Source organism: Streptomyces sp. NPDC020898 (assembly GCF_044333925.1).
In the GTDB taxonomy this organism is placed as follows: Bacteria; Actinomycetota; Actinomycetes; order Streptomycetales; family Streptomycetaceae; genus Streptomyces.
The window spans coordinates 57,672-113,825 of the sequence record NZ_JBIRRV010000021.1 but is presented as its reverse complement, the minus strand read 5'-3'; the positions used below and the strand labels follow the sequence as shown (position 1 = coordinate 113,825).

Genomic DNA, 56,154 nt, shown 5'->3' with positions numbered 1-56,154 from the left:
AGGTGTACTGCGAGGGAGCGGCGCCGCCGCGACGGCTCGCGGAGGTGGTGCGCAACCATCCGGAGATCACGGCGGCGATGACGGTGACGGGCGGCGCGGACGCCCTCCTGCATGTGCGGGCGACGGATGTGGGGCACTTCGAGAACGTGCTGGAGCGCATCCGCAGGGAGCCGTTCATCCGGAAGACGATCAGCTACATGGTGCTGTCCCACCTCCTCCCGGAAAGCCCCGAGGCGGGCGCCACGCACCCCGCCCCGAACAACACTTCGGGAAACGCATCAGATCTGCGTTGAGGCAGTGAAAGACGCAGGATTCCTGCGCGGACACGCAATCGTTGTCACTTGTCGGGCGTAGGGGTCGGTTCCTACCGTGGATGCATCCCACTGGACACCGCAGGAAGCGGAGGAACCCCTCTGTGCCCGAAAGCCGTGTGCCGCGATCCCGGCGCTTTCTCGTCTGTGAACCCAGACACTTCGCCGTGCAGTACGCGATCAACCCCTGGATGAACCCCGACACCAGGGTCGATGTAGATCTGGCCCAGGAGCAGTGGCGCTCGCTGATCAGCGCCTACCGCGCCCACGGCCACACGGTGGACACCGTGGAGCCGGTCGCCGGTCTCCCCGACATGGTGTTCGCCGCGAACTCGGCGGTCGTCGTCGACGGCCGTGTCTTCGGCTCCTCCTTCCACGCCCCCGAGCGCCGCCCCGAGTCGACCGCGTACGAGACGTGGTTCAAGTCGGCGGGCTTCGACGTGTACCGCCCCGAGTCGGTGTGCGAGGGCGAGGGCGACCTGGTCCCGGCCGGCCGCTGGATCCTGGCCGGCACGGGCTTCCGTACGACCCGTGCGGCCCATCACGAGGTGCAGGAGTACTTCGGCATCCCGGTGATCGGGCTCCAGCTGGTGGACCCGTACTTCTACCACCTGGACACGGCGCTGTTCGTGCTGGACGACAACCACGACGGAAACATCGTGTACTACCCGGAGGCGTTCTCGCCGGGCAGCCGCGAGGTGCTGCGGCGGCTGTATCCGGACGCGGTCGTGGCGACCCGCGAGGACGCGCTGACTTTCGGCCTGAACTCGGTCTCGGACGGCCATCGCGTCTTCATCGACCCGGCCGCCACCGCTCTCGCCGCCGAACTGACGCGCCACGGCTACCTTCCCGTCCCCGTCGACCTGTCGGAGTTCCGCAAGGCCGGCGGCGGCATCAAGTGCTGCACACAGGAGATCCGCTCATGACCGCACCCACGACCACGAGCACCCGTACCTCCGCCGACCTGATCCGCGCCGAGGAGCCGGTCCTCGCGCACAACTACCACCCGCTGCCCGTGGTCGTGGCCCGGGCCGAGGGCGCCTGGGTGGAGGACGTCGAGGGCCGCCGCTATCTGGACATGCTGGCGGGCTACTCGGCCCTCAACTTCGGCCACCGCCACCCGGCGCTGATCGAGGCGGCGCACCGCCAGCTGGACCGCCTCACACTCACTTCCCGCGCCTTCCACAACGACCGGCTGGCCCAGTTCGCCACCTCTCTGGCCGAGTTGACGGGCCAGGAGATGGTCCTGCCGATGAACACCGGCGCGGAGGCGGTCGAGAGCGCCGTCAAGGTGGCCCGCAAATGGGCGTACGACGTGAAGGGCGTGCCCGCCGACCGGGCGACGATCGTGGTGGCGGCGGACAACTTCCACGGCCGTACGACGACGATCGTCAGCTTCTCGACGGACGAGAGCGCGCGAGCGGGCTTCGGGCCGTTCACGCCGGGCTTCCGGATCGTCCCGTACAACGACCTGGCGGCGCTGGAGGAGGCCATCGACGAGACGACGGCGGCAGTCCTTCTGGAGCCCATCCAGGGCGAGGCGGGTGTCCTCATCCCGGACGACGGCTATCTGACCGGCGTACGCGAACTGACGCGCCGCAAGGGCTGCTTGTTCGTCGCGGACGAGATCCAGTCGGGCCTGGGCCGCACCGGCCGCACGCTGGCGGTGGACCACGAGGGCGTCGTCCCGGACCTGCTGCTGCTCGGCAAGGCCCTGGGCGGCGGCATCGTGCCGGTGTCGGCGGTGGTCGGGCGCCGGGACGTGCTCGGGGTACTGCGTCCGGGCGAACACGGTTCGACGTTCGGCGGCAACCCCCTCGCCGCGGCGGTCGGCCAGGCCGTGGTCGAGCTGCTGGAGACCGGCGAATTCCAGCGCAGGGCGCAGGAGTTGGGCGTCGTCCTGCGGGACGCACTGACCGGGCTCGTCGGCAAGGGCGTGGTCGGGTTCCGCTCGCGCGGGCTGTGGGCGGGGGTCGACATCGACCCGGCCATCGGTACCGGGCGGGAGATCAGCGAACGGCTGATGCGGGCCGGGATCCTGGTCAAGGACACCCACGGCTCGACGATCCGGCTGGCGCCGCCGCTGACGGTCACGGGCGAGGAGCTGAGGTCGGCCGTCGGGACGCTGGAGAGGGTGCTCGGACAGGGCTGATCCGGCACCGGTGGGTCCACGGGGACCGCCCCCGTGGACCGGCCGTCGTGCCCGCGCAGGGTGAAGACTGGGACAAGAGGTGGTAGACCACTCTCAGCGACAGAGAGGGCGGCCGTGGGCACATACGAGGAGCAGTACGTCGCCCGGCAGCCGTTCGACGTGGCGGACGCCGCGCCCGTGCTGCTCGACGCGCGGGGCGTGGTGACGAGCTGGACCCTGGACGCCCAGCGGCTGCTGGCGTACGCGCCCTCCGAGGTGGTGGGCAGGAATGTGGCCGGCTTGCTGTCCGCCGAGGACGCCGGACGCCTGCCGGAGCTGGCCGAGCGGTGCCGCAGGGACGGCGGCTGGGCGGGGCTGCTCACCGCCCGGCGCAAGGACGGGCAACCGGTCCGGGTCATGGTGCGGATCACCTCGGCCCTGGAGTCCGGGGGACCCGCGCAGTGGCTGGTGCTGCTGTCGGAGATGGCGGGGGCCGCCGGCTGGGACATGAGCCGCACGGTGCTGGAGCAGATGGTCGCGGGATCACCGGTCGGCATAGCGATCGTGGACGCGGGCCTGCGCTTCGTCTGGTCGAACGCCGCCCTGGAAAAGTTCGGCGGCGGGCCCCCGAGGCAGCGGCTGGGGCTGCGACTGGCGGACGTCCAGCCGGGCATCGACTCCGAGGCGATCGAGGCGCAGATGCGGCACGTGCTGGAGACCGGGGAGCCGGTGGTCGGGTACGAGCACGTGGGCCACGTACGTTCCGCGCCCCATCGGGAGACGGCGCACGTGCTGTCCTTCACCCGGCTCGAGGACGACCGGGGTCACCCGATGGGCGTCTACTACACCGTCGTGGACATCACCGAGCGGCACCGCGCCCGGCAGCGGCTGGCCCTGCTCGACCGGGCGGGCGAGCAGATCGGCCGCAGCCTGGACATCGTGCGCACCGCGCAGGAGCTGGCCGACGTGGTGGTGCCGGCCTTCGCCGACTGCGTCGCCGTGGACCTGCTGGAACCGGTGCTGAGGGGCGCGGAGCTCCCGGCCGGGCCGCTGAGCGAGAGGGATCCGGTGCCGCTGCGCCGGGCCGGCCACAAATCGGTGCACGACAACGTCCCGGAGACCGTCGTCCGTATCGGCGACGTGGCCGACTACCAGGCCGGCTCACCCCCGCTGCACTGTCTCACCACCGGCCGGCCCTGGCGCGAGCGGCGCCTCGACCCCCTCGCCGAGGAGTGGGCCACCGGCATCACCGGCGGCCGGGCGGCCACCTTCCTGGAGCTCGGGCTGCACAGTGTGATGATCGTCCCCGTCCAGGCACGGGGGGTCACCCTCGGGATCACCACGTTCTTCCGGCGCCACCGCCAGGAACCGTTCGACGAGGACGACCTCAGCCTGGCCGAGGACCTCGTCTCCCGGGCTGCCGTCTGCGTGGACAACGCCCGGCGCTACACCCGCGAGCGCGACGCCGCCCTGGTCCTCCAGCGCAGCCTGCTCCCCCACCGGCTGCCCGACCAGGACGCCGTGGAGGTCGCCGCGGAGTACCGGCCGGCCGACGAGCTGACCGGCCTCGGCGGCGACTGGTACGACCTCGTCCCGCTGTCCGGCGCACGCGTCGCCCTCGTCGTGGGCGAGGTGCCCGGTCACGGGATCGACGCCGCGGCGGCCATGGGGCGGCTGCGGACGGCCGTACGGACCCTCGCGGCCCTGGATCTGCCGCCCGAGGAGGTGCTCGCCCGCCTCGACGACCTGGTCGCGCACGCGGCCCGCGAGGAGGGCGTCGAACCGGACACGGCCGCGGCCGACAGCACTGCCCAGGCCGTGGGCTCCGGGTGCCTGTACGTCGTCTACGACCCGGTGGACGGGCAGTGCACCATGGCCGCCGCCGGCCATCCCGCGCCCGCTGTCGTCCTGCCCGACGGCACGGTCACGTTCGTCGACCTGCCCCAGGGGTCGCCGCTCGGCGCCGGCGGACTGCCCTTCGAGTCGGTCGAGCTGGCCCTGGCGGAGGGCAGCACGCTCGCCCTGCACACCGACGGCCTGCTGGCCCACGGGGAGAACGGCACCGACGACATGGCCCGGGACCGGCTGCGCCGGGCGCTGGAACGGCCGGCGCCGTCGCTCGGGGTGCGCTGCCGGGCCGTGGTCGACGCCCTGATGCCGGCGCGCCCGAACGACGACGTGGCCCTGCTGATGGCCCAGACCAGGCTGCTGGGCGCCGACCAGGTCGCGGACTGGGACCTGCCCGCCGACCCGAGTGTCGTCGCCGACGCCCGCAAGGAGGCAACCCGGCAGCTCACGGACTGGGGTCTCGAGGAGCTGGCCTTCACCACGGAGCTGGTCGTCAGCGAGCTCGTCACCAACGCCATCCGGCATGCCACCGCCCCCATTCGGCTCCGGCTGATCAGGGACCGCGCGCTGATCTGCGAGGTCTTCGACGGCGCCGCCACCGCACCCCGGCTGCGCCATCCGCGCACCACCGACGAGGGCGGGCGCGGACTGCTGCTGGTCTCCCAGTTCACCCAGCGGTGGGGCACCCGCTTCGTCCCCGAGGGGAAGATCATCTGGGCCGAGCAGTCCCTCACGGATCCACTCGAGTGACGGACGGAGCCGGTGCATACCCGGCATGACGTGGGAAACTGATGTGGTCCCGGTGGTGAGGCGGGAACGATGAACGAGACAGCGATCGACTACACGGCGGTGTTCCAGGCCCTGCCCGGCATGGTGGCCCTGCTGACGCCCGAGCTGGTGTACGTGGACGCCAACGAGGAGTTCCTGCGCCTGACCGGGCGCAAACGCCAGGATCTGGTCGGCCGCCATCTGTTCGACGTCTTCCCCGACAACCCGAACGACCCCACCGCGACGGGCATGCGCAACCTGGAGGCCTCCCTGCGCCGGGTACTGGCCACCGGCGAGCGCGACACCATGGCCCTCCAGCGGTACGACGTGGAGTGCCCCGACCGGCCCGGCGAGTGGGAGGAACGCTACTGGAGCCCGGTCAACGCGCCGGTGCTCGGCCCGGACGGGCAGGTGCTGATCCTGGTGCACCGGGTCGAGGAGGTCACCGAACTGATCCGGGCCCGGGGCCCCGGGGGCAGTACCAGGACCCGCGTGCTGGAGGCCGAACTGTACACACGGGCCCGCGAGTTGCAGGACCTCAACGAGCGCCTGCGGCAGGCGCACGCCCGTGAGCGCGAGGTGGCCCTCGTCCTCCAGGAGGCGATGCTGCCGGCCCGTCGGCAGGTGGGCCACCACCGAGCCGCCGTGCGCTACCGGCCCGCGGTGGGCGCGCTGAACGTATGCGGGGACTGGTACGACCTGGTCGACCTGGTGGGCGGCGACCGCATCGGCGTGTCCGTGGGCGACGTGGTCGGCCACGGTCTGGCGGCGGCCGGTGTCATGGGCCAGCTGCGCAGCGCGCTCAGCGCCACCTCCCGGGTCGCCGAGGGCCCCGCTCAGGCCCTGGACGTCCTGGGCCGGTACGCGCATGTGGTCGACGGCGCCGAATCGGCCACCGCCGTCACGACGTTCATCGACTTCGACCGCCGCACCATCACCTACAGCAGCGCGGGACACCCCCCGCCCGCGCTGGTCCACCCCGACGGCCGCGTGGAGTTCCTGGACCGGGCCACCGATCCCCCGCTCGACGCCCGCCCCGACCCGGTCCCCCGCCCTCAGGCCGACACCACGTTCACCGACGGCTCCACCCTCGTCCTGTACACCGACGGCCTGGTCGAACGGCGCCGCGAGGACATCGACATCGGCCTGAGCCGCCTCGCCGCCGCCCTCACCCGCCACCGCACGGCGGACCCGGAACCACTCGCCGACGCCGTCCTGTCGGAACTGCTGCCACCGGGTGGCGCAACCGACGACACCGCGTTGATCGTCGTACGGCTGTGAGGATGGCCGGGTGACGTCGGCGCAATCACACCCGGTACCGGCCGACCCCGCCTGCACATACACTGACGACCCCGATGCGCACCCCGTTGACCTGCGTTTATCTGTTGGAACGCGGCGGTTGAGCCGATCCCGACGGAGTGAGGAGCGACCCTTTGTTCTATTACGTGCTCAAATACGTGCTTATCGGGCCGCTGCTGAGACTGGTCTTCCGGCCGCGGATCGAGGGGCTCGAACACGTGCCGTCGTCGGGCGCCGCCATCGTGGCCGGCAATCACCTGTCGTTCTCGGACCACTTCCTGATGCCCGCGATCCTCAAGCGGCGCATCACCTTTCTCGCGAAGGCCGAGTACTTCACCGGTCCCGGTATCAAGGGGCGCCTGACCGCGTTCTTCTTCCGCAGTGCCGGCCAGATCCCGGTGGACCGGTCCGGCAAGGAGGCGGGGCAGGCCGCGATCCGTGAAGGGCTCGGCGTGCTCAGCAAGGACGAGCTGCTCGGCATCTACCCGGAGGGCACGCGCTCGCACGACGGGCGACTGTACAAGGGCAAGGTCGGGGTCGCCGTGATGGCTCTCAAGGGCCGGGTGCCCGTCATCCCCTGCGCGATGATCGGGACCTTCGAGGCGCAGCCGCCCGGCAAGGTCATCCCGAACCTCCATCCCGTGGTGATCCGCTTCGGCAAGCCCCTCGACTTCTCCCGCTACCTCGGGATGGAGGACGAGAAGGCGGTCCTGCGGGCCATCACCGACGAGATCATGTACGCCATCCTCACCCTCTCCGAGCAGGAGTACGTCGACCAGTACGCAGCCGTCGCCAAGGCGGAGGAGACCGCGAAGAAGGCCGCCGAGAAGGCCGAGCGGGGGCGCAAGTTCCCGCGCATACCCCTCAGTTGATGCCTTCCTCGTAGCCGGGATCTGCTCGTGGCTAATCCCCGCCGGTTTTGGCGGGGTCGGCGGTTACCGTCGTTCCATGAGACGAGCTGTGGTGATCGGGGCGACCGGGCAGATCGGGCGGGTGGCCGTGCGGGCACTCGCCGGGGACGGGTGGGAGGTGACCGCCGTCTCGCGGGGCGGCGGTCGGGACGCGAGCTGGCCGGAGGACGTACGGGTCGCGGCGGCCGACCGGGACGACGACGCGGCGCTGGCGGCGGCTGTGGGCGGCGACTGTGACGTCCTCGTGGACATGGTGGCCTACGGGCCGGGGCACGCACGGCAGTTGGCCGGGTTCGCCGACCGGGTCGGGTCGGCCGTGGTCATCTCCAGCCTGTCCGTGTACGAGGACGACAAGGGGCGGAACTTCGACACACAGGGCGACCCCGACGGCTTCCCCGAGTACCCCGTCCCCCTCACCGAGGACCAGCGCACCATCGAGCCGGACGAGAGCTCGTACAGCACCCGGAAGGCGGGCCTCGAACGCGAACTCCTCGCCGTCGCAGACCAGTTGCCGGCCACACTGCTGCGGGCGGGCGCGATCCACGGGCCGTACTGCCGTACCCCGCGCGAACTGTACTTCGTCAAGCGCAACCTGGACGGACGGCGCCGCCGCGTCCTCGCCTACGGCGGCCGGAGCCGTTTCCATCCGGCGAGCGTCCACAACCTCGCCGAGCTGGTCCGGCTGGCCGCCGCGCGGCCGGGTGCCCGGGTCCTCAACGCCGTCGATCCGGAGGCGCCGACGGTGGCGGAGATCGCCGGGGCGATCGACGCCGTGATGGGGGTCGAGGTGGAGAACGTCCTGGTGGACGGTCCGCCGCCGGCACCCGCCGTGGGCGACACCCCGTGGTCGGTTCCCGTGCCCGTGGTGTGCGACATGTCCGCCGCCGAACGGGAGTTGGGCTACCGGCCCGTCGTCCGGTACGCGGAGAGCCTGCCGGAGACCGTCGCCTGGATCGAGGGCCAACTGGCCGGGCGGGACTGGCGGGAGGCGTATCCGAAGATGTTCGAGACGTACGGCGACCTCTTCGACTACGCGGCGGAGGACGCCTGGTCGGCATCATGAGAGCGGGGCGGCCGGAAGAGTTTCCGGCCGCCCCTCACCTCTGTACTACCAACTACCAACTACCAGCGGCTGTTACGGCTTCGGTGTGGCGTGCGGGGCGCAGGTCACGTCCGCCGCGTCGACCTTGCCGGTGAGCAGGTAGGTGTCCACGCGCTCGTTGATGCACGGGTTGACGAGCCCGGTCACGCCGTGGGAGCCCGCGTCCTTCTCGGTGATCAGACGGGAACCCTTGAAGCGCTTGTGCAGCTCGAGGCCACCCTGGTAGGGGGTGGCCGCGTCACGCTCGGCCTGCACGATCAGCACCGGCGGCAGGCCCTTGCCGGACTTCACGTTCACCGGGGTCTGCTGCTTGACCGGCCAGGTCGCGCACGGCAGGTTCATCCAGGCGTTGGCCCAGGTCAGGAACGGGTAGTTCTTGTGCAGCTCGGTGTTGTCGCGGTCCCACTTCTTCCAGCTGGTGGGCCACTTGGCGTCGGTGCACTCGACGGCCGTGTAGACGGCGTTGCCGTTCTCCGAGGCCGCGTTGCCCGCGGTGTCCGTGAGGTCGGGGGCCGCCGCGTCGACGAGTGCCTGGATGTCCCCGGCGAAGTACTTGCTGAACACGGTGGCGACCGGGATCCACGACGAGTCGTAGTACGGGGCGCCCTGGAAGAAGCCGATCAGCTCGGCCGGTCCGACGAGCCCGCCGATCGGGTTCTTCTTCGCGGTGGCCCGCAACTCCAGCCACTTCGCCTGGACTTGGGCCCGCGTGGTGCCGAGGTGGAAGACGGCGTCGTTCTTGGCGACCCAGTCCTGCCAGTCGTTCCAGCGCATCTCGAAAGCGACGTCCTGGTCGAGGTTGGCCTCGTACCAGATCTTTTCGCGCGACGGGTTGACGACGCTGTCGGCGATCATGCGGCGGACGTGGTTCGGGTACAGCGTCCCGTAGACGGCCGCGATGTACGTCCCGTACGACACCCCGAGGAAGTTGAGCTTCTTCTCCCCCAGCGCGGCACGGATGACGTCCAGGTCGCGCACGGTGTTCGGCGTGGTCATGTGCGGGAGCATCTCGCCGCTGCGCTCGTAGCAGCCCTCGGCGTACTCACGGGCCGACTTGCGCTGGGCGCGCTTGTCCGCCTCCGAGTCCGGTACCGGGTCCGGCTTGGGCGCCTTCACGAACTCCTGGGGGTCGGCGCAGGAGATGGGCGCCGAGTGGCCGACTCCGCGCGGGTCGAAGCCCACGAAGTCGTACGCCTTCGAGACGTTGACCCACAGCGGGTTCTTGGTCGTGACCCGGCGCGGGAAGCGCAGCCCGGAGCCACCGGGACCGCCGGGACCGCCGGGGTTGTAAATGAGCGCGCCTTGCCGCTCCCCCTCCGTCCCCGTGTTGCCGATGCGGTCGACGGCGAGCTTGATCTGCTTGCCGTACGGCTTCGCGTAGTCGAGCGGCACCGTGACCCAGCCGCACTTGATCGGCTTCTCCAGACCCCAGTCGGCCGGGCAGTCCTGCCAGTCGATTCCGGCCTGCGCGGCCCGTGCGGCGGCGATCGTCGCGCCGCGCGTCTCACGGTCCTGACCGTGGCGGGCGTCCGCACTGGCCGAGGGCGCCGCGACGGCGCCGGCTATCAGGGTCGCCGTGACGAGCGCTGCGGCTCGCCTCGTCGGTCTGGTGCCTCTCAAGTGGGACCTCCCCGTACGTAGTTGAGATGGTTACGGGGATCCTCGCCGCTGTGCGGCAGCTGTGAACAGGGGCGGACGGCGTTTTTTGCCAATCCGATAAACGGTGAGGCGAGTTCCGCTCAGCGGATATCCGGTGCGGTGGACGGATTTGGCATGATCACGCGATCGGCCCGACGGACTACGGCTCCAAGGCCGCCAACGCCTCGTCCAGCACCCGGCGCAGCCGCAGCGCGTCCGGCGCCAGCGCGGTCACCAGAGCGGCGGGTCCGGCCAGCGGAACGAGCGCGGCCCCGTCCCCCAGCAGCCGCGCCTCGACCGGCGCGTCCACGAACTCCGGCCGTACGACGACGAGTTGCCCAAGGGCACGATGCCCCGCCAGCACAGCGGGCCCGTCCCAGCCGCCCGGCGCTCCGGGACCGCAGGCCAGCTCCTGGTCAAGGATGACGCGCCCCCCGACCCGCACCGTGAGACGGCTGCCGAGCCGCCCGGGCTCCTCACCGGCCCGCCCGAGCACCTGCTCCTCGCGGAACACCAGCCGGGCACCCGGTGCGAGATCGACGCGCGTGCCGACGTACAGCTCGCTGCCCTGGGCGCAGATCAACTGCTCGGGCAGCCAACGGAGTTCACCCCCGTCGGCGACGCTCAGCCGCACGTCGTAACGAGACTCGCCCTTCGCCTGGCCGGGCAGGGCGATGGTGGCCGCGGCGGAGGCCAGGTGCAGTCGGGCACCCTCCTGCACCTCCGCCTCGACGGTGAAGTGGTCGCCGCCGAGCGGCCCGCTCATGGCGCCGACCAGCATGACGCGAGCCTCGTCGCCGTGCGCGCGGATGCGCCGCAGTGCCAGCGGCCCGTCGCCGTCGAGCACCGGCAGGGCGGTACCGCCCCGGCCGTCGTCCCGGGCGACGATCCGCGCGGTGGCCCGTACGCCGACGGTCATGCCGTCCACGCCGCGAGCTGCGCCCGCACCCAGAGGGTGACCTCCGCGACGCCGGCCTCGCTGCGCAGCGACTGGAAGACGACGGGCATCTCGCCTCGTGCCGCCTTCGCGTCGGCGGCCATCCGGCCGAGGTCGGAGCCGACGTACGGCGCGAGGTCCGTCTTGTTGACGACGAGCAGGTCGGCGGTAGTCACGCCGGGACCGCCCTTACGCGGAATGTCGTCCCCGCCGGCCACGTCGATGACGAAGATCTGCGCGTCGACGAGCCCCTTGGAGAAGGTGGCGGTGAGATTGTCGCCGCCTGACTCGACGAGCACGATGTCGAGCGGCCCGACCTCGTCCTCCAGGTCCTCGACGGCTTCGAGGTTGGCGGAGATGTCGTCCCGGATCGCGGTGTGCGGGCAGGCGCCCGTCTCGACGGCGGTGATCCGCTCGGGCGGCAGCACCGCCTCGCGCAGCAGGAACTCGGCGTCCTCGCGGGTGTAGATGTCGTTCGTGACGACAGCGAGGGACAGCTCTTCGCGCAGGGCACGGCAGAGCGCGGCGACGGTAGCGGTCTTCCCGGACCCCACGGGCCCACCGAGCCCGATCCGCAGGGCACGACGGGCCCCGTCGGGCCGGTGCGCGTCGGCACTTACGGCGGCGGGGCCGTCGTGGGAGTGGTCGAGGTGCATGAGATACGGCTCCAGTTCTGGCATTTCAGCCCGTCCGGCATTTCAGCCCGTCCGGCGTTTGAGGACGAGGCCCGTTTCAGGGCCGTAGCGGGGGTCTGGGGGCGGCAGCCCCCAGGGATGGGAACGGGTAGGGGCGGCGGGGGCGAAACACCTACGACGCGAACAGACGTACCGCCCAAGCAGCATGCCCCTCCGCACTCACCTCCAACATCGGCGCAGAAGCCGCAGGCAGCGCATCAACGCCACCCCCGGCCCCCACCCCCAGAGCCGCCTCCACCGCCCGATCCGCGACGCGATCCAGCTCCGGCGCCAACCGAGCCAGCACCCCGGTCGCATCGAACGGATCAAGACTCAGCAACCGAACCGTCGCCGACGCGGGCCCGCTGACACACTCGTACACGGAGCAGTACGCCGCGTCCACGGCCCCCAGCCCCGCCGCCCGCGCCGCAAGCCCCAGCACCACCGGCTGATGCGCCCCCTTGGGGAACTCCCGTGCCAGCGCGTCCAGTTCGGCCGACGGCCAGGTCGCCCGCGCCGCCCGCATCAGCTGCCGCCCCAGCTTGCGCGCCGCGATCCGCAACGCCGGTGACGGTGTCCGCGCGTCGGCCGCAGCGTCCAGCTCCACCGGATCGACGCCCAGCGCCGCCGCGGCGGCCAGCGCCGCCGACACCAGCCCCGCCGTGTGCAACCGGCCCCGGCAGAAGTCCTCCAGGCTCGCGGCCCCGGTGATCCGCGCGGCCTTGACGGCCGCCTCGGCCCCGCCGGAGTGCGCGTGCCCTCCGGCGGGGAAGCGGCCGTCTGCCAGGACGAGAAGCGCTGCCCTGCTCATCAGAACAGGAAGTAGCGCTGGGTCATGGGCAGTTCGGCGGCCGGAGTGGCCTCGACCAGTTCCCCGTCGATGTGCACGGCGAAGCTGTCGGGGTTGATCCGTACGTCCGGACGCGCGTCGTTCTCCCGCATGTCGGCCTTGGTCACCCCCCGGGTCGACTCGATCGCGACGAACCTCTTCCCCAGCTGGAGCCGCTCGGGCAACCCGTCCTCGATGGCCAGCTGGGACACGAAGTTGAAGGAGTTGGAGGCGGGCGCCCGCCCGATCGCCCCGAACATGGGCCGGGGCAGGATCGGCTGCGGAGTCGGGATCGAGGCGTTCGCGTCGCCCATCTGCGCGTACGCGATCTGCCCGCCCTTGATGACGAGGTGCGGCTTGACGCCGAAGAACGCGGGCTCCCAGAGGACCAGGTCGGCGAGCTTGCCCGTCTCCACGGAGCCGATCTCCCGCGCGAGGCCCTGCGCGAGGGCCGGGTTGATCGTGTACTTGGCGACATAGCGACGTACTCGATGGTTGTCGGCGCGGCCGTCGCCCGGCAGCGCACCCCGGCGCCGCTTCATCACATGGGCCGTCTGCCAGGTCCGCATGATGACCTCGCCGACCCGCCCCATCGCCTGCGCGTCGGACGAGATGATCGAGATCGCGCCCAGGTCGTGCAGGATGTCCTCGGCCCCGATCGTCGACGGCCGGATCCGCGACTCGGCGAACGCCAGATCCTCCGGCACCGCCGGGTTCAGGTGGTGGCAGACCATCAGCATGTCGAGGTGTTCCTCGGCGGTGTTGACGGTGTACGGCCGCGTCGGATTGGTCGAACTCGGCAGCACGTGCGGCTCGGAGACCACCGACATGATGTCCGGGGCGTGCCCGCCGCCCGCACCCTCGGTGTGGTACGCGTGGATACCGCGGCCCGCGATCGCGGCGAGCGTGTCGGCGACGAAGCCGGCCTCGTTGAGGGTGTCCGTGTGGATGGCGACCTGGATGCCGGTGAGGTCGGCGACGGTCAGGGCCGCGTCGATGGCGGCCGGGGTCGAGCCCCAGTCCTCGTGGATCTTCAGGCCGAGGGCGCCGCCGCGGATCTGCGACATCATCGCGTCGTGCGAGACGGTGTTGCCCTTGCCGAGCAGGCCGAAGTTGAGCGGGTACTGCTCCATCGCCTCCAGCATCCGGGCGAGGTGCCAGGGGCCGGGGGTCACCGTGGTCGCCTTCGACCCCTCGGCCGGACCCGTGCCACCCCCGACGAGTGTCGTGATGCCGGACGCGAGCGCCTCGTCGGCGATCTGCGGGCAGATCAGGTGGACGTGCGCGTCGATCGCTCCCGCCGTCACGATCCGGCCGTTGCCCGCGATGATCTCGGTCTCCGGACCGATGACCAGGTCGGGATGGATCCCGTCCATCGTGTCGGGGTTGCCGGCCTTGCCGATGCCGGTGATCCGGCCGTCGCGCAGACCGATGTCGGCCTTGATGATCCCCCAGTGGTCGACGATCACCGCGCCCGTGATGACCGTGTCCGGGGTGCCGTCTGCGCGCGTAGCGCGGGCCTGGCCCATGGATTCGCGGATGACCTTGCCACCGCCGAACACCGCCTCGTCACCGGCGAGTCCGGGGCCGCCGCTGCGGTCCTCCTCGATCTCGATCAGCAGGTCGGTGTCGGCGAGCCGGATACGGTCACCGGTGGTGGGGCCGAACAGGTCGGCGTACGCGGCACGCGAGATCTCAGGCATCGAGGGCACCTCCGGTCTCCCCGCGCAGTCCGGGCACGATGCGCGCGCCGGCGAGCGGAACAAGTTCTACGCCGACGGGAATCCCGGGTTCGAAGCGCACGGCGGTGCCGGCGGCGATGTTGAGCCGCTTGCCGCGCGCTGCCGCACGGTCGAACTCCAGGCCGGGGTTGGCCTCGGCGAAGTGGTAGTGGGAGCCGACCTGGACGGGCCGGTCGGCGGCGTTCAGGACGGTCATCGACGTGACCTCTCGGCCCTCGTTGTACACAACGGGTCCGTCGGCGAACAGGATCTCTCCGGGTATCACGGCAGCCCCTCCCCTCAGACGATCGGGTCGTGGACGGTGACGAGCTTGGTGCCGTCCGGGAAGGTCGCCTCGACCTGGACGTCGTGGATCATCTCGGGGATGCCCGACATGACGTCGTCCCTGGTCAGCAGCTTGCGTCCGGAGGACATCAGCTCGGCGACGGTACGGCCGTCACGGGCGCCTTCAAGGATGTGCGAGGTGATCAGCGCGACCGCCTCGGGGTGGTTCAGTTTGAGCCCGCGGGCCCGGCGCTTCTCGGCCACGTCGGCGGCCACATGGATCAGCAGCCTCTCCTGCTCGTGCGGGGTCAGTTGCACGGCGTCCCACCTCACATCCTCGCTCCGGACCGTGCGGGGTCCGGTTGCCGATGCCACCAAAACCGCTGGTGGCGAGATGGGCACGCTAGTTGGCCGGGGTTTCGAGGACGTTAACCGGCCGGTGATCGGTTCGGGTCCGTGGGGGCGGGGCCGCCCATGCTCATCAGACCGCGCAGGCCCTCCTGGAGCACTTCCACCGGTGCGGCACCGAATAGGGCCATCTGCGCGACGAAGCCCTGAGCCGCCGCGATCATCGTCCGTGCGACGCTCTCGGCGGGTACGTCGGCCCGCATCATCCCGGTTTCCTGGTACCGCTCGACCAGCCGCACCCAGGCCGTGCGCACCTTGGCGTACCCCTCGTCCAGCGCCTTCGACAGCTCGTCGTTGCGCAGGGTCTCGGCCCACACCTGGATGATCAGCCGCGGAAAGACCGACACTCCCTCGTGCGTCATCCCCGGGCGCAGGCCCAGCATCCGGCCCATCACCCGGCCCACGATCACGTCCGGCGGCGGAGGCGGGTTCTGTCCGACCGCGGCCTCGAAGGCGTCGCCGACCTCGGCCAGCACTTCGGTGACGATGGCGCCGATCAGCTCTTCCTTGCCGCCGAAGTAGCGGTAGACGGCCCCCGCCGAGAGGTCGACCTCCTTGAGCACGTCCTGCATCGACGTGGCGTGGAAGCCGTTGCGGGCGAAGCAGAGCGCCGCCCCGTCGAGGATCTGACGGCGTCGGGCGTCGAGGTGTTCCTGGGATACGCGGGCCATGCCCCACAAAGTAAAACGAACATTCCTTCTTGACAAGACGCACCGACCGCAGGACGGTGGTGACGTACCTAAAACGAACGATCCTTCTTTTTAGACATCGTCTCCAGGCATCCTCTTTCGACAGGAGAAAATCCGTGCCCACCGCCTCCGCTACGAGCCCGCAGCCCCACCCCCGACCCCAGCCCTCACCGTCGCACCGCCGCCGCATGATCGCCGTGGTCGTCCTGGTCCCGGTCCTGGTCGCACTGGCGCTCTGGGCCTTCGCCTGGCCCGCCGCCCGTACGGCACCCCGCGACCTGCCCCTCGGCGTGGCGGGCCCGGCCACCGCGGTCACCCAGATCGAGAAGCAACTGTCCGCTCACGAGGGCGCCTTCGAGATCCACCGCTACGCCGACGAGGCCGCCGCCCGCGACGCCATCGAGGACCGGACCGTATACGGTGCGGTCGTCGTCACCGCCGAAGGGCCGGAGCTGCTCACCGCGACGGCCGCGAGCCCGCTCGTCGCCCAGCTCCTCCAGCAGGTGGTGAGCGAACAGGCGGCGCAGTCCGGTCAGTCCGGTGCGCCGGTCAGGACAGTGGACGTCGTCCCGGCCGCCGCCGACGACCCGCGCGGTGCCGCCTTCGGTGCGAGCGTGCTGCCGCTGGCGCTGGCCGGTGTGGCCGCCGGCGCGGTGGTCACCCTGCTCGGGCTGCGCGGGGTGCGCGCGGCCGGCACGCTGCTCGGCGCCTCGCTCCTGGTCGGTGTTGCCGCGGCCTCGATCGCGCACAGCTGGCTTGGCGTGCTCACCGGCGACTGGTGGGCGGAGGCCTCCGCTCTGGGGCTGACCACCCTCGCGGTGAGCGGCGCGGTCGCCGGATTCGCCGCACTTCTCGGCTCCCCGGGCATCGGCCTCGGCGGTCTGCTGATCGTCCTGCTCGGCAACCCGTTCTCCGGCGCGTCCGGCGCCCCTCAGCTGCTGCCGGAGCCGGTCGGCACGATCGGTCAGTGGCTGCCGCCGGGTGCGGGCGCCTCCCTGCTGCGCTCGGTGTCGTTCTTCGACGGCGCGGCGGCCCTGGGCCCCGCCCTGACCCTGACCTGGTGGGCGGCGCTGGGCCTCGGCGCGGTCCTGCTGGGCAGCGCGCTGAAGCGCCGTAAGGAGGACGGAAGCAGCAAGCCGGTGACGGCCGGGGGATCCCGCCCCCGGGACCTCGTGACCTCGTGACGTCCTGAGCCGACAGCATCAACCGAATCACCGGACCACCGGACCGACCGGGTGCCCCCGCTGTAGCGGACGGGGGCACCCGGTCTTCGCGTGCCCTGCCACCCGCCCGTTGGTTCAGTGCGTCCCGGGCCGCCGATGCTCCGCCGCGATGCCGAACCGCTGCCGCTCGACGGGAGCCGCGGCCACCTCGCGGACGGTGGAGACCGCGCTGACGATCTGACCCTCGGCCGCGTCCAGCTCGTTGAGGCGCTCCAGGTCGGCCGCGGAGACCAGGGCCACGAGGGGCTTGCCGTGCCGCGTCACGACGACGCGCTCACCGCCGTACACCACCTTGTTGATCAGGTCGGCGAGTTCAGCCCTGGCTTGCGTCACCGGAATCTCGTAGGCCATGTCCTCCAGCTTAAGCGAGCACCTCGCGCAGGACTCTGTACGTCCTGTACATTTTTTACGGAAGCCATCGAGGAGGCGTGCGCCATGAACGACATGCACGAACCGTCAGCCCGCTATGTCCTGCCCGAGTTCACCGAACGCACCAGTGCCGGGAGCCGGACGCTGGATCCGTACTCGAAACTGCTGGAGGAGCGGATCGTCTTTCTCGGCACGCCGGTCGACGACACGTCGGCGAACGATGTGATGGCGCAGTTCATGCACCTCGAATACCTGGCGCCCGACCGGGACATCTCGCTGTACATCAACTCCCCCGGCGGCTCCTTCAGTGCGATGACGGCGATCTACGACACGATGCAGTTCGTCACCTGCGAGGTGGAGACGATCTGTCTGGGGCAGGCGGCCTCCGCGGCGGCCGTACTGCTGGCCGCGGGTACTCCGGGCAAGCGGAGCGCGCTGCCGGGGGCACGGGTGCTCATCCACCAGCCTTCCCTGTCCGAGCCGGTGCACGGACAGGCGAGCGATCTCGCCATTCAGGCCGAGGAGTTGGGCCGGGTCCGTACCCAGCTGGAAGAGATGCTCGTACGGCACACCGGACAGAGCCCGGAGCGAGTCGCCGCGGACATCGAGCGGGACAAGGTCCTGGACGCCCAAGCCGCCCTGGAATACGGGCTGGTGGACCGGATCGTGCCCAGCCGCAAGTCCTCGCACCCCGCCCCCGGCACGAGGTGAGCCGACGATGCTTCCGCCCGAACTGCCTCCGCTGCCCGCCCTGACGCGTGCGGAGGGCGAGTTGATCGACCGTTACCTCGAAGTGGCCGATCTGCTCGGCCGGATCAACCCGGCGTATCACGGGGACACGTACCGCGGACTGCGGGCCGCGCAGGCGCTGGTCGCCAAGGCGGTGGCGTTGCGGGACGCGCTGGAACTGATGCATCAACGGGGCGAGGCCGAGGTGCACGCCCACACGCTGGCGCGTGCGCTGCGCGTCCTCGACGGGGAGCGCCGCACGGCGCGTGTCACCGTTCCGCGTGAGCCCGCCAGTTGACGCACCCGGTCACCGGACCCCGGTGTCCGGCCGGCCCGCACACCCGGGCGACGGACGTCCGGTGCGGGCCGGGAAGCGACTGGACGGCATCCCCCGTTCGGCGTAGTCGCCCATCCCCCGTCCAGACCGCTCAACTTGCGCAACGCGCGTGGTTCGTAGCCGAAACGAGATGTCCCCGTGCTGGTCCGAGGGTGCGCGACCCTCACGACTCCGTCCAAGGGTGCGGGTGTCTACCCGAATGGGTCAGCGGTGAGTAACACCACAAAGCCCCGATTCCATTGGGATTTTCCTACTTACATGAGCCAAGATCCCTTCCTGACGACAAGCCCCCGCCACAAGAGGCGGGGCGATCCGGGCGGACGCCGAGTCCTGCCGCCGCCCGGATGACCGGTCGACAGATGTGCATCGGCAGGAGTGGAGGACCCAGGCACGACGGGTCGCCGGAACGGTCACGCCATGACCGGGCCGAGCAGCCCTTGGGGTGAAGCCGCGTCAGCGGCCGGGCAACTTCGCCAGCCCGAATCCGACAGGTCATCCTTCACAGGCGGCTGACGAAGGGTTGCGCATGTCTGCGCTCAATCGTGTCCCGTCGCTGATGACCAGGGCCGGTACGGCCTCGGCTCTCACCCTCGCCGCCGTGGGCGGCAGCTTGGTGGTTCCGGGTCTCGCAACCGACGCCGCGGCGATCGCGCCGTCGACGAAGGCACTTCAGATCGCGGCTTCCAAGAAGGGCGCCCCGTACAAGTACGGCGCCGCCGGGCCAAGCAGGTTCGACTGCTCCGGGCTCACGCAGTACTCGTTCAAGAAGGCGGGCAAGTCCCTGCCCCGTACGGCAGCGGCCCAGTACAACAAGACCAAGCACATCGCCGCCAAGAGCCGCCGGGGCGGAGACCTGGTCTTCTTCCACTCGGGCTCGAACGTCTACCACGTGGGCATCTACGCCGGAAAGGGAAAGATCTGGCACTCCCCGAAGACCGGGGAAGTCGTGAAGCTCCAGAAGATCTGGACGAAGAGCGTCTGGTACGGCCGGGTCAGCTGACCTCCCCGGGGCGGGACGGCGGCCTGGAACCGCCGTCCCGGCCCGGGACCCGTCGGAGCGACAACGGCCGTATGCCGGCCACCGCTGCCCGGGGCCTGCGCGTCGACCACAGTGTCCGCGCCCCGCGCCCCCTTGTACACGAGCCGGGCCGTCGGCCCGAAGAGCCGTTACGGCCGAGCCGTCAAGGCTCCTGCTGGCCCGCCGCCGTCACCGGTGGCCTGGCCGGTACCGTCCACGGGAGTTCGATCGACACCGTCTTGCCGCCCTCACGGGTGGGCCGCACACGCAGCTTGCCGCCCGACTCGGCGGTCAGCCAGCGGATGATGACCATCCCGCGGCCGTTGTCCTGCTGCACGGCGGCCGGCAGTCGTTTGGGGAAACGCGGGTGACTGTCCGTCACCCCGATGCACAGGTGTTCGTCACGGTCGAGGGCGATGTCCACCGTGAAGGTGGGTGACAACCCGAAGGTGTGCTGTACGGCGTTGGTAGCGAGTTCGGAGACGATCAGCCGGATGGTGTCGGCGGCCTCGGTGTCCCTCGGCAGACCCCATTCCGCCAGTACGTTGGCCACATAGGCGCGGGCGGCGGAGACCGAGGCGGGATCGCTCGGCAGAGTGACGGATGCTTCCAGGTGATCTGCCATAGCGACGTCGTCCCTTTCCCACGGGACCGGAGCCGACACGGAGCGGATGGTTCGAGTACGGTCCCGGACTGGTGCTTCGCGCCAGACTGCCATTCCCACACCGGTCACGGGGTGCGATCCACCAAGATATGCATATATCTGTCGCTCGAAGCGGTGAACTCTGCGACCCCAGAGCGTATTTGGGCGGCTCATAAGGAGTAAGGAGTGGCCCATGCAGTACGGTCCCGCGGTGCGCCGCCGAAAGCTGGGTGCCGAACTGCGCGCGCTGCGTGCCAGGGCCCGTCTCACGAGCGGCGAGGCGGCCCGTCTGGTGGGCTGGCACCAGTCGAAGGTGAGCCGGATCGAGACCGGCGCGAGCGGGGTGAAACCGGCGGACGTCCGGTTACTTCTGGACGCTTACCACGTCCCTGACGGCGAGTCACGCGAGTTGCTGCTCGTGCTGGCGGGCGGCGACGACGGGGGCCGGCACCACTGGTGGCACGCCTACCGTGGCGTACTGCCGCCCACCTACCGGGACTTCATCAGCCTGGAGTCGCAGGCCAGCACGATGCGCACCCTGGAGACCTCGGTGGTGCCGGGGCTGCTCCAGACCCCGGAGTACGCCCGCGCGATGACGCGCGCCGCCGTGGACGGCCTGGAGGAGACCCGGCTCGACGCCCTGGTCGAGGTACGGCTGGCCCGCCAGGACGTACTGCGCTGCGATCCGCCGCTGGCACTGAGCGCGGTCCTCGACGAGGCGGTGCTGCGCCGCGAAGTGGGCGGGCCGGGGGTGATGACTCGTCAGCTGGAGCGGCTCGTACAGGCGGCCCGTCTGCCCCAAGTGAGGCTCCAGATCCTGCCGTTCGCCGCAGGGGCATACATCGGCATCACGGGCCCTTTCGTTATCTTCTCTTTTCCGAGCACTTCTGACCTGGATGTGGTTGTTCTCGACCAGATGATGAGTAGCCTCTACCTCGAACGGAAAGAAGACCTCCAGGCCTACAGCGAGGCCTTCAACACCCTTCAGATCCACGCCCTTTCGCCCGAGGATTCGTTGGATTTCATCGCCGGTCTGGCTCACGGCGTGTAAGGAGGCACCATGTCCGCATTGCCTCGGAACGTACCGTCCGTCATCGAACCACCCGGTGTGCAATGGCTGCGCAGCAGCTACAGCACCGGTGCCAACAACTGTGTGGAGACGGCCCGTCCGGACGTAGGTGTCCGGGCCGGACTGCTCGCCGTACGCGACTCCAAGAACGCGACGGGGCCCGCCCTGCTCTTCTCCCCCGAGAGCTGGACGGGTTTCCTCACCGCGTTCCGGTGATCGCCCGACGGCGCACGGCCGTGGTCCGCCGACTCATGGCCGCGTGTCACTGATCAACGGTTTTCTCCGGTGATCCGCGGTCTGTTGTCGCCGATCACCCGCACCGCCCGTGCGATCTGCTCCTCGGACAGGTCCGCGCGGGCGGTCAGCCGCAGCCGGGACACTCCGTCGGGCACGGACGGCGGGCGGAAGCAGCCCACGCCCACTCCGGCGGCCCGGCAGTCGGCCGCCCACCGCACGGCCCCCTCCGGGGACGGCGCGCGCACGGAGACGACGGCCGCGTCCGGCCGTACCGCCGCCATGCCCTGTGCCGTCAGCCGGGTGTGCAGTTCGCGCGCCACCGCACGCGCCCGTGCGGCCCGTTCGGGCTCGCGGCGCAGCAGAGTGAGCGCCGCGAGGGCCGCGCCCGCCGCCGCCGGGGCGAGGCCGGTGTCGAAGATGAACGTACGGGCCGCGTTGACGAGGTGCTCGATCACCGGAGCCGGGCCCAGCACCGCACCGCCCTGACTTCCGAGCGACTTGGACAGCGTGACGGTCACGACCACGTCCGGCGAGCCCGCGAGCCCGGCCCCGTACGCGGACCCCCGCCCGCCGTCCCCCAGCACACCCAGTCCGTGCGCGTCGTCGAGGACCATCCCCGCACCGAACTCCCGGCAGGCAGCGGCCAGTTCACCCAGCGGAGCGGCGTCCCCATCCACCGAGAAGACCGTGTCGGACACGGCCACGGCGGGCCCGGTACGCGTACCGAGCGCCTTGCGGACGGCGTCCGGATCGACGTGCCCGACGACCTGGGTCGTCCCCCGGGCCAGCCGGCAGCCGTCGATCAGCGAGGCGTGGTTGCCCGCGTCGGAGACGACGAGGGAGCCGTGCGGCGCGAGCGCGGTCACCGCGGCGAGGTTGGCCGCGTAACCGGAGGAGAAGACGAGAGCCGCCTCGAAGCCGCAGAAGTCGGCCAGTTCCCGTTCGAGTTCCGCATGCAGCTCGGTGCTGCCGGTGACGAGCCGTGAACCGGTGGCGCCACCGCCCCAGCGTCGCGCGGCCCGGGCCGCGCCCTCGGTGACCTCCCGGTGACGGGCCAGGCCCAGGTAGTCGTTGCTCGCGAGGTCGAGGAGCGGGGAGTCGGCAGGACGCGGCCGCAGGGTCCGTACGAGTCCGGCACGCCGGCGTGCCTCGGCCTGCTCGTCGATCCAGCCGAACGCCATGGGTCGGTCCTCCGGGGCAGCACACGTTTGTAGGCAGTGGACAGACCCTAGCGAAGCCCTCCGCCACCCATGATGTGGCAATACCCACAGCGGGTTTTATCAAGCAAGGAAAAAGACCAGGTCAGAGGCCGCATGATGCCCTAGATCGAAGGTCGTTTCTCACAGTCTGTCGAGCAATGCTCAAGACCTAATAGCACTGCGGACGATGCCGAAAGCGCGTGACGCCAGCCAGAGCGTCCAGAGCGGTAACTCTCCGTGCTTGTTCGGTACGGGGAAGGCGCCAACTGACAGGGGCGCGAGCGCGCCGCACCAGCCCGGCTGCTCAACGCCGGCCACGGCTCGGGGCGGGGCGGCGGTCCGAAGGCCGCTCGGGCCCGGGGCCCCAGCGGGCCAGACCGAGCAGTTTTCGAGAAGTATCGGCGACTCGGCCGCCCTACCGTCGAGGACATGAACTCCATCGACTCCGTCACCCTTGAGGTGGCCGACACCACAGCCGCCGCCCGCTTCTACTCCACCGCATTCGGCCTGGTCCCGCCGCAAGTGCGCCTGCGTGCCTCCGAAGCCCCCACGACCGGCTTCCGCGGTTTCACCCTGTCGCTCGTGGTGTCCCAGCCGGGCAACGTCGACGCGCTTGTCGGCGCCGCCCTCGACGCCGGCGCCACCGCCCTCAAGCCCACCTCGAAGTCCCTGTGGGGCTATGGCGGAGTCGTTCAGTCCCCGGACGGCACGATCTGGAAGATCGCGACATCGGCGAGGAAGGACACGGGCCCGGTCACCCGGGACTTCGACGAGCTCGTGCTCCTGCTGGGCGTCGAGGATGTGAAGGCCACCAAGCAGTTCTACATCGAACAGGGTCTCACTGTGGGTAAGAGCTTCGGCGGCAAGTACGTCGAGTTCGCCACCGGGCCGGGCCCCGTCAAGTTGGCTCTGTACAAGCGCCGTGCCCTCGCCAAGGACGCGGGTGTCCCCGCCGTCGGCACCGGATCGCACCGGCTGGTGCTCTCCAGCGACGCCGACCCGTTCAGCGACCCGGACGGGTTCCTCTGGGAAACCACTACTCCCCTGACCGTCACCGCCTGACCCGAGTGACCTCCGATTACAGGACGGCACTTACAGAGGAGGCCCCCCTATGGCCTACGGCTGCATCGCATCGCCGAAGACCCGGACTGGTTCCCGCGCCGCCGACGGCCGGACGAAAAGGTTTTCACCACGGCGAGGCGGCCGACATCCTGCGGACCGCGCTATCTACAGAGCTGCGCGCACCGGATCCGACAGCACTCGTACATATCTGCGGGCCGGACAAATTCATAGCCCACGTCGCCAACCAGGCGGCCACGGCGGGCTGGCACGCCAACCAGCTCCACCTGGAACGCTGCACCCAGACCGCCCGCGAACCCGACCCCGTGACCAATAGCGACTTCCGCGTCCGCGTCACCGGCTTCAAGTCTCTTCCGCGATGCACGGCGGCCCGCGGTCAGGGCCTCGCCGCAGACGCGGACGTTGCGCTTGCCGAATACCTCCTCCATGCCGGTCAAGCGGCATGTTGATACTCGTGGAGGGTGCCGCCGAGTCGCGCTCGCCGTCGAATGTCCAGATGGGCGATCCGGTCCGGGTCCTCGACCGGAGCGGGCAGCGAGTGGAGAGGGCAGGCATTCGCAAGACCCTGGTGCGGCCGATGCTCGTCATAGAACGTCTCGAACTCGCATAGGGCGTGCAGGGCGTGCAGGAGATGGCGCTGGTTCCAGATCAACGTACGGTCCAGCAGCTCTCGCCTGCAGGTCTGCACCCACCGCTCCATGACCGAGTTCATGCGCGGCATCCGGACGCCGCTGAGCACCACCTCGATACCCGCGTCCTTGAGCACCTCGTCGAACGGCCGTGGGAACTTCCCGTCCCGATCCCTGATCAGACAGCGAGCCCGGCAGCCGGCGTCCTCGAGGTCCATGACGAGATTCTTCGCAGCCCGGACCACCCAGGACGCGATCGGGTGCGCGGTCGCGCCCAGGGTCCGGATCCGGCGGCTCGCGTGCTCGATCACGGCGAACACGTACAAGCGGGCCCCGGACAGAGCGCGGCCTCGAAGAAATCGCACGCCAGCAGGGCGTCGGCCTGGGAGCGCAGGAAGTCCACCCAAGCGCTCAAGGCCCGCTCGGGCGCCGGGTCGACGTCGGCCTCCTTCAAGATTTCCCAGACCGTGGATGCTGCCACCTTCACCCCGAGTACGAGCAGCTCACCGTGCAGGCGCCGACAGCCCCAAATAGCCCCAACTTGGATTTTCCCTGGCCAGGCGCAGCACCAGCGCCCGGATCGAGTACACGGTGCGGGGCCGGCCTCCGCGCTTCGGCCAGGACTGGGAAGCGTGTCGGCGGACGATGACGTTGCGGTGCCGGCGCAGTACCGTGTCCGGCCGCACCAGCAGCCGCATCCAGCGCAGCACTTCCCGTGGCAGACCATGGAGGAGCGACGCCAAAAACGCCCGGCCGCTCGCGTGGAACCAGACCTGCCGCCCGTTCAGCCGCCGTTCCAGAACGCCGATCCGGTGGCGCAGAACGAGGAGCTCGACATCATTCTCCCGGTCGCCCATCGGCAGCAGCCGCAGCATCGCGAACGCGTCCGTCACACCCAGGCACGCCAGTCTCAGCAGCACGACCGATCATCATCCCGCGCCAACCGGCGCCCCGCGACACCGGCGACTCGATCGGCCCCGGCCAACACCCACACCCGATCCCACCTGCGCGGATGAGGTATTCGGCAAGGGCAGGTCGACGCCATAGCCGCGAAGGAGCCGCGCCAGTTCACGCTCAGGTCAACACGACCGACCGGGTCATTTCTCGTCGAGCCGTTCATCGAGGATCTCGGCAGCCCAGGCGCGCAACCGTCGGCGCATGTCCTCCACCTGGCCGCCATTGATGCCGTATACCTCGTACTCCCGGTCCGGCCAACGGTCGACCGCCCGCAGCGCTTGGGCGAAGTAACGCGGATCGAACCCGGCATCGTGCTCCAACGCCAACTCCAGCAGTTGCCCACCCGAGTACCGTCCGGAGGCGAGCGCGGCATTCACGTCGAGGTAATCCCGTGGCGCGGCCCGTCCGAAGAGGGTGGTCACCTTGTTGGCCACGGCGTCATCGGCGTGCAGGACCGGACCGATCTCCAGCACGGCAGGCGGGTGAGACCTCCAGTCGCACCCGAGCTCCACCTTCGCCGTGCGCCCCTGTCCGTCAGCAACCGCGAACCGGGCGAACACCCCACCAGACTTCTCCACCTCAACGGTGAGGCCCGCCGCCCGGTAGGCCGCAGTCACCGCATCGACGGCCTCGGAGAAGGCCACCGGGTCAGCGATGTCCGTGAACAGGTCGACGTCATCCGACAGCCGTTCCAGGAACCCATGCGCCTGGACGGCGTACCCGCCGGCCAGAACGAAGCCGTATCCCGCGGCGGCTCCAAGACCGATACGGGCGAGTCGGGCGTGAAAGGGATCCATGCAGGCGGATACTACGCAGCCCTGCGGGCCAGTTGCGGGAATCGCCCTTCCCACATCAACCGCACTCGCGGCGGAAGCCACAGCCTCTGCCACACGGCCGAGAGCAGTACCGGGTCAAGGAACTTCCGCAGCTCCCCCACATGCATGGCCTCCCGGATGACCGTCTCATAGAGCATCCGCAGGTCCGCGTCGTCCGACAGGTCGTAGACACGCTTCGGTGTCCAGTCCAGCGCAGTCGGCAAAGCCACCACTCCGGCTGCCGGACCGGCAAGTTCCTCCAGCGTCTCCGGAACCGCGTAGGGCCGGATCTCCGCGTACCGCACCCGAGACTCCATACACTCAGTATGCCCCTGCACGAGAGCTGTCCGCCGGTCGCTGTGGTGTCCGCCCATGACGTCATCGACGCCCGTGTGGAGGGCACCCACCAGGAGCGCGCCCGCCACAGGCTCACCCCCTACCGATTGCACCAGCTGACAGCCCCGGTGCCGCGCCGGTCCCTGGACGTACGACGCGGAAAGCGGCGCTACCCGCTCGACCTGGACTGACTGCTGCCCGCCGAGGGGTTCGCCCCTGCGCCTGCCGAAAAACTCATCCGTCCTGGTCGGGGCTGGTGTAAGGGTGGTGTCGAGCGCGGGCGGTTGGGCGGGGCCCTGGGCGCCTGGTGAGTGCCCCGGCAGGATGATCTGCCGTGCTGCTTCGACTTGCCTATCTGGGTGTGGCGAACGTGTTCGCCCTGCTGCGCCTGCTGCTGACGAGCAACCACGGCAAGGACATCGAGATCCTCGCGCTGCGTCATCAGATCACCGTGCTGGAACGCCAACTCGGCCGGGAACGGGTGCGGTTCGCCCCGAGCGACCGGGGGTTCCTGACCGCGCTACTGCACCGGCTCACACGCGGTGTGCTGCGCCGGGCACGGCTGCTGGTGCGCCCGGACACTGTGCTGCGCTGGCACCGTGACCTGGTCTCGCGCCGCCACGCGGCCCGTTCCCGGCCCAAGCGTGCGGGTCGGCCGCGTACCATGCGCTCGATCCAAGTTCTCGGCCGAGGCGTCGCCGTCCTCGACCAGGTCGACCTGCTCCAGCTCGGTGCTCATCTCCCTCCCCACGGCTGTCTCTGGCCGTCCTGGCCCTGCCAGTCCTCAAGGGGAAGGGCGTACACCGCAGGCGAAGCAGAAGGTGACGGGGTGGTCCGGTGCCGCTGCGGTGACAACGCCGGGCACGGCCGCCTCCTCGCCGCAGCATGGACAGGGATCGATGGGGGGCTGTGCGGGCTGCGAGAACGGGCCGTCCGTCGGTGTGATCCGCCAGGGAACGTCGAGGAACTTGACGACGTAGTCGAATGCGTACAGCTTGGGATCCGCGGCCCACGGGCAGAACAGACACTTGGCCAGTTCCCCGCCCGTCACCAGGGCCCACTGGCGGCAGTTCGGGCACTGCACCGTCCGGTCCCGCAGCGGCCCGAGCTCGTCCTTCAGCCGCTCCATTCGCTGATCGACGAAGGATCGGATGTACGTGAGGCCGGAGCGAATGAGCTCCACATCGTCCTCGAAGCGTTCGCGCGCCTCGGGAGGTAGCTCTGGCAGTAGGTGTTCGTCCAGGAAGCGGATCAGGAAGTCGAGGACCGCGACCGTACGGGTCTCGATCGTGCCTTCCGAGTCGGTCGGACCATAGTACTGGAGAGCATTGCGCGACTTGGCCAGGGAGACGATCTCCGCCTCGTCCCCGGGCGGGATGGGTAGCCCAACGACGGTGCGGAGCCGTAGCAGGGTCTCCTGAGGCGAGCAGCTGACGAAGTCGCCCTCGTCGAACATCTGACGGGTGACCCTCTTCTTAGGGGTCTTCCGGGTCAGATCCAGGTCCTGCAAGACGAGCGTCCAGTGCTCAAGGTAGAGCCGGTACTTCAGCAACACCTCGGTGGCAGCCTGGAGATGGAGCACTGCGTACTTCAGGTTGCGGGGGCTCACCCCGCCCTTGCCTTGGGCCATGAGCTCGACCACGCTCTTGAGGTAATCGAGCCCGTTCTCCACGGGCGGGAAGTCGACACGGACAGCGGTCACGCGCTCGCCGCCTCCCTCGTCTCACGGGCCGCGCGCGCCCTCTCCACGCCCGCTTCATGTCCTTCTCGGACTGGGCGTCGGTGTAGGTGACCCGGCACCAGCGGGTCGTGTCGTGGCCTGGGTGGCGGCGCCAGGGGTTCGTCATCCGCACCAGCAAATTCCAGGCGCGCCTCAGGTCGTGCCGCAGATCGAGTTCGCCGTGGAGATCGGCCTGCTCAGGGTCAGCGAGCCACTCCAGGGCGATCCGGGCATCGACCACGAGGTCCTGGACGCCCCACTCGACCGCGCCGGCCATCCGGTGCTCGGTGGTGCCGGGCTCGTGCGCGGTGAGCTGTTCGGCGGTGCGGGTGGTGAGGAAGGCCTCGATCGCGTCGATGTCCTTGCTCGCGATGTCCACCGTATAGCGCAACTGTTGAGGGTCGGACACTTTCAAGGGGCTGTCCTCTCGGTACGGGCGGCCGGAGTAACCCCTCGGCATGTCCGGTTTATCGCCTCGGATATGGCCCGCGAATTCGGATACATCGACGCCGAGGAGGACCAGTTGTACGGGTGACCGCGTTCAGCCCTCCGCTGCGTCCCGCGTGCACACCGCCGGTCACCAGCACCTGGCCATGCAGGGGCGGCGCGCCGCTGGTCGGCAGGAGCAGTCGGTCGAGGAAGTGGACAAGGACCTGCACGCTGTGCCCGAACACTGTCCTGCCCGACGTTGCCCGACGCCGCGTACCCTCCGTCGCGGCCCATCGGCGCCAGATCCGGCCTTCGAGCAGAGGGCACGCCGCGAAAACGTCGCGGCCACGGACGACGGCCTCGATCTCCTGCCTGAACGCGTCCGGAGATCCGCGCGGCCGGTGAAGTTCCCGTGCTCATCGACGAGATCGTCGATCCGGATCCAGGTCAGTTCCTTCCGTCCGTCCGCCACCGTGGTGGCGACATGGTCCAGAGAGCCGGGTAGGAGGGCGCCAACGCCGCGTGCAACTGCTGGGGATCAACGAGCCGGTAGCGCACCGACCACAGCGAGACATCCTCGACCGCGACACCGTCCTCGACGGCCACCAGCGAAAGGATCAACGCGAGGACATCCCGCTCCCTCCCGTCCAGCGCATGCTGCTCCAGAGCCCGCGCACACGCCGCTTCCCAGTACGGTACAAGGCTGTTCGGCGGCCGAGATGCTATCCAGCAGGCAACTGTCCATCCTCAGAGCCGTGATGAACCTGCGACACCACGGCATCCGGGGACGTACCCCAGTGGCCACTGCGCCCCGCCGCCGGGCGGGCGGAGCCCCTATCCACTGGCTGCGCCGATGCGGCTGAGCGCCTCGGCTGGCGAGTGAGCGGGGGGTTGGTGATTTGTGTGGTGGAGGGCGCATCGGTTTCGCCCAATCCGGGAACACCCTGTATGGCTCCCCGGTACCGTCCCTGAGAGCAACACTCGTGCCGAAGGTCGGGTTCGCCCATGGCGCTGCGCGCTTTTTCTCGGGGGAGGGGCTACGCCATGACGTGGTGGCAGGCATGCCTGTGGGGTGGGTTAGGCGCCGGGCTGGTCGAAGCCTCAGAGATGTGGAATCTGTATCGCGCACAAGGTCGTTTCCCATGGGTCAAGGACGAAATACCGCAAGTCAAGCCATATCTTACTGCGGTCTTCCTGCGATTTTTCATGGCGTTTGGAGTAACCGCCATGTACAGCGTAGGCGGCCAAGTAGCTGGCCCTTTTGTTGCTGTCACTCTCGGCATGACTGCCCCCATCATTATCCAGCAGCTGTTTGGGTCACCACCCCCGGAACAACCCTCTATCGCCCCCGATGGAGCAGTTACCGATACCCCCAGACATAACACAGCACCTGCCCCCGAACAAAACCCGGCAGAGCAATCAGCTCAGCAACCACCCCCACCCGCAGACCCCGGGAGGAGCCACGATGACCGGTAACTCCGCCAACTCCAGGCAAGACTTTTGGCCCTGGGTGCGCGCTGCCCTCGCCTTCTCTCCGATCGATGATCGCGTATTGCGTGACACCGATCTCCCCTTGACCTATCGTGTCAACGATTATCAAGCAATGGTGCGACAGGGGAATTCTTGGCGGGAAAAGCGCACTTACCTGCTGATCCTGCTGCTGGCCGCTGCGATGGTCGAGGTTTCCCGACGGACGGGCAGTGGTGTTCCGGCAGCACTTGCGGCAGTGCTCTATGGCCTGGCGATCGCCATTGGCATGCGCACATTCCGCTGGCGGGCCGGCGCCTCCGGGGAAACCCATCGAGCCGTCGCCGAGACCCTCAAGTCTATGGCCTGGCTTTACATGGTGCACGGTGGACCTTTCCACTCCCGCGCCACCGACCCTGACGCACTATTCGCGGAGCGGCTCGAAGCGTCCCTCCTTAAACTCAAACGAGTGGGATTGAGCGACCAGAATTATACCCCCACTTCCTTTGCCACTGCCCAAATCACCCCGGCTATGCGCACGGTACGATCCAAATCTTTTGAGACCCGCCGGGAAATCTATCTGCGGGATCGACTGCTGGAACAATCAGCGTGGTACAAGAATTCCGCAGCCCGAGCGCACACGGCTTTCGTGCGCTGGTCCGTCGTGACGACCATTCTGACCCTTCTTTCTCTGCTCGCGGCGGTGCTTCAGGCCGTGGGGCTGGCGGACAGCTGGAGCCTCGCCGGGCTGTTTTCTGCATCCATAGCCGCAGCGGTGGCCTGGCAGGAATTGCGGCAGCATGGGCCGCGCGCTTACGCCTTTGGGCTCATCGTGCAGGAGCTGGAGATGTTGCGCGTTGTCCTGGCCAACACAGTGACGGAGGAGGGCTGGGCCGACGCCGTCGCCGACGCGGAGCAGCTGGTGTCCCCCCAGTACGCCGATCTGCTGATGCGCGTCGGCGCCTGACACGTGGCGGTCCTTGACGTGATGAGGATGGCGATGGCTTGCCTGGCCGTGCCGCTCTCCCGCGGTGCTTCGTCCGTCTCTTCGACGGGCGTGGGTCGCAGGGGACGATGCCGGGCAGCCGCCCGGCGTAGCGGGCCAGTCGGGAGCAGGGGTCAGTCGCCAAGCTCTGCAGCAGCGCCCACTCACCCTCTCGCAGCTGGCGCGTTGCCCGATGGCGACCCGAGCTGGAGTGCCGTCGTTCGGGGAGGGCCGGTGGAGGACGCCGTCGTCGATGGCGAAGCGGTTGGCCGCAGCCTCGGAACCTGGGATCCGGTGCGGCCGGCGCCCGGATGCGATCGAGGCGATCTGATTGCTGTTCCAGGTGCTGCCGCCGACGGTTGTCCGCCCGCCTGGCTGACGGACTTGCAGTGCACGCGCTCGGAGAGCCTGTTGGCCGCGCTTGTGCACGGGTGCGTTCTGGGACGGCCAGGCAATGCTCTTTGGGGAGGGCGAGCGGAGGTGAACCGACCGGTCAACGATCGCGACCGCAGCAGTCCGCGATGCCGCGACCCGCAGCGAGTGGGCCCCGCCTCCTACTGGTTGCTGAAGGCGGCGTCGAAGGACGCCTCGGGGAGCTTCCACAGCAGGGAGCGGATGTAACGCACGGCCTCGGCCGCGCCGTGCAGGCGGTCAATGCCGGCGTCTTCCCATTCGATGGAGATGGGGCCGTCGTAGCCGATCGACGCGAGCGCCCGGAAGGCGTCCTCCCAGGGGATGTCGCCGTGTCCGGTCGAGACGAAGTCCCAGCCGCGGCGCGGGTCGCCCCACGGCAGATGGGAGCCGAGGATGCCCTGGCGGCCGCTGGCTTTGCGGATGCGGGTGTCCTTGCAGTCCACGTGGTAGATGCGGTCGGAGAAGTCGGTGATGAACGACACAACGTCGATGCCCTGCCAGGCCATGTGTGAGGGGTCCCAGTTGAACCCGAAGGCCGCGCGGCGGTCGATGGCCTCCAGGGTGCGCACGCTGGTCCAGTAGTCGTACGCGATCTCGCTGGGGTGCACTTCGTGGGCGAAGCGCACGCCCTCGGAGTCGAAGACGTCGAGGATGGGGTTCCACCGGTTCGCGAAGTCCTCGTAGCCGCGGTCGATGACCTCGCCGGGCACGGGCGGGAACATGGCGACGTAGGGCCAGATCGACGATCCGGTGAAGCCGACGACGACGTCGACACCGAGCTTGCGGGCCACGCGGGCGGCCCGCTTCATGTCCTCGGCGGCGCGCTGCCGTACGCCCTCGGCGTCGCCGTCGCCCCATACATGGTCGCGCAGGATCGCCTGGTGGCGGAAGTCGATGGGGTCGTCGCACACGGCCTGGCCGGTCAGGTGGTTGGAGATGGCCCACACCTTCAGCCCGTGGCGGTCGAGGATGTCGAGCCGGGACTGCACGTAGGCGTCGTCCTCGTCGGCGCGGGCGAGATCCAGGTGGTCACCGCTCGCGGCGATCTCCAGGCCGTCGTAACCCCACTCGGCGGCGCGGCGTGCCAGCTCCTCGAAGGGCATGTCGGCCCACTGGCCGGTGAAGAGGGTGACCGGGTGACGGGACTGCTCTGTCACGACTTCTCCGTTTCGTCGGTGAGCGCTGTGTCAGCGGCACCGATCTCGGTCCAGTCACCGGTGGCGGCGCTGTGCAAAAGTGCGTCGATGATCTCAAGGGATCGCAGGCCGTCGTCGACCGTGGGAAGTCCGGTGCGCCGTTCGCCCTTGACGGCAGCGTAGGTGTCGGCGCAGAACGCCGCGAACGCGTCGGGCCAGCCCTGCGGGTGGCCGGGTGGCACGCGGTTGAGTCGTCCCTGGTCGCCTGCGACCTCGCCTTCGCCACGACGGACGACCGTCGCACCACGCTCGGTTCCGAACCAGACCGACTCGGGCTGCTCCTGGTCGAACACGGCCGATCCGAGCGAACCGTCGAGCTCCAGCCACAGCCGGTTCTTGCGGCCGGCGGAGACCTGCGAGATCACGGAGTTCGCGAGCATGCCCCGTTCGGTGCGGAACGTCGCGACCGCGATGTCCTCGGTCTCGACGGGCACGCGCACTCCGTGCGCGTGCCCGTCGAAGGAGGTGCCGGAGGCGACGGGTCGCGTGGGATAGGCGATGGAGGTGCTGGCGGTCACGGCGGTGAACCGCTCACCGGAGACGAACTCGGCCAGATCCGCCCAGTGCGATCCGATGTCCGCGAAGGCGCGCGAGGCGCCGCCGGTCCGGGGGTCGACCCGCCAGGTCGACGCGTCGGGGGAAACGAGCCAGTCCTGAAGGTAGGAACCGTGCACGAGCAGCAGCTCGCCCAGAGCGCCCGACTCGCGACGGCTGCGGATCTCCCGCACCAGGGGGTGATAGCGGTACACGTACGGCACCGTCGCGACCGTTCCGGCATCGTGGACGGCGGCCGCCAGCTCGCGCGCTTCGGTCAGGCTGGTGGCGATCGGCTTCTCGACGACCATGTGGAGCCCGGCCTCGACGACGGCGTGCGCGTAGGCGATGTGGGTGTTGTTGGGCGTGCAGATGTGCACGACGTCCGGCCGTGCCTCCAGCAGCTCGGGCAGGCTCGGGTAACCGGTTGCGACACCCCACCGCTCCGCGGCCTCCAGGGACCGCTCAGGGAGGGAGCCCAGCACGCCGACGACCGCGGCACCGGCGTCCCGGGCCGCGCGCAGATGTGCCGCCGCGATCATGCCGGTCCCGATGATCGCCACCCGGAGCGATCCCGGTCGAGGGCTCATTCGACACCTCCGGCCATGGCCGTGAAGTGGGGGTGCTGTCGCAGGAACGCCAGCGATGCGGCGCTGCTCTGTGCGGGGGTGCCGATGTTCGGCACGTCCACCTCGATGACGTACCAACCGTCGAAGGTGCCGGGGAGCGCGGCAAGGACGGCGTCGAAGTCGATCGCGCCGCGGCCGGGCTCCGTCCACACCTTCGAGTGGCCGGTCGCCGTCAAGTAGTCCTCGCGGCGCTGCCGTGCGGTGTCCGCCGCCTCGGCGTCGACGTCCTTCAGGTGGACGTTCAGCACCCGGTCCGCGTAGTCCGCGACGAGCTTCTCGGGTACGGCGCCGGCCCAGCGCAGATGGCCGGTGTCGGGGCCGAACCACAGCGCGCTGCCCGCGGTGGAATCCAGCACCGCACGCACCTCTTGCTCGATCTCGACGGCGGAGCCGACATGGGGGTGCAGCCCGTAGCGCACGCCCTCTGCGGCGGCCGCTTCGGCCGCGGCGGCGAGGCCTTCGGCCACGACCAGCGTCCGGTCCGCGTCGTGTCCCGTACCGACGGCGGGTCGTGCCATGCGCTCGGGCAGCAGGTCGGCGGCGATGAACGCGCTGTCGACGCCGAGCTCGAGGTGCGCCTGTGCGTGACGTTTGATCGCTTCGACGGCCTCGTGGTGACGCTCGCGTTCGTGGAAAGGGGCGCAGAAGTACCCAGGCGCCGCCGCGAGCGAATGGTCGGCCAGGAGCGTGCCGTAGTCGGCGGGGCTCATCTCCGGGGGCAGCTCGATGGTGAAGTGCGTGAAGCCGATGGCGGACAGCGCGGTCATGGCTTCGTCCAGGACGGCCCGGTCGAGTCGGTATCCGCCGTCGCTCAGGATCCAGGGCAGCGGATTGATCGCCGTACGGCGCGTGAGGGGCGGAGAGGTCATGGGGTCGGAGTCCCTTTCTTGATCACTGGCCGCCGGGGGTGTTCTGCGGGTCGAAGGGGTAGTCGACGAACGCGAACGCCGACGCGTCCGGGGCCCAGCTGGGCACGTTGATCGTGCCCTGGCCGCCGTCGAGTGCGACGAGCGTGATGGGTTTCTGCCAGGCGTCGACCGGCACGAGACGCAGCTCCACGGGCAGGTCGGCGGGGTGGCCGGTCGTGCCGGGCGGATAGCTGAGGTAGACGGCGACGTCTCCGGTCGGGGCGATGTGCGGGAACCAGTTCACGCGCTCGTCGAAGGTGAGCTGCTCCAGCTCGGTCCCGTCGGCCCTGACGCGGGCGAGCTGGGCGTGGCCGGGCTGCTGGGAGAACTGTTCGGTGTTGAAGTGGATCCAGGCTCCGTCGGGCGTCCACTCGCAGCCGTCCGCCGGTCCGGGATCGGTGGTGACGGCGACGTCGTCGCGCCCATCGACGCCGACGGTGTGGATGGTGGCCGACGCCCACCAGTTGTCGCCCTCGGGTTCCAGACGTACGTATCCGAGGCGGCGTCCGTCGGGGCTGACGCCGTGCAGGAAGTGCATCCCGCCGTCCTCGGCGGTGATCCTGCGGGCGGCGCCGCCGACGAGGGGCACCTCCCAGATGTGCCAGTCGTTCGCCGAGGCGAACACCGTGGTGCCGTCGGGAGACAGGACGTGGTCGTTGTTGACGTCGGGCAGCCCCTGGGCCGGCACCGCCCGGGGCGCTGCCGATCCGTCGGTGGGGAGGGTCCACAGAAGTCCGTCGCCGTTGACGAGCAGGCGTCCGTCGGGTGTCCAGTTGGGTGCCTCGTACAGGCGGTCGTGCGACTCGTACACGGTGCGGACGGCCCCCGTCGCACGGTCCCAGACCCGGATACGGGCACGCTGACCGCTCCGCAGCCGTCGTGGCAGAACCTGCTCGCTCATGCGCTGTCTCCGTGGGCCAGGTGGGCGCGGATGCCTTCGACGATGAGGTCGTGATCCTCCTGCGAGGACAGACCGGAGGCGGTGGCGGCCGCGACGACACCGACATCCCGGACCCGGATGGGGAACGAGCCTCCCGTGACCGCGTAGTCCGCGCCCAGCCATCCGATCGCAGCGGGGTCGACCCCCGCCGCGGACAGCCTGGCGTCCACCAGCGCGCTGCTGGCCTCCATGCGCAGCACGACTGCGGCTTTCCGGGTGATCCACGTGTCCTGATCGGGCGTGATGCCCGGGAGGGCGGCGCGGAACAGGATCAGGCCGGGCCGCCGGATGTCGATGCCGACCGCATGGCCGGCCTTCTTCGCGATCGCGGTGATGCCCGAGCCCAGTCGCCAGGCATCAGCGTGGTCGAACGACTCGAAGACCAGCTCCTTCTCCTGACCTTCCAGTGTGGTGATGAGATCCGTCATGGAGTCCCTCCTCCGGGTGCGCAGGTCAGGACGCGGCGATCTGGGCTCGTGCCTCGTCGATGGTGGCGAGGATCGAGATGGTCTCGTCGAGCGTGTGGACGGGTGACTCGGTGCGGCCCTCGCCGACGAAGCGCGCCAGTGCCGTGGCCTCCCACGAGAGCCCGTCGAACAGCTTGAGGCCCGTCGGGTCGCTCCAGGTGAGCTCCTGGCCGAAGGGATCGCCTGCCGGGGAGAGGGTGAAGGAGGTCGGCGCGTAGAAAATGCCGTCGATGCTGAGCGTCGCCTCGCTTCCGGCGATCACGGCGGTCATCGGGGTGCGGGCCAGGATCGAGGTGTGGAGCGTCGACTGCGCGTCGCGTTCGTGGGTGAGTACCAGGGTCGAGTGGGCGTCGACGCCCGTCTTGGTCATGCCGCCGACGGCGGTCACCCGGGTGGGGGCCCCGAGCACCATCGAGGCGAACTGCACCGGATAGATGCCCAGGTCCAGCAGCGCTCCGCCACCGAGTTCGGGTCGGTAGAGGCGGTGCTCAGGGTCCGCCGTGATCGCCTGTCCGTGATCGGCGAGGACGGTACGGATCTCCCCGAGCGCGCCGTCGGCGAGAAGCCGGCGGATGACCGAGGTATGCGGCAGATAGCGGCTCCACATCGCCTCCATCACCAGCACCCCGGCGGCCCGCGCCGCGTCGGCGAGGGTCCTCGCCTCGGCCGCGCTCACAGTGAAGGGCTTCTCGATCAGCACATGCTTGCCTGCCGCGATCGCCGCCAGGCCGACGGTGAGGTGCTCGCTCTGCGGGGTCGCGACGTAGACCACGTCGACATCGGGATGGGTCACGAGCTGTTCCGTGGATCCCAGGGCGAGGCCGATGCCGTGGGTGGCGGCGAACGCTGACGCGCGGTCGAGGGAGCGGGAGGCGACCGCCACGATCTGTTGAGCGGTGTGGTCGCGCACGGCCTTCGCGAACTCGCCGGCGATCCAGCCGGGGCCGACGATGCCCCAGCGAAGCGAAGGCTCTCCGGTGCCAGGCAGATAGAGGTGGGGCTCCGGCAGACGGGACGGCAGCATGTCACGCTCCTCGACGTCGCTATAGGCAAACCATTTGGCACGAGCTAAAGTCGGCCGAACGCCAGGTTAGCACGAGCTAAATCGCCTCATCGGTGAGCGCTCCGCCGGGCGTTCGGCATACGACTCAAGGAGGCGTCGATGGCGACGAGAACTCCCGCACCCCCCGTCACGAACCCGATCCCCATCCGATCCGCCAGTAACTGGTACATCGCCGCGATCGGACTCGCCCAGTTCGGGATCTTCGTGGCGATCCTCGCGCCCGTCATCGTGAGCATGCAGCTCAAGGCCCAGGAGCTGAACCCCGGCAATCCGGCGTCCGTCGTCGCGGTGGCCCTGTCGATCGGCTCCATCGGAGCGATCCTCGGCAATCCGCTGTTCGGGGCACTCAGCGACCGGACCCGGACGCGATGGGGGCGACGGCGGCCCTGGCTGCTGGGCGGCATCGTGTTCCTGCTCGTCGGCCTCGCCGCGGTGGCCCTCTCGACGAACGTGCTGACACTGACGCTGTCGTGGCTGCTGTGTCAGCTCGCGTCCAACGCGGCGTTCGCCGCGCTCATGGCCAGCTTCGCCGACAACGTGCCCGAGTCGCAGCGCGGACGGGCATCCAGCGTCCTCGGCCTCGCCCAGAACATCGCGATCCTGGCGGGCATCTACGCGGCCGCGCTCCTCGTCGCGAACCTGCCGCTGCTGTTCATCGTGCCCGGTGTCGTCGGTGTCGCCTGCGTGGTCGTCTACGTGCTGGTCACCCCCGACCGCATCCCGGAGACCCCCATGGAGTCCTTCTCCATGATGGCCATCGTCCGCGCGTTCTGGACCAACCCCGTGAAGCACCCGGACTTCGGTCTGGCCTGGGCGTCGCGGTTCATGATCGTCCTCGCGATGTTCCTGTTCACGACCTTCCGGCTCTTCTACATGCAGGACCACCTCGGGCTCACCGAGGAGCGGGCGGTCTCAGCCGTCGCGACCGGCGTGCTCCTCTACACCATCGCCCTGATGGCGAGCGCCGCACTGTCCGGCTGGCTGTCCGACAGGCTCGCCCGCCGCAAGATCTTCGTCGCCGGTTCGACGCTGCTCTTCGGCATCGGGCTCGTCGTACTGGTCTACGCCGACACCGTGGCCCACTTCTACATCGCCGAGATCGTCATGGGCCTGGCCTACGGCGTGTACACCGCGGTCGACAACGCTCTCGTGATCGATGTGCTGCCCGATCCGGGGAAGCCGGGCAAGGACCTCGGCGTCCTGAACATCGCCAACTCGCTGCCGCAGTCCTTCGCGCCCGCGCTCGGCGCTCTCCTCCTCGGCCTCGGCGGCGGAGACAACTACCCGGCACTGCTCTGGTGCGCGGGCATCGTCGCCCTGATCGGCGCCGCCGTCATCATCCCCATCCGTGGGGTGCGTTGAGCCCTCGCGGCCTACGGAACCGGGGCGGGACAGCAGGAACCCGTCACGCCCCGGTCTGCGCCGGCCCCGTCGACTCGCGCACCACGAGTGTCGTCGCCGTGGCGACGACACGGCGCGGACCGTCGTCTCCATCAAGCCGCTCAAGTACCGATCCCAACGTCGCCTCGACCGTCGCCTCGACGTCCTGCCGCACCGACGTCAACCGGTGATACGACAACGACGAGAGGTAGCTGTCGTCGAATCCGACGACGGAGACGTCCTCAGGTACCCGGATCCCCGACCGCGCGAACACCGCCATCACGCCCGCCGCGCACTGATCCCCGCAGCACACCACGGCCGTCGGACGCCGAGTACGCGCGACGATCTCCCTCGCGGCCGCGGCGCCGCCCTCTTCCCAGAAGTCGCTGGACAGCACCTCGGCCTGATCGGACAACCCGAACGTGGTCATCGCGGCGCGATAGGCGTCGGCACGGTCCCGCCCCACGCGCCCGCCGAGCCCGCCGACGTAGACGATGTCACGGTGCCCCAGGCCGACCAGATGCCCGACCGCGAGACGAAGCCCCTCGACCTCGTCGACGTGGACGTTGTCGACCTCGGGCGCCTGCACCCAGTCGCCCAGCCAGACGACAGGAACGAGATCGCACGCCTCGGCGAGCGCGGCCGATCCTGGGGCGGGGTTGAACGCGACCAGGGCTTCGACGCGCTCCTCCATCAGCTCGGCGACGACGGCATCCGTAGACCTCTCGACCGTCACGGGGCCGAGCACCAACCCGAATCCCTTCTCCGCCGCCCGAACGAAGAGTCTCTCCACGAAGCGCACCTGGAAGGGGTTGCGCATCTCGAACATCATCCCGATCAGACGGGTGCGATTCTGACGCAGCAGGCGCGCGGAGGCGTTCGGCCGGTACCCGAGCTCACCCGCGGCGGCGAGGATCCGCTCCCTCGACTCCGCACTCGGCCCCGGTACACCTCTCATCACCAGCGAGACAAGCTGACGAGACACACCGAGATGGGCGGCGATGTCCTGCATCGTCGGCAGTCGACCGGAGCCCTTGCCCCTCCTGGGGATCCGCGAGCCCTCCACGCCGGTCGTCATGCGTGCCAGTCTCGCATGTGGGGGGCGGCGGTCGCGGAGAACGGGCGACCATGGCCCACCTGCTCAACCGCTACCACCTCACCGCCGCTGACGGCTACCCCGGCCGCCTGACCGCACAAGCGGGATAATAGAGAAATATGCCGCGCCAGTCCCGAGTCACGTGCCGGAAAGCGGCGATGATCTCCGCGAGAGCGAGCTGAGCAGCGAGGGAGGGCCGCATGGCCGCCGACGAGGTGCCGGGGGCGTCCGCCTACGTCGTCGACGAGACGCTCAGTGCAAACGTCACCGTCGACGGACACGGCCTTGTGACCGGGTGGAATGCGGGGGCCGAGAGATTGCTGGGGTACTCGCCCACGCAGATCGTGGGACAATCCGCGGCTGGTCTGCTGGTCGAGGAGATCAACGAACCGGTGCTGCGCTCCCTCACACAGCTGCCCAGGTGGAACGGGCGGATCGCCCTCCGGCACCGCGACGGCCACCACCTGGAGGCCAAGGTCCTGGCACACAGAAGAGCGCTGGCCGACGGGCAGCGCGAATGGTTCCTGGTTTCCGCACTGAGAGGGCTGCGACCCCGGCCCGACGACAGCACACTCATGAGCTGGGACCATGAGCAAGTCGCAGGCTGCCACATGGCGGTGTACGACACCGGGCTGCGCATGCGCCTAGCCAACAAGGCCACCCACCGTGACGTGGCCCTCACTGATGACGACGTGCGCGGGCTGCGGGCTTCGGAGATCGTGGACCATCCGTCGATGGACAGGATGGAGCGGTCCATGCTGCGGGCACTGGAGACAGGTGAGCCGCAGACCCTGGAGATCTTCGGGAGTACCCCCAGCGAGGGCCACGAGCATGCATGGTCCGTTGTCCTCACCCCACTCAAGGACGAAGGCGGTCTCGTCCAGGGTGTAGGTGTGGCCATGCACGACATGACCGAGCAGCACTGGGCCCGAAAGCGGCTCATGCTGCTCGCGGAGGCCAGTAGGCGTATCGGCAGCACCCTGGACGTGACACGGACGGCTCAGGAACTGGCTGACGTGGCCGTCCCGGAATTCGCCGACTTCGTCAGCGTCGACCTGCTCCCCTCCCTTGACGGCACATATGAACCACTGCCGGAAACAGGCACGCCACCCGGCCCCGTCCCCCTGCTGCGCGTCGCGCACCGGTCCGTGAACCCGGGAACCCCCGAGGCGGTCGTCGCCCCGGGCCAGGTGGACAGTTACCCGGAGGGTTCCCCACCGGTCGAGAGCCTCCGGTCGGGACGCGCCCTGCTGCACGAGGCGAGCGACCCCGCGATCACCGAGTGGACGACACGTGATCGGGGCCGGGCCGCCCGGGTCCGCGACTTCGGCATGCACTCGGTGATGACGGTGCCCCTGACTGCCCGCGGCACGACCCTGGGCGTCGTCGTCTTCATCCGCCACCAGCACCCCGAGGTGTTCCGCGAGGACGACCTGCTGCTGGCCGAAGAACTGGCCGCCAGAGCGGCCGTCTGCATCGACAACGCCCGCCGCTACACCCGCCAACGCGCCACCGCGGTCGCCCTGCAGCGCAGCCTGCTGCCTCAGGCCCTGCCGACGCAGGCCGCCGTGGACGTCGCCTCCCGCTATCTGCCGGCCGGCGCCCGGGCCGGGGTGGGAGGAGACTGGTTCGACATCATCCCGCTGTCCGGCGCCAGAGTCGCACTGGTCGTGGGCGATGTCGTCGGCCACGGCATCCACGCCTCCGCCACCATGGGACGGCTGCGCACCGCCGTGCTCACCCTCGCCGACATCGACCTGCCCCCCGACGAACTGCTCACCCACCTCGACGACGTCGTCGCCCGCCTGTCCACCGAGGAGAAAGACGCCCCACAGCCGGACCCAGGGGCGGAGACCACCGGAGATGTCGGCGCGACCTGTCTGTACGCCGTGTACGACCCGGTGTCCCGCCACTGCACGATCGCCCTCGCCGGACACCCGGCACCCGTCCTGGTCACCCCCGACGGCACCGCGACCCTGCTCGACCTCCCGATCGGCCCCCCACTGGGACTGGGCGGACTCCCCTTCGAATCGACCGACATCGAACTGCCCGAGGGCAGCCTCCTCGCCCTCTACTCCGACGGGCTGATCGAGTCCCGCAAGCGGGACATCGACGTCAGCATGTCCCTCCTCTGCCAGACTCTGGCGCAGCCGTCCTCATCCCTGGACAACCTGTGCGCCGCTGTTCTGGTCGCCCTTCTTCCCGACCGTCCCTCCGATGATGTCGCCCTGCTCCTCGCCCGCACCAAAGCACTGGACAGCGACTGGGTGGCCACCTGGGAAATACCTGCGGACCCGGCCGCCGTCGCCCAGGCCCGCAAGAAGGCCATCGCTCAACTGGAGGCCTGGGGACTGGACGACGCCTGCTTCGTCACCGAACTGGTCGTCAGCGAACTCGTCACCAACGCCATCCGGTACGGCGCCCCACCCATACGGCTACGTCTGATCCACGCCCGGAACCTCATCTGCGAAGTCGACGACGCCAGCGGCACCGCCCCCCACATGCGCCGCGCCCGCACCTTCGACGAAGGCGGCCGCGGCCTCCTCCTGGTCGCCCAGCTCACAGCCACCTGGGGCACCCGCCAAACCACCGAGGGCAAAACCATCTGGGCGGAACAGGCCCTCCCCGTGAGCCCGTAGAGGCGCGCACTGACGATGAGCGAGTCCCGGCTGCTCTGTGCCACACGCGAAAGAGCACCGGGCCACGGCCCATACGGCGGTTGTGCCGATGATGCCGGTACCGGTGCTCTTCGAGCGGGCGTGGGCCCGGACTCGCATTCTTCGGCGCGGAACACCAGGTGGGGGTGGGCCAGCTGGTCGGCACCTGCCCGTACTGGTTGGTCCAGCCGGGCGGCTCAGGTGGCTGCTGCGGGCGGGAACTCGAGGACGAGCCGCCCCCGCAGGCCGCCCTTCTCGAGCTGCCGATGAGCCTCGGCTGCCTGGTGCACAGGCAGGGTTGCCGCGACTCGGAGGGTGAGTTCACCTGACTCGACCTGTTCGCGCAGCTGGGTGATGGCCGCCGTGTCGGTGACGCGTGTGCGGACGTTAATGGGATACACGGTGATGCCGCGGCCGGGATCGGCGTCCCAGAAACGCAGGACCGCGATCTGGCCGTTGTCGCGGATCGCCGGCGTGATCCGCTCGTGCAGCATGGCGCTGTCCGCGACGGCGTCGACTCCACCGGGCACGGCGTCCAGCACGCGCTGTGCGATGTCGTCGCCGCGAGCGATGAAGATGTCGGCGCCGCGGGAGCGCAGCCACTCCTCATCCTGCTCGGAGGCCACCGCGACGACGCGCAGGCCCTGCGCGGCGGCGAGCTCGACAACGTAGCCGCCGACGGCACCGCCGGCTCCGGTGACGGCCAGTGTCGAACCGGGGGCGAGCGCGAGGAAGTCCAGGACGCACCGGGCGGTCAGCGCGTTCATGAGAAACGAGGCGGCCTGCGGGAACGTCGTCCCGGCAGGCTGACGCGTGACCGACGAGGCCGGCAGGACGACGTACTCGCTGTAGCCGCCGTGACGGCCGTGGTTGTTGACGATGCCGATCACCGGATCGCCCTCGGACAGTCGGTACGTGGATCTGACGTCGTCTGCGACCTCGTCGAGCGTTCCCGCCACGTCCATGCCGGGGATGAAGGGAGGTTCGAGGTCGCGGTACCACTCGGCGAGGGAGCCGTCGCGGAGCATGACGTCGGCCGGGTTCACCCCGGCGGCACGCACCCGAACCCGCACCTCACCAGGACCGGCGTGCGGCTGTGGCAACTCGACGGCGTGCAACACCTCCGGGCCGCCATAGGTTCGGACGCCGATCGCCTGCATGGACGAGGGCTGCGGTGCGTGCATGAACTGGGTGTTCCTTTCCGGGGGTGCCGATGGTCGGCTCAGGCCCGCCCGCGGCGGGCAGGGAGCGTGAGGACCGTCTTGCGATGTTGATGGCGAAGTGCCGACCGGCGGGGGCCGTCGTGGCGCGACGCGGGTCATGTGCTGGTGTGGCGGGTGCCGTTCTCTCAGCGCTTGCTGCTCCGTCGTACGGCGTAGCCGTACTGCTCGGGCCAGCGGGGCTCGGCGCCGAGTTCGAGGGCGGCGTGCTGGGGCCAGTAGGGGTTGCGCAGCAGTTCGCGGCCGAGGAGGACGGCGTCGGCCTGTCCGGTGGCGACGATGTCCTCGGCCTGGGCGGGGTCCAGGATCAGGCCGACGGCGCCGGTGGGGATGCCGGTCGCCGCACGGGCTTGGGCGGCGAAGGGGACTTGGTAGCCGGGTGCGACGGGGATGGTGGCGTCGGCGACCATGCCGCCGCTGGACACGTCCAGCAGGTCGACGCCGTGCGCGCGCAGTTCCTTGGCGAGGCGGACGGTGTCGTCGCTGGTCCAGCCCTCGCGGTCGTCCTCGGGGTTCTCGGTCAGCCAGTCGGTGGCCGAGGTGCGGAAGAAGACCGGCAGGTTCTCGGGCCACACCGTGCGTACAGCGTTGACGACCTCCAGCGCGAAACGCAGTCGGTTCTCGAAGCTGCCGCCGTAGGCGTCGGCGCGGTGGTTGGAGGCCGGGGAGAGGAAGGAGTTGATCAGGAAGCCGTGGGCGCCGTGCAGTTCGACCACCTGGAAGCCGGCGGCCAGGGCGCGTTTCGCCGACTCGGCGAAGTCGTGTACCAGTTGCTGGATCTCGTCCAGGGTGAGCTCGTGGGGAGCGGGCCGTCCGGTGAACGGCTCCGGGCTGGGGGCGACCGGCTGCCAGCCGCCCTCTGTCTGGGATAGGTGCCCGCCGGTGAGCCAGGGCTTGTCGACGGATGCCTTGCGGCCGGCGTGCGTGAGCTGGATCGCCGGGACCGAGCCGTGCGAGCGGATGGCCGCGGTGATGCGGGCGAACGCCTGTTGCTGGCGGTCGTTCCACAGGCCCAGGTCCCAGGGGGTGATGCGCCCGTCGGGTCGTATCCCGGTTGCCTCGGCCATCACCAGACCGGCGCCGCCGGCAGCCCGGCTGGCCAGGTGGGTGAGGTGGAAGTCGGTCGGCACCCCGGTCTCCGGGCCGTCGGAGGCGGCGGAGTACATGCACATCGGGGATGTCCAGACGCGGTTGGGGATCTCGAGGGACCGCAGGGTCAGGGGGGTGAACAGGGCACTCACGGATGGTTCCTCATTGGTTGGGTCATGTCGGCCTCGGGCGGCCAATACCTTGGGCGGTTGGGGGTGCCGCATCTCTTCGGATCCGGGCCGTCAGGGCGGGCGAGCGATCCAGTGCGGTGTGCGGGCCGGAGAACCATCGCTGGCCTCGGCTCATTTGCAGCCGAGAGGCATTCCGTGTCCCGGTGAGCTCCTGCTGCCGGGGGCGGCCACACCGAGGGAGCAGCCGCCTGCCAATGGCGGGCACCCCCTTTGCGGTGCGACGGTCGGGTCGTCACGCGGCTGTTCGTGCGGCCGGTGAAAGGTCGCCCGAGGCGGGTTGGTGGATGGGTCCGGTGCTGTGGGAGAGGGGCCGGCCGGTGCGGTCGTTGGTGTGGGCGATGATCTCGGCGGTGATGGAGATGGCCGTCTCCTCGGGGGTGTGGGCGCCGAGGTCGAGGCCGATCGGGGAGCGCAGGCGGGTCAGTTGGTCGTCGGGTACGTCGGCTTCGCGCAGGGCGTCGAGTCGGTGGTCGTGGGTGCGTCGGGAGCCCATGGCGCCGACGTACCCGACCGGGAGGTCGAGGGCCAGGCGTAGGAGGGGGATGTCGAACTTGGCGTCGTGGGTGAGGACGCAGACGGCGGTGCGGGAGTCGACTTCGGTGTGTTCCAGGTAGCGGTGGGGCCAGTCGACGACGACTTCGTCGGCGTACGGGAAGCGGGCGGGGGTCGCGAAGACGGGGCGGGCGTCGCAGACGGTGACGCGGTAGCCGAGAAAGGCCCCGGCCTGGCTGAGTGCGGCGGCGAAGTCGACCGCGCCGAAGATCAGCATGCGGGGGCGGGACGCGTGGGTGTGGACGAGGACGGACAGTCGGTCGGGGCAGGTGTCGGCGTCGCCGCCGACCTCGACGAGGCCGGTGCGCCCGGCGCGCAGCAGTGCGCGGGCCTGGGCCACCACCGCCCGGTCCTCGCGCGCGCTGCCCAGGGTTCCGTAGTGGGCGCTGCCGTCGCCGAACAGGCAGAGCGTACGGCCGACGAGTTCCTCCGGGCCATCGACGATCTGGGCCACGGCGGCAGGACGGCCCGACACCACCTCTTCCAGGGCGACAGTGAGGTGGGGTTGGGCCGTTGGCTCCACCCGCTGTACCAGGACTTCGATTTCGCCACCGCAGGTCAGGCCAACGGCGAAGGCGTCGTCGTCGGAGTAGCCGAACCGGGCTCGTGCGGGGATACCGCCGTCCGCCAGGACCTGTTGGCACAGTTCGTACACGGCTCCTTCCACGCAGCCACCGGAGATGCTGCCGACCGCCGTGCCGTCTGCGTCGACGGCGAGGGCGGTGCCGGGTGGCAGGGGTGCGCTGCCGCTGACCTCGATGACGGTGGCGAGGGCGAAGGGGCGGGCCTCGCGGCACCAGTCGTGCAGCGTGTCCGCGATGTTCAGCATGGGTGCCTCCGTGGGGGACGGCGTGCGTGCGACGACGGCTTGGTGGGTGTGCTTGGGCGGGCCGCCGCCGTGTCGTCGGGGGACGTGACACGGCGACGGCCCCGGGGCCCGGCGGCGGGGTCAGGTCCGCCGCCGGACGGTCGTGAGCACCCCAGGCGACCGGCGCCCTACGACACAGGACCGCCCGGGGGCTCGTCTCGGGCCTCGGCTCAGAGCAGGGCTTCGGCGGTGATGGGCAGTTCGCGGACGCGGCGGCCGGTGGCGTGGAAGACCGCGTTGGCGATGGCGGGCGCCACGCCGATGAAGACGACCTCGCCGAGTCCCTTCACGCCGATGGGGTCGGCATGGAGGTCCTCACCGCCGTCGAGGAAGATCCCCCGCAGGTCGGGGATGTCGGCGTTGACCGGGACCATGTAGTTGGCCAGGTCGGCGTTGACGATCCGGCCGTCGCGGTGGTCGGTGACGGTGTGTTCGAGCAAAGCCTGGCCGATGCCGCCGACCATGCCGCCGAGGGCCTGGCTGTCGGCGAGCTTGGGGCTGATGATGCGGCCCGCGTCGAAGACTCCGAGCATCCGCCGCACTCGGACCAGCCCGAGGCGGGCGTCGACGGCAACCTCGACGAAGATCGCACCGTACGTGTACATGGAGTGCCGGGCCTCGCCCGGAGTCCAGGTGCCGAGGACTTCGAGGTGGGTGCGGTTGTTGCGGGCCAGAAGCTGCCGGTAGGTCTCTCCACGTGCCGGGTCGCGCTGAATGTGCAGGCGTCCGGCGCGGACCACGATGTCGTCGGCGTCGGCGCCGTACAACGGTGAGCGCCGGTCCTCGACGGCAAGCTTGATCGCCTGCAGCCGTACCTTGTCGCAGCCGTCCTGGACGGCGGAACCGACGTTGGTCATGGTCTGCGAGCCGCCGTGGGGCGGGGTCGGCGGCATGGTGGAGTCGCCGAGCCGGAAGGTCACGTTGCGCATGGTCAGGCCGAGGGCGTCCGCGGCGACCTGGGTGTGGGAGGTGTAGGTGCCAGGGCCCATGTCGCTGGTCGCGGCCTCGACCAGGGCGGTGCCGTCGGCGTCCAGCCTGACGCGGGCCTGGGCCGCGTTCCGCAGGACGTCGTAGGTGCCGGCGGCCATGCCGGTGCCGATCAGCCAGTCGCCGTCGCGGGTGGAGCGCGGCCGCGGGTTGCGGCGGTGCCAGCCGAACTCGCGGGCGCCGACGGTGTAGCACTCGCGCAACCGCCGGGTGGAGAACGGCAGTTGCTCGGCCAGGTCCTCCTCCGGCTCGTTGCGCTGGCGCAGCTCGATCGGGTCGATGCCCAGCTCGTGGGCGAGTTCGTCCATCGCCGACTCGATGGCGAAGCCGGCCGTGGCGAAGCCGGGGCCGCGCATCCAGATGGGCGTGTTCACGTCCAGCGCCACGGTCCGGTAGTCCTGGCTGACGTGGGGCGCGCTGTAGAGCATCTGCCCGGTGTGCAGGACCCTCTCGGTGAAGTTCTCGTACGTCGAGGTCTCGGCCTTCAGGTCTTGGACCATGGCGCTCACCCGGCCGCGCCGGTCGCTGCCGAGGCGCACCCGGTACTCGTACGAGGGCCGGTAGCCCACCCCGAAGTACAGCTGCCTGCGGGTCAGCATGAGCTTGACCGGACGCCCCGTCTCGCGGGCGGCGAGGGCTGAGATGGTGATGTGGGGCCAGGCGCGTATCGCGTTGCCGAACGCGCCGCCGACGAACGGGGAGATGACATGTACCGAGTCGTTCGGGATGCCGAAGACTGCGGCGATGTCCTTCTGCGTGCCCTTCGGCCACTGGGTCTTGTCCCACAGGGTGAGCTTGTCGCCTTCCCAGCGGGCGATGGTGGCGTGCAGTTCCATCGCGTTGTGATGGGCGCGGGCCTGCTGGTAGGTCGCGTCCACCTTCACGGGGGCCGATGCGAACGCCTTGTCCGCGTCGCCCCGCGCGTAGGTGACGGGTTCGCCGGCCGGTGCGGAGGTCATGTCGGTCGACGTCTTCTCGGCGTCGTAGCGGATGTTCACCAGCTCGGCCCCGTGCTGGGCGGCCTCCAGTGTGGTGGCGACCACGACGGCGACCGGCTGACCGCGGAAGAGGACCTTGTCGTCCTGGAAAACCCGCAGCTGCCTGCCCGGCGGATCGAACGACTCCGGGTTGCCCCGGTAGGGCAGCACGGGCGCGTTGAGGTGGCTGATCACCTTCAGTACGCCGGGCTGGGCGAGGGCGGCACGGGTATCGATGCCGGTGATGCGTCCGCGGCCGATGGTGCTGTCGACGATGACGGCGTGAACGACGCCTTCGATGTCGTGCTCGGCGGCGTAGGTCGCCTTCCCGGTCACCTTGAGCCGGCCGTCCACGCGGGACAACGGCGCTCCGACGGCCGATTGGGGCTGCGGGCTCACTTGGTACCTCCTACGATGCGCAGCTGGCGCTCGACGGTGCGGGTGAGGAGTTCGACCTTGAAGCGGTTGTGCTCCAGTGGGCGGGCCCCGTCGGCCGCCCGCTTCGCGGCCTCTGCCCACAGGGACTGCGAGGGCCGCTCGCCAACGAGGTGCTTCTCGACGGCAGGGAGCTTCCAGGGCACGGTGCCCACGCCTCCGGCGGCGACCTTCGCCTCCCGGATCACCCCGCCCCGGATGTGCAGCGCCACGGCCGCCGAGGTCAGCGCGAACTCGTACGACTGCCGGTCACGCACCTTCAGGTAGCCGGACTTCAGCGGGCGCGGAAGGGCGGGGATCTCCACGGCGGTGATCAACTCGCCCTTGCGGAGGGCCTGTTCACGGTTCGGGGTGCTGCCCGGCCGCAGCAGGAAGTCGGCGAACGGGATGCTGCGCGCGCCGTCCGGGCCGAGCAGGTGCACGTTCGCCTCCAGCGCGGCGAAGGCCACGGCCACGTCGGAGGGGTGGGTGGCCACGCAGTCGGTGGAGGTGCCGAGGATCGCGTGGGTGCGGTTAAAGCCTTCGAGCGCCGCGCAACCCGAGCCCGGCTCACGCTTGTTGCAGGCCGCCGTCACGTCACGGAAGTACGTGCAGCGGGTGCGCTGCATGATGTTGCCGCCGATGGTCGCCATGTTGCGCAACTGGGCCGACGCGCTCAGCTCCAGCGCCTGCGAGATCACGGGGTAGGTGGCGCGGACCTTGGGGTGGGCGGCGGCATCGGCCATCCGCACCAGGGCGCCGATGCGCAGGCCCCCGCGGCCCGTGACGGATATCTCGCCCAACGGCAGGTCACTGATGTCGACGAGGGTTTCGGGGCGTTCGACCGTCTCACGCATCAGGTCGACCAGAGTGGTGCCGCCGGCGATGTAACGTCCGCCGTCGCGGCCTGCGTTGACCGCCGCACGAGTGTTGGAGACCTTGGTGAAGGAGAAGGGATACATGGTGGCCCGGCCTCATTTCCCTTGGGCGGTCTGCTCGACCGCGCGCACGATCTTGACGTAGCAGCCGCAGCGGCAGATGTTGCCGCTCATCCACTCCCGGATCTCATCCTTGGAGCCGGTGTGGCCCTCCTGGATGCAGCCGACGCCGGACATGATCTGTCCGGGCGTGCAGTAGCCGCACTGGAAGGCGTCCTCTTCGATGAACGCCTTCTGCAGCGGGTGCAGTTCGTCACCGGAGGCGAGGCCCTCGATCGTCGTGACCTCGGCGCCTTCCAGCCGGACGGCCAGCGTCAGGCAGGAGTTGACCCGGCGCCCGTCGACCAGCACCGTGCAGGCTCCGCACGCCCCGGCGTTGCAGCCCTTCTTCGAGCCGGGCAGGTCCAGGTGTTCGCGCAGCAGGTCGAGGAGCGAGGTCCGGTTGTCGACCGTGACGGTGTGCCGCTTGCCGTTGACGGTCAGCGAGACGCGACTGCTCGGTGGTGCCTCGGCGGCGACCGCCTCCCCGCCACCCAGGGGCGACCCGGTGACCAGGCCCCCGGCGACGACAGCACCCCCGACCGCGGTGGTCGTCGCGATGAACGAGCGCCGGGACGGTGCCGAAGGAGACTCGGCAGAGGGATCGGTGGGGGGAGGAACAGCTGACTCGGTGAGTTCAGTGGACATCTCTACGCTTTCGGATCGGCGGAAGGTCGAGGGCCTGACTCGTCGGAGTGCCCGAAGGCAGAACCGGTTCGTCTCAGCCCGTCTGGCTGGTCACCACTGGGGTGAACAGCGGTCCCGTACTGGTCAGTTGCGATGAAAGATGTGGCGGCAGAACGTGAGGAATTCCGCCGACCTGCCGAGACGCGCGGTGCCGGTCGTACGTGGCGGTCCGGCGTCGTTCGTCAGCGTGTGGGAGGGCGTTCGGTCAGTGAGCGGTGAAGCCGCCGTCGACGGGGAGAGCGACACCGACCACGAGGCTGGCCCCCGGACTGCACAGCCAGAGAACGGCTGCGGCGACCTCGTCCGCGCGACCCAGCCTTCCGATCGACTGCTCTTTCATGATCTCCGCCATGGCGTCGGCCTGGCTCTCGAGCATGCCCGCGGCCATGGGAGTGTCGATCACTCCGGGGCACACGGCGTTGATCCTGATCCCCCTGGGGGCGTACTCGACGGCAGCGCTCTTGGTCAGCCCGATCACGCCGTGCTTGGACGCGTGATAGGCCGCGCGTTGTGGCATACCCAAGAGCCCGCCCAGGGACGAGCAGTTGACGATGGCACCGCTGCCCTGCTCTCGCATCTGGCGAAGCTCGTGCTTCATGCTGGCCCAGACGCCGCGCAGGTTGACCGCGTTCACGTGGTCGAAGTTCTCGGCCGGCTCGTCGGCCGCGTCACTGGGCGGTACCTGCACACCGGCGTTGTTGAACGCCATGTCCAGACGGCCGAACGTCGTGACCGCGCGTTCCACCATCGCGGCCGTCTGGCTTTCGTCCGTGACGTCGCAGACAACGCCGATCGCCCGGTGGCCCGCCGAGGTGAGTTCCTCGGCCGCGCTCTTCACGGCCTCCTTGCCGACGTCCGCCAGCACGACGGCTGCTCCGGCCTCGGCGAAGGCGCGGGCCGTCGCGAGTCCCATGCCGGACGCCGCGCCCGTAACGAGCGCCACCTTGTTCTCGAAGTCGTAGGTCGGGTTCATGGTGTGTGTCGCTCCGATCAACGGTCGGCCAAAGCCTGGGTTTGGGTGTGTCAGGCGTTGGTGTCGTCGTGGCCGAGGTTGTCGCCGAGTTCGCGGGAGGCTTCGGCCTGGGCGAGGAGTTCGTTGGCTTTGGCGGTGACGCCTTCGATGGCGTCGGCTCCGGCGACGAAGCGCTGCAGGGGCTTGTCCTGGTCGGCGATGGTGAGCAGGGCGCGGGCGAGTTTGCCGGGATCTCCGGACTGCTGTCCGTTCATGCTCTTCCAGGCGGCGATGGTGGCGGTGGTGCGTTCGGCGTAGTCGTCGATGGTCGGCTCGGGCCAGGTGGTGGAGGCGTCGACGAGGAGTTCGGTGCGGAAGAAGCCGGGCTCCACGACCGTGGTGTGGATGCCGTACGGCTCGACGTCGTAGCGCAGGGATTCCATCCAGCCCTCGACGCCGAACTTGGAGGCGGCGTAGGCGACGCAGAACTCCTGGCCGGTGATGCCGGCGGAGGAGGAGAGGGTGATGACGTGCCCGGAGCGCTGCTTGCGCATGATCGGCAGGACGGCGCGGGTGACGTTCATCGGGCCGAAGAGGTTGGTCTCGATCTGCTGGCGCATCTGCGCGGGCGTGATCTCCTCGAAGTAGCCGGCGAAGAAGTTGCCGGCGTTGTTGATGAGGACGTCGATACGGCCGAAGCGCTCGACGGCGGCCTGCGCGGCGGCCTCGGCGTCCTCCAGGCTGGTGACGTCGAGCTTGGTGACCAGCAGGTTGTCCTGGGGTCCGCCGAGGGTCTTCTCGACCTCGTCGGGGCGGCGGCCGGTGGCGACGACCTGGTGGCCGGCGGCGAGGGCCTCGCGGGCGATGTCGGTGCCCAGACCGCGTCCGGCACCGGTGACGAGAATGACCTTGCTCATGAGGGTTCCTTGAAATGGTTGGCGGTGGATGGCGACGGGCGGGGTCAGGCCTGGTCGGTGGGCATGATCCACAGTTCGCCGATGGAGGCATGGCGGGGACGGGTGACCATGTAGGCGACGCCGTCCGCGATGTCATCGGGGGCGAGGACCTCGGTCTGCTCGTAGAAGGTGCCGATCGCTTCGCGGACCTCGGGCTTGTGGTCGTTGTGCGAACCCAACTCGGTGTCTACGCCACCGGGTTCGAGGACACCGACGCGGACGTGGCGCTGGGTGACCTCCTGGCGCAGGGACTCGGTGAAGCCGTTCACGCCGAACTTGGTGAGGTTGTAGACGCCGTAGCCGTTCCAGGCGACGCGACCGGCGATGGAGCTGATGTTGACGATGTCGGCGACCCGGCGGGGCCCGTCCTCGGCGGCCTTGAGCAGGTACGGGAGGGCGGCGCGGGTGGTGTAGAGCAGGCCCTGGACGTTGACGGCGATCATGCGCTCCCACTCGTCGGCGTCGGCACCGACGACGGGGCCCAGGAGCATCAGCCCGGCGTTGTTGACCAGGGTGTCGAGGCGTCCGAAGTGCTCGACGGTCTGCTGTACGGCGGCCTCGGCCTGGGCGCGGTCGGTGATGTCCGCTTCCACGACCAGGGCGATGCCGCCGGCCTTCTCGATCTCGGCGGCCAGCTCGGTCAGACGGTCCTTACGGCGGGCCACGAGGGCGACGGAGGCGCCGTCCTCGGCGAGCCGACGGGCGGTAGCGGCACCGATACCGCTGCTCGCACCGGTGACGAGAGCGACAGTGCCAGACAGCTTCGTTGCCACGGGAGGAGTCCTGTTCCTTGGTTTCTTTGGTTCTCTGGAAGCTTTGGTTCTCTGGAATGTGCTGCGCAGGGGCGGCGGAGGCCCGTACGCGCCGCGCCGAGCCGAGGGACGCGGCGAGCGCATGTCATGGCGTTGGCGCGGGGGCGGGTGTGGCGGAGCCGGGTGAAGTACAGAACTCCGCTCGGCTGCTACGCGGCGGGGATGGCGCCCATCTGCGTGAGGATGCCGAGCATGTCGAGCTGGGCGCGCTCCTCGACGATCTTGCCGTGGGACAGGCGGTAGAACGCGAAGCTCTCCGCGTGGATCTTCTTGCCCGTGCCCTCGACTCCGGCGAAGGGTCCCTCGTGCGTGCCGGTCATGGTGTAGCGGATGGCCACGGTGTCGCCCTCGGCCCGCATGTCCTCCACCGTCCACCTGAGATCGGGGAAGGCCTTCATGTTGGCGGCGACGATGCCGAGGTAGGTGTCCCGGCCCTGCTGTGTCGTTCCGCCGAAGTGCATGACGATGTTCGGGCTGATGAACTTCCTCGCCAGAGCAGGATCGCCGGTGGGCAGGAACTCACTGGTGAAGCGCTCCATGACGCGCTTGTTCACCTGCGCGGTTCCGTGGTTCCACGAGACGGACTCCGCCGTGATGCGAGACGACGAGCCGGAGCCGGCGTTGCCGCCGGCCGCGTCCGCGGCACCCGATCCGAAGGCCGCGAGGCCGAGCACGCCCAGCGCCGTGACGACGACGGCCGGCTTGGTGTATCGACGCATGATTCATCCTTCTGATTCCAGGGACCGCGGCGCCGGCGGCGCCGCGGAAGGGCTGGTTACGGCTGCAGAAGTGCCGCCGTATCCGGGCCGTTCACACCACCGTGGGCGGTGCACCACCAACAGAACCGTTTGTCACAGGAGTTTGGGAGTCCCTGATGAGGGGGTCACTGACAGGGACCCCCAGACAGAGGAAAGCGCTCGTAGAGTGGAGCGCATGACAGGCAGAAACGACCCCTATGACACCAATCGCGATATGCGTGATGATTTCCGTGCAGAGATCCGGGAATTCCTGGGCACGCGACGGGCCAGGGTCACCCCCGAGCAGGCCGGACTGCCCTCGTACGGGGGCGACCGGCGGCGGGTCAACGGGCTGCGCCGGGAGGAGGTCGCCCTGCTCGCGGGCATCTCCAGCGAGTACTACACCCGGCTGGAGCGCGGCAACGCCACCGGCGTCTCCGAGAGCGTCATCGACGGCATCGCGCAAGCGCTGCGACTCGACGAGGCCGAGCGCATCCATCTGCTCGACCTCCTGCGCGGCGCCGGCACGACCCGTCCCCCTCGCCGCAAGCCCGCCCAGCAGCGCGTCCGGCCCGCGGTGCAGCGGGTCCTCGACTCGATGACCGGAACACCCGCGTTCGTCCTTAGTGGACGCCTGGACATCCTGGCCGCCAACCACCTCGGACGCGCGCTGTTCTCCCCGGTCTACGCCGACCCGGCGCGGCCGCCCAACAACGCGAGGTTCGTCTTCCTCGACCCGCACGCACCCGAGTTCTTCCGAGACTGGGACCAGGTCGCCAACGACGTCGTCGCCATGCTGCGCGCCGAGGCCGGCCGCGACGCCTACGACCGACGCCTGACCGACCTCATCGGGGAACTGTCCACCCGCAGCGAGGACTTCCGCCGCCGCTGGGCCGCCCACAACGTCCGCATCCACACCACCGGCCTGAAACGCTTCCACCACCCGGTCGTCGGCGACCTCGACCTGCCCTTCGAGACCTTCCCTCTCGGAGGCGACGCCAGCCAGAGCCTCCTCACCTACACCGCCGAGCCCGCATCACGTTCGCAGGACGCCCTGAACCTGCTAGCCAGCTGGGCCGCAACCAACGACGACATCGACGAGTCCGAGCCGGCCGACGAGTCCGAGTCGGCTGGGTCGGCCGAGACCTCCGACTGACCGACGAGCCACGCGTCTCGATCCGCGGGAGTCGTCAACATCTGCGGCCCAGCGACACGATCCGCCACCGAAGCATCGGCTGCCGCGGATGCCCTGACCCACGGCTGCGCCATGGCCTTCACCGCACAGGCGTCATGTTCCTGGCCGCACTGGCCGATATCGCCGACGTCAGACCAGCCCCCGGCGAACCCGAGGACCACTATCTGTCAGGGAGCCGCGCCGTCGTCGAGTGCGCGATGAAACCCATGTGGGATTCCTGACGTACGCCCCCGCAACGTGTGGCTGCCTCATGCACCTCACTCCCCGTCCTGAACGAAACGTCGAGGCCTGGGCTGTCACCAAGGCTGTGCGGAGCCATGTCTCCGCCGCAATTGAATCCTCCGCAGAAGAACGGTCATCGGCATCGCAATGGGGCACAGACAGGAGATCCACGCAATGGAAACAGGAGGGGTACTCGATGAGTAAGGCCTCGAAGTCACCCGATGGCAGAAAAGCTCATTGGCTGGGTAATCGACCGACGCAAGCCCTCACCGAGAAGAGCCCACGCGGGAACCTGAAATACAAAGCAATCGCCCTGATCACTGTTGCTGCCCTGACTGTGGCAGTACTCGTTTATGTCAACCTGCAAAATGTGCGAGACACGGGCAGGCGAGCTGGTTCGCTCGTAAGCGATGCCAGAACACCTGAGTCCGCACAACGGTCGAGCGAGCCGGACCGGATAACCCGGGTGGAGCCCTAGCGATGCTACGTAAACTGCTGTTCTGGAGCTTCGCGGTGGCGTTTCCGCTCCCACTGGTGCTCACCTACGATCTCGTGGCCGATGAACCCGAACGCCTGAAGTTCTATGTCTTCCTCGGCTTGATTGCATATACATGGTGGCTGTTGTCCATCGTGCTCAGCGTGAGACCGTCCTGGCTGCACCGTTTCGTAGGACTTCCGTCCATCTACGGCTTGCATGGGGCGCTCGGCGTAGTGGCAATCGCTGCGGCCTATATACACCGCGACAACTCCTACTCGCCGGACCGGCTGGCTCGAATTCTGGGGGATTGGGCGTTCTACGGGACGCTCGCAGTGCTGTGCTACTCGGTGTTCTTCATGAGTGGGTGGTTCGTCGACAGGTCGAGACTGCTGCTGGCGGTCAAGAGACTTCTGGAGACTGTCTTCCGCCGTCGGCTTTCCCTGTGGATTCATCGGCTCAACCTGGTGATCGTGGCGATGATCTGGCTGCACGCTCACCTACTCGTGAGAGTGAACCAGTACTTTGCGTTCATGGTGCTTTTCGATCTGTACACAGTGATGGCACTCGGCATCTACGTCTGGAAGAAATGGATCGCGCCCGACACGTACCTGATGGGGACCGTCACAGGCAACGAAACGCGCGGTGGGGCGACCCGCAGGGTGTCGGTGGGCCTCGACAGCAAAGCGGCGACCTTGCAGCCAGGTGACTTCTTCTTCCTCAGCTTCGAGGGGTCTTCTTCCGTGAGCAGAGAATGGCACCCCTT

General features: G+C 69.5%; 53 protein-coding genes, 1 pseudogene and 1 riboswitch (2 of these 55 running past the window's edge). Of the genes and pseudogenes, 21 read left to right on the top strand and 33 right to left on the bottom strand.

What is annotated here, in order from left to right:
• The 7 genes from ACH4TV_RS41280 to ACH4TV_RS41250 all read left to right on the top strand — a co-directional run.
• Positions 1-293 carry the 3' portion of an Lrp/AsnC family transcriptional regulator gene (locus tag ACH4TV_RS41280; protein WP_398406505.1) on the top strand. It extends 223 nt beyond the left edge of the window, so the window shows 293 of its 516 coding nt (coding positions 224-516); its start codon lies off the left edge, out of view; its stop codon occupies positions 291-293.
• 122 nt (positions 294-415) lie between these two features.
• On the top strand, positions 416-1,237 hold the full coding sequence (gene ddaH, locus ACH4TV_RS41275; protein WP_398406504.1) for a dimethylargininase: 822 nt from the start codon (positions 416-418) through the stop codon (positions 1,235-1,237).
• A complete protein-coding gene (gene rocD / locus ACH4TV_RS41270) occupies positions 1,234-2,463 on the top strand; it encodes an ornithine--oxo-acid transaminase (protein ID WP_398406503.1) in 1,230 nt (409 codons plus the stop codon). The genes ddaH and rocD overlap by 4 nt, the downstream gene beginning before the upstream one ends.
• Before the next feature lie 114 nt (positions 2,464-2,577).
• Entirely contained in the window at positions 2,578-5,040 is a 2,463-nt protein-coding gene (locus tag ACH4TV_RS41265; protein WP_398406502.1) for a SpoIIE family protein phosphatase, read from the top strand.
• A 69-nt stretch (positions 5,041-5,109) separates the two neighbouring features.
• On the top strand, positions 5,110-6,339 hold the full coding sequence (locus ACH4TV_RS41260) for a PP2C family protein-serine/threonine phosphatase (protein ID WP_398406501.1): 1,230 nt from the start codon (positions 5,110-5,112) through the stop codon (positions 6,337-6,339).
• 152 nt (positions 6,340-6,491) lie between these two features.
• On the top strand, positions 6,492-7,229 hold the full coding sequence (locus ACH4TV_RS41255) for a lysophospholipid acyltransferase family protein (protein ID WP_398406500.1): 738 nt from the start codon (positions 6,492-6,494) through the stop codon (positions 7,227-7,229).
• Positions 7,230-7,317: 88 nt separating this feature from the next.
• On the top strand, positions 7,318-8,331 hold the full coding sequence (locus tag ACH4TV_RS41250; RefSeq protein WP_398406532.1) for an NAD-dependent epimerase/dehydratase family protein: 1,014 nt from the start codon (positions 7,318-7,320) through the stop codon (positions 8,329-8,331).
• A 72-nt stretch (positions 8,332-8,403) separates the two neighbouring features.
• Here ACH4TV_RS41250 and ACH4TV_RS41245 read toward each other — a convergent pair whose 3' ends face one another.
• The 8 genes from ACH4TV_RS41245 to ACH4TV_RS41210 all read right to left on the bottom strand — a co-directional run bounded on the left by ACH4TV_RS41245 (position 8,404) and on the right by ACH4TV_RS41210 (position 15,533).
• Positions 8,404-9,990 carry an alpha/beta hydrolase gene (locus ACH4TV_RS41245; RefSeq protein ID WP_398406499.1) on the bottom strand — a complete coding sequence of 529 codons (1,587 nt, stop codon included), beginning with the start codon at positions 9,988-9,990 and terminating at the stop codon, positions 8,404-8,406.
• A 178-nt stretch (positions 9,991-10,168) separates the two neighbouring features.
• Positions 10,169-10,927 carry an urease accessory protein UreD gene (locus ACH4TV_RS41240; protein WP_398406531.1) on the bottom strand — a complete coding sequence of 253 codons (759 nt, stop codon included), beginning with the start codon at positions 10,925-10,927 and terminating at the stop codon, positions 10,169-10,171.
• Positions 10,924-11,601, bottom strand: a complete 678-nt coding sequence (gene ureG / locus ACH4TV_RS41235; RefSeq protein ID WP_398406530.1) for an urease accessory protein UreG — start codon at positions 11,599-11,601, stop codon at positions 10,924-10,926. Before ureG ends, ACH4TV_RS41240 begins: the two co-directional genes overlap by 4 nt.
• A 151-nt stretch (positions 11,602-11,752) precedes the next feature.
• On the bottom strand, positions 11,753-12,430 hold the full coding sequence (locus ACH4TV_RS41230; protein WP_398406498.1) for an urease accessory protein UreF: 678 nt from the start codon (positions 12,428-12,430) through the stop codon (positions 11,753-11,755).
• Positions 12,430-14,151, bottom strand: a complete 1,722-nt coding sequence (locus ACH4TV_RS41225; RefSeq protein WP_398406497.1) for an urease subunit alpha — start codon at positions 14,149-14,151, stop codon at positions 12,430-12,432. Before ACH4TV_RS41225 ends, ACH4TV_RS41230 begins: the two co-directional genes overlap by 1 nt.
• The gene (locus tag ACH4TV_RS41220; RefSeq protein ID WP_398406496.1) at positions 14,144-14,455 is read right to left on the bottom strand and encodes an urease subunit beta; all 312 of its coding nucleotides are present in this window, start codon (positions 14,453-14,455) and stop codon (positions 14,144-14,146) included. The genes ACH4TV_RS41225 and ACH4TV_RS41220 overlap by 8 nt, the downstream gene beginning before the upstream one ends.
• A 14-nt stretch (positions 14,456-14,469) precedes the next feature.
• A complete protein-coding gene (locus ACH4TV_RS41215; protein ID WP_398406495.1) occupies positions 14,470-14,772 on the bottom strand; it encodes an urease subunit gamma in 303 nt (100 codons plus the stop codon).
• Between the two features lie 110 nt (positions 14,773-14,882).
• Entirely contained in the window at positions 14,883-15,533 is a 651-nt protein-coding gene (locus ACH4TV_RS41210) for a TetR/AcrR family transcriptional regulator (RefSeq protein ID WP_398406494.1), read from the bottom strand.
• Between the two features lie 206 nt (positions 15,534-15,739).
• On the opposite strand from ACH4TV_RS41210, the gene ACH4TV_RS41205 reads away from it, so the two are divergent.
• Positions 15,740-16,735, top strand: coding sequence for an ABC transporter permease (locus ACH4TV_RS41205; RefSeq protein ID WP_398406529.1), 996 nt, complete (start codon positions 15,740-15,742; stop codon positions 16,733-16,735).
• Between the two features lie 114 nt (positions 16,736-16,849).
• Here ACH4TV_RS41205 and ACH4TV_RS41200 read toward each other — a convergent pair whose 3' ends face one another.
• Positions 16,850-17,125, bottom strand: a complete 276-nt coding sequence (locus ACH4TV_RS41200) for a type II toxin-antitoxin system Phd/YefM family antitoxin (protein ID WP_398406493.1) — start codon at positions 17,123-17,125, stop codon at positions 16,850-16,852.
• A gap of 93 nt (positions 17,126-17,218) precedes the next feature.
• Here ACH4TV_RS41200 and ACH4TV_RS41195 point away from each other — a divergent pair, with 93 nt between their 5' ends.
• The 3 genes from ACH4TV_RS41195 (at position 17,219) to ACH4TV_RS41185 (ending at position 19,209) form a co-directional block, all read left to right on the top strand.
• The gene (locus ACH4TV_RS41195) at positions 17,219-17,854 is read left to right on the top strand and encodes an ATP-dependent Clp protease proteolytic subunit (RefSeq protein WP_398406528.1); all 636 of its coding nucleotides are present in this window, start codon (positions 17,219-17,221) and stop codon (positions 17,852-17,854) included.
• Between the two features lie 7 nt (positions 17,855-17,861).
• Entirely contained in the window at positions 17,862-18,170 is a 309-nt protein-coding gene (locus tag ACH4TV_RS41190; RefSeq protein ID WP_006374491.1) for a hypothetical protein, read from the top strand.
• 382 nt (positions 18,171-18,552) lie between these two features.
• Positions 18,553-18,732, top strand: a riboswitch (cyclic di-AMP (ydaO/yuaA leader).
• Positions 18,733-18,735: 3 nt separating this feature from the next.
• Positions 18,736-19,209, top strand: coding sequence for a C40 family peptidase (locus ACH4TV_RS41185; protein ID WP_398406492.1), 474 nt, complete (start codon positions 18,736-18,738; stop codon positions 19,207-19,209).
• A gap of 181 nt (positions 19,210-19,390) precedes the next feature.
• Here the strand turns inward: ACH4TV_RS41185 and ACH4TV_RS41180 are convergent, their stop codons facing one another.
• Positions 19,391-19,852 (bottom strand): ATP-binding protein, encoded by a 462-nt coding sequence (locus ACH4TV_RS41180; protein ID WP_398406491.1) that lies wholly within the window; start codon positions 19,850-19,852, stop codon positions 19,391-19,393.
• Positions 19,853-20,063: 211 nt separating this feature from the next.
• Between ACH4TV_RS41180 and ACH4TV_RS41175 the strand changes: the two genes are divergently transcribed.
• Together ACH4TV_RS41175 and ACH4TV_RS41170 are read left to right on the top strand one after the other, a co-directional pair.
• Positions 20,064-20,921 carry a helix-turn-helix domain-containing protein gene (locus ACH4TV_RS41175; RefSeq protein ID WP_398406490.1) on the top strand — a complete coding sequence of 286 codons (858 nt, stop codon included), beginning with the start codon at positions 20,064-20,066 and terminating at the stop codon, positions 20,919-20,921.
• A 9-nt stretch (positions 20,922-20,930) separates the two neighbouring features.
• Positions 20,931-21,155: a DUF397 domain-containing protein gene (locus tag ACH4TV_RS41170; protein ID WP_398406489.1), complete on the top strand. Its 225-nt coding sequence runs from the start codon at positions 20,931-20,933 to the stop codon at positions 21,153-21,155.
• A gap of 53 nt (positions 21,156-21,208) precedes the next feature.
• Here the strand turns inward: ACH4TV_RS41170 and ACH4TV_RS41165 are convergent, their stop codons facing one another.
• A complete protein-coding gene (locus ACH4TV_RS41165; RefSeq protein WP_398406488.1) occupies positions 21,209-22,357 on the bottom strand; it encodes an 8-amino-7-oxononanoate synthase in 1,149 nt (382 codons plus the stop codon).
• A gap of 447 nt (positions 22,358-22,804) precedes the next feature.
• On the opposite strand from ACH4TV_RS41165, the gene ACH4TV_RS41160 reads away from it, so the two are divergent.
• Complete coding sequence (locus ACH4TV_RS41160; RefSeq protein WP_189149814.1) at positions 22,805-23,437, top strand: glyoxalase; 633 nt, start codon at positions 22,805-22,807, stop codon at positions 23,435-23,437.
• Positions 23,438-23,888: 451 nt separating this feature from the next.
• On the opposite strand, the pseudogene ACH4TV_RS41155 reads toward ACH4TV_RS41160, so the two are convergent.
• The 3 genes and pseudogenes from ACH4TV_RS41155 to ACH4TV_RS41145 all read right to left on the bottom strand — a co-directional run bounded on the left by ACH4TV_RS41155 (position 23,889) and on the right by ACH4TV_RS41145 (position 26,173).
• Positions 23,889-25,004, bottom strand: a pseudogene (locus tag ACH4TV_RS41155) (integrase core domain-containing protein).
• A gap of 177 nt (positions 25,005-25,181) precedes the next feature.
• Complete coding sequence (locus ACH4TV_RS41150) at positions 25,182-25,838, bottom strand: nucleotidyl transferase AbiEii/AbiGii toxin family protein (RefSeq protein ID WP_398406487.1); 657 nt, start codon at positions 25,836-25,838, stop codon at positions 25,182-25,184.
• 11 nt (positions 25,839-25,849) lie between these two features.
• Positions 25,850-26,173 carry a hypothetical protein gene (locus ACH4TV_RS41145; protein ID WP_398406486.1) on the bottom strand — a complete coding sequence of 108 codons (324 nt, stop codon included), beginning with the start codon at positions 26,171-26,173 and terminating at the stop codon, positions 25,850-25,852.
• A gap of 9 nt (positions 26,174-26,182) precedes the next feature.
• Here ACH4TV_RS41145 and ACH4TV_RS41140 point away from each other — a divergent pair, with 9 nt between their 5' ends.
• On the top strand, positions 26,183-26,383 hold the full coding sequence (locus tag ACH4TV_RS41140; RefSeq protein ID WP_398406485.1) for a hypothetical protein: 201 nt from the start codon (positions 26,183-26,185) through the stop codon (positions 26,381-26,383).
• Between the two features lie 593 nt (positions 26,384-26,976).
• Here the strand turns inward: ACH4TV_RS41140 and ACH4TV_RS41135 are convergent.
• A complete protein-coding gene (locus ACH4TV_RS41135; RefSeq protein ID WP_398406484.1) occupies positions 26,977-27,894 on the bottom strand; it encodes a hypothetical protein in 918 nt (305 codons plus the stop codon).
• Positions 27,895-28,072: 178 nt separating this feature from the next.
• On the opposite strand from ACH4TV_RS41135, the gene ACH4TV_RS41130 reads away from it, so the two are divergent.
• A complete protein-coding gene (locus ACH4TV_RS41130) occupies positions 28,073-28,447 on the top strand; it encodes a hypothetical protein (RefSeq protein WP_398406483.1) in 375 nt (124 codons plus the stop codon).
• Positions 28,448-28,788: 341 nt separating this feature from the next.
• Here ACH4TV_RS41130 and ACH4TV_RS41125 read toward each other — a convergent pair whose 3' ends face one another.
• Positions 28,789-28,947 carry a hypothetical protein gene (locus ACH4TV_RS41125; RefSeq protein ID WP_398406482.1) on the bottom strand — a complete coding sequence of 53 codons (159 nt, stop codon included), beginning with the start codon at positions 28,945-28,947 and terminating at the stop codon, positions 28,789-28,791.
• 859 nt (positions 28,948-29,806) lie between these two features.
• Between ACH4TV_RS41125 and ACH4TV_RS41120 the strand changes: the two genes are divergently transcribed.
• Entirely contained in the window at positions 29,807-30,775 is a 969-nt protein-coding gene (locus ACH4TV_RS41120) for a DUF4231 domain-containing protein (RefSeq protein WP_398406481.1), read from the top strand.
• Between the two features lie 572 nt (positions 30,776-31,347).
• Here the strand turns inward: ACH4TV_RS41120 and ACH4TV_RS41115 are convergent.
• From ACH4TV_RS41115 to ACH4TV_RS41090, 6 genes are read right to left on the bottom strand one after another with little or no spacing between them, the layout of a single operon-like run.
• Positions 31,348-32,310 (bottom strand): sugar phosphate isomerase/epimerase family protein, encoded by a 963-nt coding sequence (locus tag ACH4TV_RS41115; protein WP_398406527.1) that lies wholly within the window; start codon positions 32,308-32,310, stop codon positions 31,348-31,350.
• A 50-nt stretch (positions 32,311-32,360) separates the two neighbouring features.
• On the bottom strand, positions 32,361-33,527 hold the full coding sequence (locus ACH4TV_RS41110) for a Gfo/Idh/MocA family protein (RefSeq protein ID WP_398406480.1): 1,167 nt from the start codon (positions 33,525-33,527) through the stop codon (positions 32,361-32,363).
• Positions 33,524-34,435: a sugar phosphate isomerase/epimerase family protein gene (locus ACH4TV_RS41105; protein WP_398406479.1), complete on the bottom strand. Its 912-nt coding sequence runs from the start codon at positions 34,433-34,435 to the stop codon at positions 33,524-33,526. Before ACH4TV_RS41105 ends, ACH4TV_RS41110 begins: the two co-directional genes overlap by 4 nt.
• Before the next feature lie 22 nt (positions 34,436-34,457).
• Positions 34,458-35,375 (bottom strand): TolB family protein, encoded by a 918-nt coding sequence (locus tag ACH4TV_RS41100; RefSeq protein ID WP_398406478.1) that lies wholly within the window; start codon positions 35,373-35,375, stop codon positions 34,458-34,460.
• The gene (locus ACH4TV_RS41095; RefSeq protein ID WP_398406477.1) at positions 35,372-35,842 is read right to left on the bottom strand and encodes a heme-degrading domain-containing protein; all 471 of its coding nucleotides are present in this window, start codon (positions 35,840-35,842) and stop codon (positions 35,372-35,374) included. The genes ACH4TV_RS41100 and ACH4TV_RS41095 overlap by 4 nt, the downstream gene beginning before the upstream one ends.
• 25 nt (positions 35,843-35,867) lie before the next feature.
• Positions 35,868-36,905, bottom strand: coding sequence for a Gfo/Idh/MocA family protein (locus ACH4TV_RS41090; RefSeq protein ID WP_398406476.1), 1,038 nt, complete (start codon positions 36,903-36,905; stop codon positions 35,868-35,870).
• Between the two features lie 138 nt (positions 36,906-37,043).
• Here ACH4TV_RS41090 and ACH4TV_RS41085 point away from each other — a divergent pair, with 138 nt between their 5' ends.
• Positions 37,044-38,306: an MFS transporter gene (locus tag ACH4TV_RS41085; protein WP_398406475.1), complete on the top strand. Its 1,263-nt coding sequence runs from the start codon at positions 37,044-37,046 to the stop codon at positions 38,304-38,306.
• Between the two features lie 43 nt (positions 38,307-38,349).
• On the opposite strand, the gene ACH4TV_RS41080 is transcribed toward ACH4TV_RS41085, so the two are convergent.
• On the bottom strand, positions 38,350-39,402 hold the full coding sequence (locus tag ACH4TV_RS41080) for a LacI family DNA-binding transcriptional regulator (RefSeq protein ID WP_398406474.1): 1,053 nt from the start codon (positions 39,400-39,402) through the stop codon (positions 38,350-38,352).
• 218 nt (positions 39,403-39,620) lie between these two features.
• Between ACH4TV_RS41080 and ACH4TV_RS41075 the strand changes: the two genes are divergently transcribed.
• Positions 39,621-42,059: a SpoIIE family protein phosphatase gene (locus ACH4TV_RS41075; RefSeq protein WP_398406473.1), complete on the top strand. Its 2,439-nt coding sequence runs from the start codon at positions 39,621-39,623 to the stop codon at positions 42,057-42,059.
• A gap of 215 nt (positions 42,060-42,274) precedes the next feature.
• Here the strand turns inward: ACH4TV_RS41075 and ACH4TV_RS41070 are convergent, their stop codons facing one another.
• The 10 genes from ACH4TV_RS41070 to ACH4TV_RS41025 all read right to left on the bottom strand — a co-directional run bounded on the left by ACH4TV_RS41070 (position 42,275) and on the right by ACH4TV_RS41025 (position 53,478).
• Positions 42,275-43,261, bottom strand: a complete 987-nt coding sequence (locus ACH4TV_RS41070) for an NADP-dependent oxidoreductase (protein WP_398406472.1) — start codon at positions 43,259-43,261, stop codon at positions 42,275-42,277.
• A 164-nt stretch (positions 43,262-43,425) separates the two neighbouring features.
• Positions 43,426-44,538 carry an NADH:flavin oxidoreductase/NADH oxidase gene (locus ACH4TV_RS41065; protein ID WP_398406471.1) on the bottom strand — a complete coding sequence of 371 codons (1,113 nt, stop codon included), beginning with the start codon at positions 44,536-44,538 and terminating at the stop codon, positions 43,426-43,428.
• 271 nt (positions 44,539-44,809) lie between these two features.
• Positions 44,810-45,958 (bottom strand): XdhC family protein, encoded by a 1,149-nt coding sequence (locus ACH4TV_RS41060; protein WP_398406470.1) that lies wholly within the window; start codon positions 45,956-45,958, stop codon positions 44,810-44,812.
• Positions 45,959-46,167: 209 nt separating this feature from the next.
• The gene (locus ACH4TV_RS41055; RefSeq protein ID WP_398406469.1) at positions 46,168-48,360 is read right to left on the bottom strand and encodes a xanthine dehydrogenase family protein molybdopterin-binding subunit; all 2,193 of its coding nucleotides are present in this window, start codon (positions 48,358-48,360) and stop codon (positions 46,168-46,170) included.
• A complete protein-coding gene (locus tag ACH4TV_RS41050) occupies positions 48,357-49,337 on the bottom strand; it encodes an FAD binding domain-containing protein (RefSeq protein WP_398406468.1) in 981 nt (326 codons plus the stop codon). The genes ACH4TV_RS41055 and ACH4TV_RS41050 overlap by 4 nt, the downstream gene beginning before the upstream one ends.
• Positions 49,338-49,349: 12 nt before the next feature.
• On the bottom strand, positions 49,350-50,000 hold the full coding sequence (locus ACH4TV_RS41045) for a (2Fe-2S)-binding protein (RefSeq protein ID WP_398406466.1): 651 nt from the start codon (positions 49,998-50,000) through the stop codon (positions 49,350-49,352).
• 244 nt (positions 50,001-50,244) lie between these two features.
• Entirely contained in the window at positions 50,245-51,012 is a 768-nt protein-coding gene (locus tag ACH4TV_RS41040) for a glucose 1-dehydrogenase (RefSeq protein WP_398406465.1), read from the bottom strand.
• Between the two features lie 50 nt (positions 51,013-51,062).
• Complete coding sequence (locus ACH4TV_RS41035; protein WP_398406464.1) at positions 51,063-51,908, bottom strand: SDR family oxidoreductase; 846 nt, start codon at positions 51,906-51,908, stop codon at positions 51,063-51,065.
• A 44-nt stretch (positions 51,909-51,952) separates the two neighbouring features.
• Entirely contained in the window at positions 51,953-52,720 is a 768-nt protein-coding gene (locus ACH4TV_RS41030; protein ID WP_398406463.1) for an SDR family NAD(P)-dependent oxidoreductase, read from the bottom strand.
• A gap of 188 nt (positions 52,721-52,908) precedes the next feature.
• Positions 52,909-53,478, bottom strand: coding sequence for an ester cyclase (locus tag ACH4TV_RS41025; RefSeq protein ID WP_398406462.1), 570 nt, complete (start codon positions 53,476-53,478; stop codon positions 52,909-52,911).
• Between the two features lie 214 nt (positions 53,479-53,692).
• On the opposite strand from ACH4TV_RS41025, the gene ACH4TV_RS41020 reads away from it, so the two are divergent.
• Both ACH4TV_RS41020 and ACH4TV_RS41015 read left to right on the top strand, forming a co-directional pair.
• On the top strand, positions 53,693-54,652 hold the full coding sequence (locus ACH4TV_RS41020; protein ID WP_398406461.1) for a helix-turn-helix domain-containing protein: 960 nt from the start codon (positions 53,693-53,695) through the stop codon (positions 54,650-54,652).
• A gap of 741 nt (positions 54,653-55,393) precedes the next feature.
• Positions 55,394-56,154 carry the 5' portion of an FAD-binding oxidoreductase gene (locus ACH4TV_RS41015; protein WP_398406460.1) on the top strand. The gene runs 514 nt beyond the window's last position, so the window shows 761 of its 1,275 coding nt (coding positions 1-761); its start codon is at positions 55,394-55,396; its stop codon lies off the right edge, out of view.

Coding starts and splice junctions, on each gene's coding strand:
- ACH4TV_RS41050 (WP_398406468.1), bottom strand. CDS start 49,337: ATGTATCCCTTCTCCTTCACCAAGGTCTCCAACACTCGTGCGGCGGTC.
- ACH4TV_RS41070 (WP_398406472.1), bottom strand. CDS start 43,261: ATGCACGCACCGCAGCCCTCGTCCATGCAGGCGATCGGCGTCCGAACC.
- ACH4TV_RS41040 (WP_398406465.1), bottom strand. CDS start 51,012: ATGAACCCGACCTACGACTTCGAGAACAAGGTGGCGCTCGTTACGGGC.
- ACH4TV_RS41025 (WP_398406462.1), bottom strand. CDS start 53,478: ATGCGTCGATACACCAAGCCGGCCGTCGTCGTCACGGCGCTGGGCGTG.
- ACH4TV_RS41260 (WP_398406501.1), top strand. CDS start 5,110: ATGAACGAGACAGCGATCGACTACACGGCGGTGTTCCAGGCCCTGCCC.
- rocD (WP_398406503.1), top strand. CDS start 1,234: ATGACCGCACCCACGACCACGAGCACCCGTACCTCCGCCGACCTGATC.
- ACH4TV_RS41145 (WP_398406486.1), bottom strand. CDS start 26,173: ATGGAGTCTCGGGTGCGGTACGCGGAGATCCGGCCCTACGCGGTTCCG.
- ACH4TV_RS41200 (WP_398406493.1), bottom strand. CDS start 17,125: ATGGCCTACGAGATTCCGGTGACGCAAGCCAGGGCTGAACTCGCCGAC.
- ACH4TV_RS41180 (WP_398406491.1), bottom strand. CDS start 19,852: ATGGCAGATCACCTGGAAGCATCCGTCACTCTGCCGAGCGATCCCGCC.
- ACH4TV_RS41100 (WP_398406478.1), bottom strand. CDS start 35,375: ATGAGCGAGCAGGTTCTGCCACGACGGCTGCGGAGCGGTCAGCGTGCC.
- ACH4TV_RS41045 (WP_398406466.1), bottom strand. CDS start 50,000: ATGTCCACTGAACTCACCGAGTCAGCTGTTCCTCCCCCCACCGATCCC.
- ACH4TV_RS41170 (WP_398406489.1), top strand. CDS start 20,931: ATGTCCGCATTGCCTCGGAACGTACCGTCCGTCATCGAACCACCCGGT.
- ureG (WP_398406530.1), bottom strand. CDS start 11,601: ATGCACCTCGACCACTCCCACGACGGCCCCGCCGCCGTAAGTGCCGAC.
- ACH4TV_RS41225 (WP_398406497.1), bottom strand. CDS start 14,151: ATGCCTGAGATCTCGCGTGCCGCGTACGCCGACCTGTTCGGCCCCACC.
- ACH4TV_RS41085 (WP_398406475.1), top strand. CDS start 37,044: ATGGCGACGAGAACTCCCGCACCCCCCGTCACGAACCCGATCCCCATC.
- ACH4TV_RS41150 (WP_398406487.1), bottom strand. CDS start 25,838: ATGGATCCCTTTCACGCCCGACTCGCCCGTATCGGTCTTGGAGCCGCC.
- ACH4TV_RS41160 (WP_189149814.1), top strand. CDS start 22,805: ATGAACTCCATCGACTCCGTCACCCTTGAGGTGGCCGACACCACAGCC.
- ACH4TV_RS41185 (WP_398406492.1), top strand. CDS start 18,736: ATGTCTGCGCTCAATCGTGTCCCGTCGCTGATGACCAGGGCCGGTACG.
- ACH4TV_RS41205 (WP_398406529.1), top strand. CDS start 15,740: ATGATCGCCGTGGTCGTCCTGGTCCCGGTCCTGGTCGCACTGGCGCTC.
- ACH4TV_RS41075 (WP_398406473.1), top strand. CDS start 39,621: ATGGCCGCCGACGAGGTGCCGGGGGCGTCCGCCTACGTCGTCGACGAG.
- ACH4TV_RS41230 (WP_398406498.1), bottom strand. CDS start 12,430: ATGAGCAGGGCAGCGCTTCTCGTCCTGGCAGACGGCCGCTTCCCCGCC.
- ACH4TV_RS41095 (WP_398406477.1), bottom strand. CDS start 35,842: ATGACGGATCTCATCACCACACTGGAAGGTCAGGAGAAGGAGCTGGTC.
- ACH4TV_RS41120 (WP_398406481.1), top strand. CDS start 29,807: ATGACCGGTAACTCCGCCAACTCCAGGCAAGACTTTTGGCCCTGGGTG.
- ACH4TV_RS41210 (WP_398406494.1), bottom strand. CDS start 15,533: ATGGCCCGCGTATCCCAGGAACACCTCGACGCCCGACGCCGTCAGATC.
- ACH4TV_RS41105 (WP_398406479.1), bottom strand. CDS start 34,435: ATGACCTCTCCGCCCCTCACGCGCCGTACGGCGATCAATCCGCTGCCC.
- ACH4TV_RS41020 (WP_398406461.1), top strand. CDS start 53,693: ATGACAGGCAGAAACGACCCCTATGACACCAATCGCGATATGCGTGAT.
- ACH4TV_RS41090 (WP_398406476.1), bottom strand. CDS start 36,905: ATGCTGCCGTCCCGTCTGCCGGAGCCCCACCTCTATCTGCCTGGCACC.
- ACH4TV_RS41110 (WP_398406480.1), bottom strand. CDS start 33,527: ATGAGCCCTCGACCGGGATCGCTCCGGGTGGCGATCATCGGGACCGGC.
- ACH4TV_RS41165 (WP_398406488.1), bottom strand. CDS start 22,357: ATGGCGTTCGGCTGGATCGACGAGCAGGCCGAGGCACGCCGGCGTGCC.
- ACH4TV_RS41240 (WP_398406531.1), bottom strand. CDS start 10,927: ATGACCGTCGGCGTACGGGCCACCGCGCGGATCGTCGCCCGGGACGAC.
- ACH4TV_RS41140 (WP_398406485.1), top strand. CDS start 26,183: ATGCCCCTGCACGAGAGCTGTCCGCCGGTCGCTGTGGTGTCCGCCCAT.
- ACH4TV_RS41060 (WP_398406470.1), bottom strand. CDS start 45,958: ATGCTGAACATCGCGGACACGCTGCACGACTGGTGCCGCGAGGCCCGC.
- ACH4TV_RS41080 (WP_398406474.1), bottom strand. CDS start 39,402: ATGACGACCGGCGTGGAGGGCTCGCGGATCCCCAGGAGGGGCAAGGGC.
- ACH4TV_RS41190 (WP_006374491.1), top strand. CDS start 17,862: ATGCTTCCGCCCGAACTGCCTCCGCTGCCCGCCCTGACGCGTGCGGAG.
- ACH4TV_RS41035 (WP_398406464.1), bottom strand. CDS start 51,908: ATGAGCAAGGTCATTCTCGTCACCGGTGCCGGACGCGGTCTGGGCACC.
- ACH4TV_RS41175 (WP_398406490.1), top strand. CDS start 20,064: ATGCAGTACGGTCCCGCGGTGCGCCGCCGAAAGCTGGGTGCCGAACTG.
- ACH4TV_RS41195 (WP_398406528.1), top strand. CDS start 17,219: ATGCACGAACCGTCAGCCCGCTATGTCCTGCCCGAGTTCACCGAACGC.
- ACH4TV_RS41115 (WP_398406527.1), bottom strand. CDS start 32,310: ATGCCCTTCGAGGAGCTGGCACGCCGCGCCGCCGAGTGGGGTTACGAC.